The 54947-nt window shown below is 72.2% G+C and carries 59 protein-coding genes and 1 pseudogene (1 of these 60 running past the window's edge); 49 read left to right on the top strand and 11 right to left on the bottom strand.

The features are described 5' to 3' along the window. From rpmC to truA, 22 genes are all read left to right on the top strand, one after another. A protein-coding gene (gene rpmC / locus IE330_RS06120; RefSeq protein ID WP_010036720.1) for a 50S ribosomal protein L29 crosses the window boundary here: on the top strand, positions 1-224 show its 3' portion. It extends 1 nt beyond the left edge of the window; the window shows 224 of its 225 coding nt (coding positions 2-225); the start codon is cut by the window's left edge — 2 of its three bases fall inside, at positions 1-2; its stop codon occupies positions 222-224. After that, positions 224-535 (top strand): 30S ribosomal protein S17, encoded by a 312-nt coding sequence (gene rpsQ, locus IE330_RS06115; RefSeq protein ID WP_190134824.1) that lies wholly within the window; start codon positions 224-226, stop codon positions 533-535. Before rpmC ends, rpsQ begins: the two co-directional genes overlap by 1 nt. A gap of 93 nt (positions 536-628) precedes the next feature. Then, positions 629-997: a 50S ribosomal protein L14 gene (rplN, locus tag IE330_RS06110; RefSeq protein WP_003974257.1), complete on the top strand. Its 369-nt coding sequence runs from the start codon at positions 629-631 to the stop codon at positions 995-997. A 2-nt stretch (positions 998-999) separates the two neighbouring features. Further along, on the top strand, positions 1000-1323 hold the full coding sequence (gene rplX, locus IE330_RS06105) for a 50S ribosomal protein L24 (protein ID WP_190134823.1): 324 nt from the start codon (positions 1000-1002) through the stop codon (positions 1321-1323). Continuing rightward, positions 1323-1880, top strand: a complete 558-nt coding sequence (gene rplE, locus IE330_RS06100) for a 50S ribosomal protein L5 (RefSeq protein WP_190134822.1) — start codon at positions 1323-1325, stop codon at positions 1878-1880. The genes rplX and rplE overlap by 1 nt, the downstream gene beginning before the upstream one ends. Before the next feature lie 5 nt (positions 1881-1885). After that, positions 1886-2071 carry a type Z 30S ribosomal protein S14 gene (locus IE330_RS06095; RefSeq protein ID WP_003956452.1) on the top strand — a complete coding sequence of 62 codons (186 nt, stop codon included), beginning with the start codon at positions 1886-1888 and terminating at the stop codon, positions 2069-2071. Between the two features lie 223 nt (positions 2072-2294). Next, positions 2295-2693: a 30S ribosomal protein S8 gene (gene rpsH / locus IE330_RS06090; protein WP_019888762.1), complete on the top strand. Its 399-nt coding sequence runs from the start codon at positions 2295-2297 to the stop codon at positions 2691-2693. Between the two features lie 24 nt (positions 2694-2717). After that, positions 2718-3257, top strand: a complete 540-nt coding sequence (gene rplF, locus IE330_RS06085) for a 50S ribosomal protein L6 (RefSeq protein WP_190134821.1) — start codon at positions 2718-2720, stop codon at positions 3255-3257. A 3-nt stretch (positions 3258-3260) separates the two neighbouring features. Further along, positions 3261-3644, top strand: a complete 384-nt coding sequence (gene rplR, locus IE330_RS06080; protein ID WP_190134820.1) for a 50S ribosomal protein L18 — start codon at positions 3261-3263, stop codon at positions 3642-3644. Positions 3645-3684: 40 nt separating this feature from the next. Then, entirely contained in the window at positions 3685-4290 is a 606-nt protein-coding gene (gene rpsE, locus IE330_RS06075) for a 30S ribosomal protein S5 (protein WP_190134819.1), read from the top strand. Further along, on the top strand, positions 4290-4472 hold the full coding sequence (gene rpmD / locus IE330_RS06070; RefSeq protein ID WP_003974250.1) for a 50S ribosomal protein L30: 183 nt from the start codon (positions 4290-4292) through the stop codon (positions 4470-4472). Before rpsE ends, rpmD begins: the two co-directional genes overlap by 1 nt. Before the next feature lie 2 nt (positions 4473-4474). Continuing rightward, the gene (gene rplO / locus IE330_RS06065; RefSeq protein ID WP_190134818.1) at positions 4475-4930 is read left to right on the top strand and encodes a 50S ribosomal protein L15; all 456 of its coding nucleotides are present in this window, start codon (positions 4475-4477) and stop codon (positions 4928-4930) included. 227 nt (positions 4931-5157) lie between these two features. Further along, entirely contained in the window at positions 5158-6471 is a 1314-nt protein-coding gene (secY, locus tag IE330_RS06060) for a preprotein translocase subunit SecY (protein ID WP_190134817.1), read from the top strand. Then, positions 6471-7127, top strand: coding sequence for an adenylate kinase (locus tag IE330_RS06055; RefSeq protein ID WP_190134816.1), 657 nt, complete (start codon positions 6471-6473; stop codon positions 7125-7127). Before secY ends, IE330_RS06055 begins: the two co-directional genes overlap by 1 nt. Before the next feature lie 142 nt (positions 7128-7269). Then, a complete protein-coding gene (gene map, locus IE330_RS06050; RefSeq protein WP_190134815.1) occupies positions 7270-8106 on the top strand; it encodes a type I methionyl aminopeptidase in 837 nt (278 codons plus the stop codon). Positions 8107-8313: 207 nt separating this feature from the next. After that, complete coding sequence (gene infA, locus IE330_RS06045) at positions 8314-8535, top strand: translation initiation factor IF-1 (protein WP_003948620.1); 222 nt, start codon at positions 8314-8316, stop codon at positions 8533-8535. A gap of 59 nt (positions 8536-8594) precedes the next feature. Then, on the top strand, positions 8595-8708 hold the full coding sequence (gene rpmJ / locus IE330_RS06040; RefSeq protein WP_003948619.1) for a 50S ribosomal protein L36: 114 nt from the start codon (positions 8595-8597) through the stop codon (positions 8706-8708). A gap of 219 nt (positions 8709-8927) precedes the next feature. After that, a complete protein-coding gene (rpsM, locus tag IE330_RS06035; protein ID WP_190134814.1) occupies positions 8928-9308 on the top strand; it encodes a 30S ribosomal protein S13 in 381 nt (126 codons plus the stop codon). Between the two features lie 65 nt (positions 9309-9373). Continuing rightward, positions 9374-9778, top strand: coding sequence for a 30S ribosomal protein S11 (gene rpsK / locus IE330_RS06030; protein ID WP_003948617.1), 405 nt, complete (start codon positions 9374-9376; stop codon positions 9776-9778). A 146-nt stretch (positions 9779-9924) separates the two neighbouring features. Next, complete coding sequence (locus IE330_RS06025; protein ID WP_016645160.1) at positions 9925-10947, top strand: DNA-directed RNA polymerase subunit alpha; 1023 nt, start codon at positions 9925-9927, stop codon at positions 10945-10947. Positions 10948-11081: 134 nt separating this feature from the next. Further along, positions 11082-11570, top strand: a complete 489-nt coding sequence (rplQ, locus tag IE330_RS06020; RefSeq protein WP_190134813.1) for a 50S ribosomal protein L17 — start codon at positions 11082-11084, stop codon at positions 11568-11570. Between the two features lie 164 nt (positions 11571-11734). After that, a complete protein-coding gene (truA, locus tag IE330_RS06015) occupies positions 11735-12589 on the top strand; it encodes a tRNA pseudouridine(38-40) synthase TruA (RefSeq protein ID WP_190134812.1) in 855 nt (284 codons plus the stop codon). A gap of 124 nt (positions 12590-12713) precedes the next feature. On the opposite strand, the gene IE330_RS06010 is transcribed toward truA, so the two are convergent. Further along, positions 12714-13562 carry a hypothetical protein gene (locus IE330_RS06010; RefSeq protein ID WP_190134811.1) on the bottom strand — a complete coding sequence of 283 codons (849 nt, stop codon included), beginning with the start codon at positions 13560-13562 and terminating at the stop codon, positions 12714-12716. Between the two features lie 73 nt (positions 13563-13635). On the opposite strand from IE330_RS06010, the gene IE330_RS06005 reads away from it, so the two are divergent. The 4 genes from IE330_RS06005 to glmM all read left to right on the top strand — a co-directional run bounded on the left by IE330_RS06005 (position 13636) and on the right by glmM (position 17789). Next, the gene (locus IE330_RS06005; RefSeq protein WP_190134810.1) at positions 13636-14910 is read left to right on the top strand and encodes a glycosyltransferase family 87 protein; all 1275 of its coding nucleotides are present in this window, start codon (positions 13636-13638) and stop codon (positions 14908-14910) included. 390 nt (positions 14911-15300) lie between these two features. Further along, positions 15301-15744, top strand: coding sequence for a 50S ribosomal protein L13 (gene rplM, locus IE330_RS06000; protein WP_190134809.1), 444 nt, complete (start codon positions 15301-15303; stop codon positions 15742-15744). A 41-nt stretch (positions 15745-15785) separates the two neighbouring features. After that, the gene (gene rpsI / locus IE330_RS05995) at positions 15786-16301 is read left to right on the top strand and encodes a 30S ribosomal protein S9 (RefSeq protein WP_190134808.1); all 516 of its coding nucleotides are present in this window, start codon (positions 15786-15788) and stop codon (positions 16299-16301) included. 129 nt (positions 16302-16430) lie between these two features. After that, positions 16431-17789 carry a phosphoglucosamine mutase gene (gene glmM, locus IE330_RS05990; protein WP_190134807.1) on the top strand — a complete coding sequence of 453 codons (1359 nt, stop codon included), beginning with the start codon at positions 16431-16433 and terminating at the stop codon, positions 17787-17789. On the opposite strand, the gene IE330_RS05985 is transcribed toward glmM, so the two are convergent. After that, a complete protein-coding gene (locus IE330_RS05985) occupies positions 17786-18736 on the bottom strand; it encodes a DUF389 domain-containing protein (protein ID WP_190134806.1) in 951 nt (316 codons plus the stop codon). The two genes, glmM and IE330_RS05985, sit on opposite strands and share 4 nt — an antisense overlap. A 28-nt stretch (positions 18737-18764) precedes the next feature. Continuing rightward, complete coding sequence (coaA, locus tag IE330_RS05980; protein WP_190134805.1) at positions 18765-19763, bottom strand: type I pantothenate kinase; 999 nt, start codon at positions 19761-19763, stop codon at positions 18765-18767. Positions 19764-19912: 149 nt separating this feature from the next. Here coaA and IE330_RS05975 point away from each other — a divergent pair, with 149 nt between their 5' ends. The 6 genes from IE330_RS05975 (at position 19913) to IE330_RS05950 (ending at position 25361) form a co-directional block, all read left to right on the top strand. Then, positions 19913-20281: a holo-ACP synthase gene (locus IE330_RS05975; RefSeq protein WP_190134804.1), complete on the top strand. Its 369-nt coding sequence runs from the start codon at positions 19913-19915 to the stop codon at positions 20279-20281. Between the two features lie 69 nt (positions 20282-20350). Further along, positions 20351-21835 (top strand): NAD(P)H-hydrate dehydratase, encoded by a 1485-nt coding sequence (locus IE330_RS05970; protein ID WP_190134803.1) that lies wholly within the window; start codon positions 20351-20353, stop codon positions 21833-21835. A gap of 274 nt (positions 21836-22109) precedes the next feature. Continuing rightward, entirely contained in the window at positions 22110-23258 is a 1149-nt protein-coding gene (gene alr / locus IE330_RS05965; RefSeq protein WP_190134802.1) for an alanine racemase, read from the top strand. A 13-nt stretch (positions 23259-23271) separates the two neighbouring features. After that, positions 23272-24459: an alpha/beta fold hydrolase gene (locus IE330_RS05960; RefSeq protein ID WP_190134801.1), complete on the top strand. Its 1188-nt coding sequence runs from the start codon at positions 23272-23274 to the stop codon at positions 24457-24459. Positions 24460-24469: 10 nt separating this feature from the next. Next, positions 24470-24982 carry a tRNA (adenosine(37)-N6)-threonylcarbamoyltransferase complex ATPase subunit type 1 TsaE gene (gene tsaE / locus IE330_RS05955; RefSeq protein WP_190134800.1) on the top strand — a complete coding sequence of 171 codons (513 nt, stop codon included), beginning with the start codon at positions 24470-24472 and terminating at the stop codon, positions 24980-24982. Positions 24983-25181: 199 nt separating this feature from the next. After that, positions 25182-25361, top strand: coding sequence for a hypothetical protein (locus tag IE330_RS05950; protein WP_190134799.1), 180 nt, complete (start codon positions 25182-25184; stop codon positions 25359-25361). 83 nt (positions 25362-25444) lie between these two features. Here IE330_RS05950 and IE330_RS05945 read toward each other — a convergent pair whose 3' ends face one another. Beyond that, positions 25445-25993 (bottom strand): hypothetical protein, encoded by a 549-nt coding sequence (locus IE330_RS05945; RefSeq protein WP_190134798.1) that lies wholly within the window; start codon positions 25991-25993, stop codon positions 25445-25447. Positions 25994-26095: 102 nt separating this feature from the next. Here IE330_RS05945 and tsaB point away from each other — a divergent pair, with 102 nt between their 5' ends. From tsaB to IE330_RS05925, 4 genes are read left to right on the top strand one after another with little or no spacing between them, the layout of a single operon-like run. After that, entirely contained in the window at positions 26096-26752 is a 657-nt protein-coding gene (tsaB, locus tag IE330_RS05940; RefSeq protein WP_190134797.1) for a tRNA (adenosine(37)-N6)-threonylcarbamoyltransferase complex dimerization subunit type 1 TsaB, read from the top strand. 35 nt (positions 26753-26787) lie between these two features. Continuing rightward, on the top strand, positions 26788-27342 hold the full coding sequence (gene rimI / locus IE330_RS05935) for a ribosomal protein S18-alanine N-acetyltransferase (RefSeq protein ID WP_190134865.1): 555 nt from the start codon (positions 26788-26790) through the stop codon (positions 27340-27342). After that, complete coding sequence (tsaD, locus tag IE330_RS05930; RefSeq protein WP_190134796.1) at positions 27335-28450, top strand: tRNA (adenosine(37)-N6)-threonylcarbamoyltransferase complex transferase subunit TsaD; 1116 nt, start codon at positions 27335-27337, stop codon at positions 28448-28450. The genes rimI and tsaD overlap by 8 nt, the downstream gene beginning before the upstream one ends. Then, a complete protein-coding gene (locus IE330_RS05925) occupies positions 28447-28704 on the top strand; it encodes a hypothetical protein (RefSeq protein ID WP_190134795.1) in 258 nt (85 codons plus the stop codon). The genes tsaD and IE330_RS05925 overlap by 4 nt, the downstream gene beginning before the upstream one ends. A gap of 235 nt (positions 28705-28939) precedes the next feature. On the opposite strand, the gene IE330_RS05920 is transcribed toward IE330_RS05925, so the two are convergent. Then, the gene (locus IE330_RS05920) at positions 28940-29668 is read right to left on the bottom strand and encodes a TetR/AcrR family transcriptional regulator (RefSeq protein ID WP_190134794.1); all 729 of its coding nucleotides are present in this window, start codon (positions 29666-29668) and stop codon (positions 28940-28942) included. Positions 29669-29744: 76 nt separating this feature from the next. Here IE330_RS05920 and IE330_RS05915 point away from each other — a divergent pair, with 76 nt between their 5' ends. Beyond that, complete coding sequence (locus IE330_RS05915; protein ID WP_190134793.1) at positions 29745-31202, top strand: MFS transporter; 1458 nt, start codon at positions 29745-29747, stop codon at positions 31200-31202. Here the strand turns inward: IE330_RS05915 and IE330_RS05910 are convergent. Further along, complete coding sequence (locus tag IE330_RS05910; RefSeq protein WP_229925420.1) at positions 31189-32421, bottom strand: class I SAM-dependent methyltransferase; 1233 nt, start codon at positions 32419-32421, stop codon at positions 31189-31191. The two genes, IE330_RS05915 and IE330_RS05910, sit on opposite strands and share 14 nt — an antisense overlap. Positions 32422-32511: 90 nt before the next feature. Between IE330_RS05910 and IE330_RS05905 the strand changes: the two genes are divergently transcribed. The 3 genes from IE330_RS05905 to groL all read left to right on the top strand — a co-directional run bounded on the left by IE330_RS05905 (position 32512) and on the right by groL (position 36128). Further along, entirely contained in the window at positions 32512-33468 is a 957-nt protein-coding gene (locus IE330_RS05905; protein WP_190134792.1) for a polysaccharide deacetylase family protein, read from the top strand. 583 nt (positions 33469-34051) lie between these two features. After that, positions 34052-34360, top strand: a complete 309-nt coding sequence (gene groES / locus IE330_RS05900; RefSeq protein WP_004955293.1) for a co-chaperone GroES — start codon at positions 34052-34054, stop codon at positions 34358-34360. A gap of 139 nt (positions 34361-34499) precedes the next feature. Continuing rightward, complete coding sequence (gene groL / locus IE330_RS05895; RefSeq protein ID WP_190134791.1) at positions 34500-36128, top strand: chaperonin GroEL; 1629 nt, start codon at positions 34500-34502, stop codon at positions 36126-36128. A 239-nt stretch (positions 36129-36367) separates the two neighbouring features. On the opposite strand, the gene IE330_RS05890 is transcribed toward groL, so the two are convergent. Together IE330_RS05890 and IE330_RS05885 are read right to left on the bottom strand one after the other, a co-directional pair. Further along, the gene (locus IE330_RS05890) at positions 36368-37141 is read right to left on the bottom strand and encodes an SDR family NAD(P)-dependent oxidoreductase (RefSeq protein WP_190134790.1); all 774 of its coding nucleotides are present in this window, start codon (positions 37139-37141) and stop codon (positions 36368-36370) included. 78 nt (positions 37142-37219) lie between these two features. After that, a complete protein-coding gene (locus IE330_RS05885; protein ID WP_190134789.1) occupies positions 37220-37888 on the bottom strand; it encodes an MOSC domain-containing protein in 669 nt (222 codons plus the stop codon). Positions 37889-37968: 80 nt separating this feature from the next. Here IE330_RS05885 and IE330_RS05880 point away from each other — a divergent pair, with 80 nt between their 5' ends. Further along, positions 37969-38877: a LysR family transcriptional regulator gene (locus tag IE330_RS05880; protein ID WP_190134788.1), complete on the top strand. Its 909-nt coding sequence runs from the start codon at positions 37969-37971 to the stop codon at positions 38875-38877. 200 nt (positions 38878-39077) lie between these two features. Here IE330_RS05880 and IE330_RS05875 read toward each other — a convergent pair. After that, a pseudogene (locus tag IE330_RS05875) lies at positions 39078-39398 on the bottom strand (WhiB family transcriptional regulator); the annotation flags it as partial. A gap of 377 nt (positions 39399-39775) precedes the next feature. Between IE330_RS05875 and IE330_RS05870 the strand changes: the two are divergent. The 4 genes from IE330_RS05870 to IE330_RS05855 all read left to right on the top strand — a co-directional run bounded on the left by IE330_RS05870 (position 39776) and on the right by IE330_RS05855 (position 44227). Continuing rightward, the gene (locus IE330_RS05870) at positions 39776-40387 is read left to right on the top strand and encodes a response regulator transcription factor (RefSeq protein WP_003948568.1); all 612 of its coding nucleotides are present in this window, start codon (positions 39776-39778) and stop codon (positions 40385-40387) included. Positions 40388-40653: 266 nt separating this feature from the next. Beyond that, on the top strand, positions 40654-41229 hold the full coding sequence (locus tag IE330_RS05865; protein WP_190134787.1) for a sigma-70 family RNA polymerase sigma factor: 576 nt from the start codon (positions 40654-40656) through the stop codon (positions 41227-41229). Positions 41230-41459: 230 nt separating this feature from the next. Continuing rightward, complete coding sequence (gene guaB / locus IE330_RS05860) at positions 41460-42968, top strand: IMP dehydrogenase (RefSeq protein ID WP_190134786.1); 1509 nt, start codon at positions 41460-41462, stop codon at positions 42966-42968. 134 nt (positions 42969-43102) lie between these two features. Continuing rightward, positions 43103-44227, top strand: coding sequence for a GuaB3 family IMP dehydrogenase-related protein (locus tag IE330_RS05855; protein ID WP_190134785.1), 1125 nt, complete (start codon positions 43103-43105; stop codon positions 44225-44227). Positions 44228-44357: 130 nt separating this feature from the next. Here the strand turns inward: IE330_RS05855 and IE330_RS05850 are convergent, their stop codons facing one another. Then, a complete protein-coding gene (locus tag IE330_RS05850; protein ID WP_190134784.1) occupies positions 44358-44948 on the bottom strand; it encodes a hypothetical protein in 591 nt (196 codons plus the stop codon). Between the two features lie 99 nt (positions 44949-45047). Next, a complete protein-coding gene (locus tag IE330_RS05845; RefSeq protein WP_190134783.1) occupies positions 45048-46301 on the bottom strand; it encodes a nucleotide sugar dehydrogenase in 1254 nt (417 codons plus the stop codon). Positions 46302-46529: 228 nt separating this feature from the next. Between IE330_RS05845 and IE330_RS05840 the strand changes: the two genes are divergently transcribed. The 4 genes from IE330_RS05840 to IE330_RS05825 all read left to right on the top strand — a co-directional run. Next, entirely contained in the window at positions 46530-48242 is a 1713-nt protein-coding gene (locus IE330_RS05840) for a glycerol-3-phosphate dehydrogenase/oxidase (RefSeq protein WP_190134782.1), read from the top strand. Between the two features lie 252 nt (positions 48243-48494). Further along, positions 48495-50729 carry a serine/threonine-protein kinase gene (locus tag IE330_RS05835; protein ID WP_190134781.1) on the top strand — a complete coding sequence of 745 codons (2235 nt, stop codon included), beginning with the start codon at positions 48495-48497 and terminating at the stop codon, positions 50727-50729. 177 nt (positions 50730-50906) lie between these two features. Then, positions 50907-53723, top strand: a complete 2817-nt coding sequence (locus tag IE330_RS05830) for a serine/threonine kinase C-terminal domain-containing protein (protein ID WP_190134780.1) — start codon at positions 50907-50909, stop codon at positions 53721-53723. A 312-nt stretch (positions 53724-54035) separates the two neighbouring features. Continuing rightward, the coding region (locus tag IE330_RS05825; RefSeq protein WP_229925418.1) for a serine/threonine-protein kinase at positions 54036-54947 on the top strand (912 nt) is incomplete at its 3' end.

The following is a 54947-nucleotide window of genomic DNA, read 5'->3' as shown; positions in this document are numbered from 1 at the left end:
TGTCGGCCGGTACCAAGGCGTCCGAGCTGCGCGAGCTGGGCAACGAGGAGCTCCTGAACAAGCTCCGCGAGGCCAAGGAAGAGCTGTTCAACCTCCGCTTCCAGGCGGCGACGGGCCAGCTCGAGAACCACGGCCGTCTGAAGGCGGTCCGTAAGGACATCGCCCGGATCTACACCCTGATGCGTGAGCGCGAGCTGGGCATCGAGACGGTGGAGAGCGCCTGATGAGCGAGAGCAACGTGACTGAGAACACTGCAACCAACGGCGGCTCTGCCGCGGGTGAGGCGCGCGGTTTCCGCAAGACCCGTGAGGGTCTGGTCGTCAGCGACAAGATGGACAAGACCGTCGTCGTCGCCGTCGAGGACCGCGTCAAGCACGCGCTGTACGGCAAGGTCATCCGCCGTACGAACAAGCTCAAGGCGCACGACGAGCAGAACGCCGCGGGTGTCGGCGACCGCGTCCTCCTGATGGAGACCCGGCCGCTGTCCGCGACCAAGCGCTGGCGCGTCGTCGAGATCCTCGAGAAGGCCAAGTAATCACCTGAAGGGTTTCCTTCAGGTTCAGTTCCGCCAGGCTCCGGGGGCCGTTGACCGGCCCCCGGGGAACCGGCAGACACACAGGAGATAGACGTGATCCAGCAGGAGTCGCGACTTCGTGTCGCCGACAACACGGGTGCGAAGGAGATCCTCACCATCCGTGTTCTCGGTGGCTCGGGTCGCCGCTACGCGGGCATCGGTGACGTCATCGTCGCCACCGTCAAGGATGCGATCCCCGGTGGCAACGTGAAGAAGGGTGACGTCGTCAAGGCGGTCATCGTTCGCACCGTCAAGGAGCGCCGCCGTCCGGACGGCTCGTACATCCGCTTCGACGAGAACGCCGCCGTCATTCTGAAGAACGACGGCGACCCTCGCGGCACCCGTATCTTCGGCCCGGTGGGCCGTGAGCTGCGCGAGAAGAAGTTCATGAAGATCATCTCGCTCGCGCCGGAGGTGCTGTAAGCATGAAGATCAAGAAGGGTGACCTGGTCCAGGTCATCACCGGCAAGGACAAGGGCAAGCAGGGCAAGGTCATTGCCGCTTACCCGCGCCAGGAGCGCGTCCTCGTCGAGGGTGTCAACCGGGTCAAGAAGCACACCAAGGCCGGTCCGACGGCGTCCGGCTCGCAGGCCGGCGGCATCGTGACGACCGAGGCCCCGATCCACGTGAGCAATGTGGCGCTCGTCGTGGAGAAGGACGGCAAGAAGGTCGTTACCCGCGTCGGCTACCGCTTTGACGACGAGGGCAACAAGATCCGCGTTGCCAAGCGGACGGGTGAGGACATCTGATGGCTACCACCACCACTCCGCGTCTCAAGCAGAAGTACCGCGACGAGATCAAGTCGAAGCTGCAGGACGAGTTCAAGTACGAGAACGTCATGCAGATCCCCGGTCTCGTCAAGATCGTGGTGAACATGGGTGTCGGCGACGCCGCCCGTGACTCCAAGCTCATGGACGGTGCCGTCCGTGACCTGACCACGATCACCGGTCAGAAGCCGGCCGTCACCAAGGCCCGCAAGTCCATCGCGCAGTTCAAGCTGCGTGAGGGACAGCCGATCGGTGCCCACGTCACGCTCCGTGGCGACCGCATGTGGGAGTTCCTGGACCGCACCCTGTCGCTCGCGCTGCCGCGCATCCGCGACTTCCGTGGTCTGTCCCCCAAGCAGTTCGACGGCCGTGGCAACTACACCTTCGGTCTCACGGAGCAGGTCATGTTCCACGAGATCGACCAGGACAAGATCGACCGTGTCCGGGGTATGGACATCACCGTGGTCACCACGGCGACCAACGACGCTGAGGGCCGCGCGCTCCTTCGTCACCTCGGCTTCCCGTTCAAGGAGGCGTGAGCGAGATGGCGAAGAAGGCTCTGATCGCTAAGGCTGCTCGCAAGCCCAAGTTCGGTGTGCGCGCGTACACCCGCTGCCAGCGCTGCGGCCGTCCGCACTCCGTCTACCGCAAGTTCGGCCTGTGCCGCGTGTGCCTCCGTGAGATGGCTCACCGTGGCGAGCTGCCGGGCGTGACCAAGAGCTCCTGGTAATTCCCTTCTGTCCATAGGACATAGGGATTACCCGAAGCTCTCGGTAAGCAGTGAGGTCGGTGGGGCCCGGCCGCGCATGCCGTAGGCTTGTGTGGTTGGGCGCCCGCCGCCCTCGTACGACTTACTACGCCGTAGGTCCCCGCGCCGCACCCGTCCCGCCCATGAGTGGGGAGAGGGATGGCGCATACAGGAAACCCCGGCGAGAGAGGCCGAAGGCCAATTCATGACCATGACTGATCCGATCGCAGACATGCTTACGCGTCTGCGGAACGCGAACTCGGCGTACCACGACTCGGTGTCGATGCCGCACTCCAAGATCAAGTCGCACATCGCGGAAATCCTCCAGCAGGAGGGTTTCATCACCGGCTGGAAGGTCGAGGACGCCGAGGTCGGCAAGAACCTCGTCCTCGAGCTCAAGTTCGGGCCGAACCGTGAGCGCTCCATCGCGGGCATCAAGCGGATCTCGAAGCCTGGTCTGCGTGTGTACGCGAAGTCCACCAACCTGCCGAAGGTGCTCGGCGGCCTGGGCGTGGCCATCATCTCCACGTCCCACGGTCTGCTCACCGGCCAGCAGGCGCAGAAGAAGGGCGTGGGTGGGGAAGTCCTCGCCTACGTCTGGTAGCGGAAGGGAACGGAGGAAACAGCTATGTCGCGTATTGGCAAGCTCCCCATCACGGTTCCCGCCGGCGTGGACGTCACCATCGACGGCCAGACGGTCCAGGTGAAGGGCCCCAAGGGCACCCTGCACCACACCGTCGTGTCGCCGATCGAGATCGCTAAGGGTGAGGACGGCGTCCTGAACGTCACCCGCCCGAACGACGAGCGTCAGAACAAGGCCCTGCACGGCCTGTCCCGCACGCTGGTGGCGAACATGATCACCGGTGTGACCCAGGGTTACGTGAAGAAGCTCGAGATCAGCGGTGTCGGTTACCGCGTCGCCGCGAAGGGCTCCAACCTGGAGTTCTCGCTCGGCTACAGCCACCCGATCCTGGTCGAGGCGCCCGAGGGCATCTCGTTCAAGGTCGAGTCGCCGACCAAGTTCTCGGTCGAGGGCATCGACAAGCAGAAGGTCGGCGAGGTTGCGGCCAACATCCGCAAGCTGCGCAAGCCCGACCCGTACAAGGCCAAGGGCGTCAAGTACGAGGGCGAAGTCATCCGCCGCAAGGTCGGAAAGGCGGGTAAGTAAGCCATGGCATACGGTACGAAGATCGCTAAGGGCGACGCCTACAAGCGTGCCGCGATCAAGCGCCGCCACATCCGGGTCCGCAAGAAGGTCTCGGGTACGGCTGAGCGTCCCCGTCTGGTCGTGACGCGCTCGAACCGCCACATCGTGGCGCAGGTCATCGACGACATCAAGGGTCACACCCTGGCGTCGGCGTCGACCCTGGACGCGTCCATCCGTGGTGGCTCGGACGACAAGTCCGCGCAGGCCGGCAAGGTCGGCGCCCTGGTCGCCGAGCGTGCCAAGGCCGCCGGCGTCGAGGCTGTCGTGTTCGACCGTGGTGGTAACCGGTACGCGGGTCGCATCGCGGCCCTCGCCGACGCCGCCCGCGAGGCCGGGCTCAAGTTCTGAGCTCGCTGCGTAGCTAGCGGAAAAGAGAGAGGTAAATCCAATGGCTGGACCCCAGCGCCGCGGTGGCGGTGCCGGTGGCGGCGAGCGGCGGGACCGGAAGGGCCGTGACGGCGGCGCAGCCGCCGCCGAGAAGACCGCGTACGTTGAGCGCGTTGTCGCGATCAACCGCGTCGCCAAGGTTGTGAAGGGTGGTCGTCGCTTCAGCTTCACCGCGCTGGTCGTGGTGGGCGACGGTGACGGCACCGTGGGTGTCGGTTACGGCAAGGCCAAGGAGGTGCCGGCCGCCATCGCCAAGGGTGTTGAGGAGGCCAAGAAGCACTTCTTCAAGGTCCCGCGTATCGCCGGCACCATCCCTCACCCGGTTCAGGGTGAGAAGGCCGCGGGCATCGTCCTGCTCAAGCCGGCGTCGCCGGGTACCGGTGTCATCGCCGGTGGTCCCGTGCGTGCCGTGCTGGAGTGCGCCGGTGTTCACGACATCCTGTCGAAGTCCCTGGGCTCCGACAACGCGATCAACATCGTGCACGCGACCGTGGCGGCCCTCAAGGGCCTGCAGCGTCCCGAGGAGATCGCGGCCCGCCGCGGTCTGCCGCTCGAGGACGTCGCCCCCGCGGCTCTGCTGCGTGCGCGTGCCGGGGCTGGTGCGTAATGGCTCAGCTCAAGATCACGCAGGTGAAGTCGTACATCGGCAGCAAGCAGAACCACCGTGACACCCTGCGCTCCCTTGGTCTCAAGGGCATCAACACGCAGGTCGTCAAGGAGGACCGCCCCGAGTTCCGCGGCATGGTGCACACCGTCCGCCACCTCGTGACGGTCGAGGAGGTCGACTGATCATGGCGGAGCAGAACCCGCTCAAGATCCACAACCTCCGTCCCGCCCCGGGCGCCAAGACCGCCAAGACCCGTGTGGGTCGTGGTGAGGCGTCGAAGGGTAAGACGGCCGGTCGTGGTACCAAGGGTACGAAGGCTCGTTACCAGGTTCCGGAGCGCTTCGAGGGTGGCCAGATGCCCCTCCACATGCGCCTTCCGAAGCTGAAGGGCTTCAAGAACCCGTTCAAGACCGAGTACCAGGTCGTCAACCTGGACAAGCTCGCCTCCCTCTACCCCGAGGGTGGCGAGGTCACGGTGGCCGACCTGGTCGCCAAGGGCGCCGTTCGCAAGAACAGCCTTGTCAAGGTCCTCGGCCAGGGCGAGATCTCCGTGGCGCTGCAGGTGACGGTCGACGCCGTCTCCGGCTCCGCCAAGGAGAAGATCACCGCCGCCGGCGGTACCGTCACCGAGCTCGTCTGAGTCACTCAGGCGTCTCGATGACATGAGCGATCCCGACCGGGGATGCCCCACAAATGGGGCATCCCCGGTTGGTCGTTCCAAGGGGGGCACGGTCGCCGGTAAGGTGGCGTGCACTGTTACTTTCCGCGCGGTCTGTCTCGCGACCGGCCGGGCGGTTTTACGTAGTTATCCGTCGGACACACCACCGTCACCTCTGACGCAGTAGCGCGGGGGTCGCAGGAGGCACCGTGCTCACCGCGTTCGCCCGGGCGTTCAAGACGCCCGACCTGCGCAAGAAGCTGCTCTTCACGCTCGGCATCATTGTGATCTACCGGCTCGGGACGCATGTCCCGATCCCGGGCATCGACTACAAGAACGTCCAGACGTGCATCGACGCGGCCAACGCCAACCAGGGCCTGTTCGGTCTCGTCAACATGTTCAGCGGTGGCGCGCTCCTTCAGATCACGATCTTCGCGCTCGGCATCATGCCGTACATCACGGCGAGCATCATCCTGCAGCTCCTGACCGTGGTGATCCCGCGTCTGGAGGCCCTCAAGAAGGAGGGGCAGGCGGGCACGGCGAAGATCACGCAGTACACGCGCTACCTGACGATCGCGCTCGCCATCCTGCAGGGCACCGGCCTGGTGGCCACCGCCCGCACCGGCACCCTGTTCCAGGGCTGCCCGGTGGCCTCGGAGATCGTGCCGGACCAGTCGATCTTCGTCACCATCACGATGGTCATCACGATGACCGCCGGTACGGCCACGGTCATGTGGCTCGGTGAGCTCATCACCGACCGCGGCATCGGCAACGGCATGTCGATCCTGATGTTCATCTCGATCGCCGCGACCTTCCCCGCCGCCCTGTGGGGCATCAAGAAGCAGGGCGACCTGGCGGGCGGCTGGATCGAGTTCGGCACCGTCATCCTCGTCGGCCTGTTCATGGTCGGCCTGGTCGTCTTCGTCGAGCAGGCGCAGCGCCGCATCCCGGTGCAGTACGCGAAGCGCATGATCGGCCGCCGGTCCTACGGGGGTACGTCGACGTACATCCCGCTGAAGGTCAACCAGGCGGGCATCATCCCTGTGATCTTCGCCTCGTCGCTGCTCTACATCCCGGCCCTGGTCGCCCAGTTCGCCGGTGGCAACGCCGGGTGGAAGACGTGGATCGAGCAGAACCTGACCAAGGGTGACCACCCCATTTACATCGTCACCTACTTCGTCCTCATCGTCTTCTTCGCCTTCTTCTACGTGGCGATCTCCTTCAACCCGGAGGAAGTCGCGGACAACATGAAGAAGTATGGTGGCTTCATCCCGGGCATCCGGGCTGGCCGACCGACCGCTGAGTACCTGAGCTACGTACTCAACCGGATCACTTGGCCGGGCTCGCTGTATCTGGGTCTGATCGCTCTTGTGCCGACGATGGCGTTGGTGGGCTTCAACGCGAACCAGAACTTCCCCTTCGGTGGGACGAGCATCCTCATCATCGTGGGTGTGGGCCTGGAGACCGTGAAGCAGATCGAGAGCCAGCTCCAGCAGCGCAACTACGAAGGGTTCCTCCGCTGATGCGAATCGTCCTCGTCGGGCCGCCCGGTGCCGGCAAGGGAACGCAGGCCGCTTTCCTTGCCAAGAACCTGTCGATCCCGCACATCTCCACGGGCGACCTCTTCCGGGCCAACATCAGCCAGCAGACGGAGCTCGGCAAGCTGGCGAAGTCCTACATGGACGCCGGAAACCTCGTCCCGGACGAGGTGACCATCGGCATGGCCAAGGACCGCATGGCGCAGCCCGACGCGGAGAACGGCTTCCTGCTCGACGGCTTCCCGCGCAACGTGTCGCAGGCGGAGGCCCTCGACGAGGCGCTGAAGGCGGACGGCCAGAAGCTGGACGCGGTCCTCGACCTGGAGGTCCCCGAGGACGAGGTGGTCAAGCGCATCGCGGGCCGCCGCATCTGCCGCAACGACTCCGCCCACGTCTTCCACGTGACGTACAGCGCGCCGCGCCGGGAAGGCGTCTGCGACGTCTGCGGCGGCGACCTGTACCAGCGCGAGGACGACAAGGAAGAGACCGTCCGCAAGCGGCTCGACGTCTACCACCGCGAGACCGAGCCGATCATCGACCACTACAAGGCCCAGGGCCTGGTGGTCACGATCTCCGCCCTCGGCAAGGTGGACGAGGTCACCAAGCGCGCGATGACCGCCCTCGCGGGCGAGAACGCCTGACACCGGCGTGACTGGGCCGCGGTACCCCGCACGGGGTGCCGCGGCCCAGCCGTGGGCGGGGGCGTGGGGCCCCGGCGCGGCCGTATCGTTGAGGGTGCCCCGCACGTCGTACTCGTAGGTTCAGAAAGGCTCAGGCCCGGACATGGTGCAGATCAAGACTCCCGAGCAGATCGCCAAGATGCGAGCGGCGGGACTTGTCGTCGCCGCCATCCACCGGGCCACGCGCGAGGCGGCCGTGCCGGGCGCCACCACGAAGGACCTGGACGACGTGGCGCGCAAGGTCCTCGCCGAGCACGGTGCCAAGTCGAACTTCCTCGGGTACGGCGGCTTCCCCGCCACCATCTGCACCTCGAAGAACGAGGTCGTCGTGCACGGCATCCCGAGCGACGACGTCGTCCTGGAGGACGGGGACATCATCTCCATCGACGCCGGCGCGATCGTCGACGGCTGGCACGGGGACGCGGCGTTCACGGCGTTCGTGGGCGGCGGTCACGCCCCGGAGCTGGTCGAGCTCTCCCGGGTCACCGAGGAGTCGATGTGGGCCGGCATCGCGGCCATGAAGCAGGGCAACCGCCTCGTCGACGTCTCCCGCGCCATCGAGACGTACATCCGCCGCCAGCCGCGGCCCGCGAGCGGCAAGTACGGGATCATCGAGGACTACGGCGGGCACGGCATCGGCACCGAGATGCACATGGACCCGCACCTGCTGAACTACGTCGAGCGACGGCGCGGGCGCGGGCCGAAGCTGGTGCCCGGCTTCTGCCTGGCCATCGAGCCGATGGTGTCCCTCGGCACCCCGAAGACGGAGGTCCTGTCGGACGACTGGACCGTCATCACGACCGACGGGACCTGGTCCTCGCACTGGGAGCACTCCGTCGCCCTGACCGAGCAGGGGCCGCTGGTGCTCACCGCCCCCGACGGCGGCAAGGCGAAGCTGGCCGAGTACGGGGTCGTGGCCGCGCCGGACCCGCTGGGCTAGACCCCGACGGGGGCGGGGCAGGGGCGCGTCGGGGGCGGATCCGGGATCCGGTCCGGAACCGGGCTTAAGGATCTTTCCGGGCGGGCAGTCTCTCTCGATTCGTCTTTCCGGGTGCACTGACGTAGACTGACGCGTCGGCTCTCGTGCATTCGCATGTCTGCGTCTCCGTGCAGAGTCGATCAAGGTAGTCGATTCGAAGGGCGAAGCGTGGCCAAGAAGCAAGGTGCCATCGAGATCGAGGGCACTGTCGTCGAGTCTCTTCCGAACGCCATGTTCAAGGTCGAGCTCCAGAACGGCCACCAGGTCCTGGCACACATCAGCGGCAAGATGCGCATGCACTACATCCGCATCCTCCCTGACGACCGGGTCGTGGTGGAGTTGTCTCCGTACGACCTGACGCGTGGCCGGATCGTCTACCGGTACAAGTAGATCTTGCCCGCATCCCGCCTCCGCGGGGTGGTGGCACTGACCCGGAGAACCTCACACCCATGAAGGTCAAGCCGAGCGTCAAGAAGATCTGCGACAAGTGCAGGGTGATCCGCCGTCACGGCCGGGTCATGATCATTTGCGACAACCCGCGCCACAAGCAGCGCCAGGGCTGACGCACGTATCGCACTCGCAGATTTCGCGCGACGCACGTAACAGCACATATGCAGGACCCGTCCCTCTTCAGGTCCATCAGGTAATGGAGGGCGACACCCCCGGTCGGAGGCCGGGGACCCAGTCCGTACCAACCCTTCCCCGGACATGTGTCCAGGCGAAGGGGACGGCGGCTGGGAGTGGTGCTGCTGAAGACCTCCGAAGAATCACAGGAGCCATGAATGGCACGCGTTGAAGGTGTTGACCTCCCGCGCGACAAGCGCATCGAGGTCGCCCTCACCTATGTGTTCGGCATCGGCCGGACGCTGTCCCAGCAGACGCTGGACGCCACTGGTGTCGACCGCAACACCCGTGTTCGCGACCTGACCGAGGACGACCTCGTCAAGATCCGCGAGTACGTGGACCAGAACATCAAGACCGAGGGTGACCTCCGTCGCGAGATCCAGGCCGACATCCGCCGCAAGGTCGAGATCGGCTGCTACCAGGGTCTGCGCCACCGCCGTGGCCTGCCCGTCCGCGGTCAGCGCACCAGCACCAACGCTCGCACCCGCAAGGGCCCGCGTCGCGCCATCGCCGGTAAGAAGAAGCCGGGCAAGAAGTAGTCCTCGCTCAGCGGTCTATCGACAGCTGACGCTGCAGGACCGACCACCTCCCGTAGGAGTTAAAGATGCCCCCCAAGGGTCGTCAGGGCGCTGCCAAGAAGGTGCGCCGCAAGGAAAAGAAGAACGTCGCTCACGGCCACGCGCACATCAAGAGCACGTTCAACAACACGATCGTGTCCATCACGGACCCGACCGGCAACGTGATCTCGTGGGCCTCCGCCGGCCACGTCGGCTTCAAGGGCTCGCGCAAGTCGACCCCGTTCGCCGCGCAGATGGCCGCCGAGTCGGCCGCGCGCCGCGCGCAGGAGCACGGCATGCGCAAGGTGGACGTCTTCGTGAAGGGTCCGGGCTCCGGCCGCGAGACCGCGATCCGCTCCCTCCAGGCCACCGGCCTCGAGGTCGGCTCGATCCAGGACGTCACGCCGACCCCGCACAACGGCTGCCGCCCGCCGAAGCGCCGTCGCGTCTGACGTTGTTCTACGTCTGACCTGGTGCCGCTTCGCGCGGTTGCCTTGAGGATTCGGGCGGTACGTACCCTTCGGGGGCCGTACCGCCCGTACCCTTGTCATTGCAGCAGGGCGTCAAATAGCGGGCGCCCATGACTGAAGGAAGCACCATGCTGATCGCTCAGCGTCCCTCGTTGACCGAAGAGGTCGTCGACGAGTTCCGGTCCCGGTTCGTGATCGAGCCGCTGGAGCCGGGCTTCGGCTACACCCTCGGCAACTCCCTGCGTCGTACGCTCCTCTCCTCGATCCCGGGTGCGGCGGTCACGTCCATCCGCATCGACGGTGTCCTGCACGAGTTCACCACCGTGCCGGGCGTCAAGGAGGACGTCACCGACCTCATCCTCAACATCAAGCAGCTCGTCGTCTCCTCGGAGCACGACGAGCCGGTCGTGATGTACCTGCGCAAGCAGGGCCCCGGCCTGGTCACCGCCGCGGACATCGCCCCGCCGGCCGGTGTCGAGGTGCACAACCCCGACCTGGTCCTCGCCACGCTCAACGGCAAGGGCAAGCTGGAGATGGAGCTGACCGTCGAGCGCGGTCGCGGCTACGTCTCCGCCGTGCAGAACAAGCAGGTGGGCCAGGAGATCGGCCGTATCCCGGTCGACTCCATCTACTCGCCGGTGCTGAAGGTCACGTACAAGGTCGAGGCGACGCGTGTCGAGCAGCGCACCGACTTCGACAAGCTGATCGTCGACGTCGAGACCAAGCAGGCCATGCGTCCGCGCGACGCCATGGCGTCGGCCGGCAAGACCCTGGTCGAGCTGTTCGGTCTGGCCCGCGAGCTCAACATCGACGCCGAGGGCATCGACATGGGCCCGTCCCCGACGGACGCCGCCCTGGCCGCCGACCTGGCGCTGCCGATCGAGGAGCTTGAGCTCACCGTTCGGTCGTACAACTGCCTCAAGCGTGAGGGCATCCACTCCGTGGGTGAGCTCGTCGCCCGCTCCGAGGCCGACCTCCTGGACATCCGCAACTTCGGTGCGAAGTCCATCGACGAGGTCAAGATGAAGCTCAACGGGATGGGCCTGGCCCTCAAGGACAGCCCGCCCGGATTCGACCCGACCGCCGCCGCGGACGCCTTCGGCGCGGACGACGACGCGGACGCCGGGTTCGTCGAGACCGAGCAGTACTGAGGCTCGGGCCGACGGTCTGTCGCCGACTGCGGGATCGTCGTGGTTGATCGCGCAGTTCCCCGCGCCCCTGACGGGGCGCGGTCCACTGACCCCGGTACCTGATACGGCCGGGGCAGACATCTAGGAGAAACACCATGCCGAAGCCCACCAAGGGTGCCCGTCTGGGCGGCAGCGCCGCGCACGAGAAGCTGATGCTGGCGAACCTCGCCAAGGATCTCTTCGAGCACGGCCGCATCACGACGACCGAGGCGAAGGCCCGCCGCCTGCGCCCGTTCGCCGAGCGCCTGGTCACCAAGGCGAAGAAGGGCGACCTTCACAACCGCCGTCAGGTGCTCCAGGTCATCACGGACAAGAGCGTCGTCCACACGCTCTTCACCGAGATCGGCCCGCGCTACGAGAACCGCCCGGGTGGCTACACCCGTATCACCAAGATCGGTAACCGCCGTGGCGACAACGCGCCCATGGCCGTCATCGAGCTGGTGGAGGCCCTGACCGTGGCCCAGCAGGCCACCGGTGAGGCCGAGGCGGCCACGAAGCGCGCCGCCAAGGACGCCGAGGTTTCCGAGCCCAAGGTCGACACGACCAAGGGCGAAGAGGCCGCCGAGGAGTCGAAGGACGCGTAAGCGTTCTGCCGGGAACCGCGCGTCATCGGCTGCGGCCCCGTCGTGGCCGGTCGCGCCCGCGCGGCGGAGCCGCATGTCGACGCGGTCCCGCGCCCCTTCAGGGCGCAGCGGGCCCGCCCCCTGCCGGGGCGGGCCCGCTTTCGTGTGCCTGAGAGGATTGCGGTGTGAGTGAGGAAGTGGAACCCGGGCACGTCCGGGTGCGGTTGGACCTGTCGTACGACGGCCGGGACTTCTCCGGGTGGGCGCGGCAGCGCGAGGGGCAGCGGACCGTCCAGGGGGAGATCGAGGACGCGCTGCGCACGGTGACGCGGTCGCGGGAGACGTACGAGCTGACGGTGGCGGGGCGTACGGACTCCGGGGTGCACGCGCGCGGGCAGGTCGCCCACGTCGACCTGCCCGAGGACGTGTGGGCCGAGCACCGGGAGAAGCTGCTGCGGCGGCTGGCCGGGCGGCTGCCGCACGACGTGCGGATCTGGCGGGTGGCCGAGGCGCCCGCCGGGTTCAACGCGCGGTTCTCGGCGATCTGGCGGCGGTACGCGTACCGCGTCACCGACAACCCCGGGGGCGTCGACCCGCTGCTGCGCGGCCACGTGCTGTGGCACGACTGGACGCTCGACATGGACGCCATGAACGAGGCCGCCCAGGCGCTGATCGGCGAGCACGACTTCGCCGCGTACTGCAAGCGGCGCGAGGGCGCGACCACCATCCGCACGCTCCAGGAGCTGCGCTGGGAGCGGCGGCCGGACGGGATCCTCGAAGCCACCGTGCGGGCGGACGCCTTCTGCCACAACATGGTGCGGTCGCTGGTGGGGGCCATGCTGTTCGTGGGCGACGGGCACCGGCCGCCGGACTGGCCGGGCAAGGTCCTCGCGGCGGGCGTACGCGACTCGGCGGTGCACGTGGTGCGGCCGCACGGGCTCACGCTGGAGGAGGTCGGCTACCCGGCCGACGAGCTGCTGGCGGCGCGCAGCGCGGAGGCGCGGAACAAGCGGACGCTTCCGGCGGCGGGATGCTGCTGAGCGGGGTGGTGCTGACCCGCGATGGTGCTGGGCGCGGTGGTGCTGACCGGGATGGTGCGGGCGGGACGGTGCTGACCGGGATGATGTCGCGCTCTGGGTAGAGCGTTCGTTCTACTCCGGGTTGTTACTCCGGGTTGTTCGCCGCGGCGGACGCCTGGGCCCGGCCGCGGCGGTCGATCTGGTGGAAGGCGAAGCGCGCCAGGTCGTCGCCGACGGCGTAGGCCTCGCGGTCCTTCGTCGTCACGTCCTTGCCGTTGAGGAAGCCGGTGGTGGTGAAGTACGCGTACCGGCCGTACGCGTTGTACGTGCCGCGGCAGACGGCGGTGCGGCAGAAGGTGCCGACGCCCTTGCCGGGCAGGGACGTGACCAGGCCCTCGTCGGCCTGGCGCTTGGCTCGGGCGGCCTGGGCCTCGGTGTCGAAGACGGCCACGCCGACGGTGACCGCGATGCCGTCGCGGGCGTAGGTGGCGCGCATCAGCTTGGTGCAGTCGTTCGCGGTGAGGACGCGGCCGAGGACCGGCTGCGCGACCGAGGCGCAGCGCTTGGTGTCGTCGGTGTCGCCCTTCTTGTACACGTGGTCGCCGGAGGTCAGCTTCGTGCCCGGGAAGAAGGTGGCCGCGGCGAGCGGGGCCTTGTCCTTCTTCTCGCTGGAGATGTAGTCCTTCGGGTCCGGCGGGGGCGGGGGAGTGGTCGCCTCGAAGGACGGCGCGGGGGCCGTGGAGGCGCCGGGGATCTCCGGGGACGAGGGCAGCTCGCCGGCGGGCTTGTTCGCGGCGGAGGCGTCGTCGCCGTTGGCGGAGACGACCGCGAGGGCCACGGCCGCGGCGATGCCGGCGGTGGCGAGGGCGCCCCCGCCGATCAGCAGCCATTTGCGGCGGCGGGCGCGCTTCTCGGACGCTTCGGCCAGTGCCGCCCAGTCCGGGGTGCCCGAGCCCCCCGGACCCCACTGAGGTCCCCCTTGCCCAAAGCTCATGCGCGGCATCTTAGACGGGGGGTGGGGATGTTGAGCCGGGGTCGGCGGGGGTTCTCGGCCTAGCCTGAACCGCATGAACGCGGTCAAAAGGGATGTTTCCGGTGGCGCGGACTGGTGGCTTCGGCCCGTCGGATGGCAGGCGTGGGCGGTACTCGGGGTGGTGCTCGGCGCGCTCGCGCTGCGCGTCGCGTACCGGGTGCCGGACGGCGGCATGGACAACGGGATCGTGGTGCGGGCCGCGGAGGCCTGGCTCGACGGGCGCTCCCCGTACCGGGACCGGCACTTCCTGTACCTGCCGGGGGCCGTGCTCGCCGCGGTGCCGCAGGCCGTGCTGCCGCAGGGCCTGGTGCGGGCGCTCGTACCGTTCGGGGTGACCGCGGCGCTCGCGGCCGGGTGGGCCGGTGCGCTGCGGATCCACGGGGTGCCGTGGCGCAGCCGCTTCGCGGTGCTCGGGCTCCTCGGCCTGGCCCTCGGCTTCGCGCCCTTCGCGCACCTGGTGGAGCTGGGCAACTGGACGGTGGCGTCGGCCGTGGCGCTGCCCCTGGCGCTGCTGTGCGCGAGCCGGGGGCGGTGGGGGTGGGCCGGGGTGGTGCTGGGCTGCGCGGTGGCGGTGAAGCCGCTGCTGGTCCCCGTCCTGCTGCTCTTCGTCTTCGCGCGGCGGTGGCGGGCGCTCGGCGTGGCCGTCGGGGTGCCGGTGGTCCTCTCCGCGGCGACCGCGCTCGCGCTGCCCGACCCGGCGGGCTTCTTCACCCGGACCCTGCCGTTCCTGCTGCGCGGCGGCGACAGCTTCGTCCGGCTCTACGAGGCGTCGCCGGCGGCGGTGCTGCCGCGGCTGGGGGTGCCGGGGGCCGTGGGGTCGCTGGTGGCGGGGGCGGGGGCGCTCGCGGGGGTGGGGTGCGCGTGGGCGAGGTGGTGGCGGGGCGCGCCGGGCGCCGGGCGGGTGGTGGACACGGCGGTGGCCCTGATGCTGGCGGCCTTCCTGGTGTCGCGCCCGTCCTACGACCACTATCTGCTGGTCGTGCTGCCGCTGGTGCTGGCGGGGGCGTTCGAGGCGGGGGCGGTGGTGCGGGGGCCCTGGTTCTGGGTGGCCCTGGTCCCGCAGGTGCCGGGGTTCACCTGGCTGTGGCTGGAACCCGGGACGCGCCGGGCCTTCAAGGACGCGGCCACGCTGTGCCTGCTGGCGGCGGCGGTCTTCCACCACTGCGCGACGGATCGCCGGGCCTCGGCCCCGGCTCCTGCCCCGCCCTCCGGCTCGGCCGAGGGGCAGCTCGCCGCACAGGGCGGCGCCCGGCGGCCCCGCCCGATCCCGGCCCCGGGGCGCCGGGGCCCCGGCAGGGGGCCTGGCTGAACGGCTGGGCGGCACCCTGGCGGTGCGCCTCGGCCCGAGGCCGCCCCGCGCGCCGGGCCGGGGGAGCGCGGCCACGGGGTCCTGGCCGCACGGCAGGGCTCGGGCCTCCCCGGGAGGGCCTGTCCGCGAGGGGGTGACGGGGCCGTTTTGACCCGTAGGGGGTAGGGCCGGTATTCTGCCTGTTCGTTATGTGTATTGGCCTTCTCAAACTCACGTGAGGGGCCTTGCACCGGCCCACCGGGCCGATGACCAGCGGCAGGACTCGGTTGCGTCGCCGATGTCCGCCAAGGCTGTCGTCCATCGTCCGAGGTGGCCTTGTCAGGACCCTTCCCCTTCGGTCCCCGGGACCAGGGGGGAAACCCACCTCTGAAGAAGCGAAGGCTACGAACCGTGCGTACGTACAGCCCCAAGCCCGGCGATGTCACGCGCCAGTGGCACGTCATCGACGCTCAGGACGTCGTCCTGGGACGCCTGGCGACCACTGCCGCCACCCTCCTGCGGGGCAAGCACAAGCCGATCTACGCGCCGCACGTTGACGCTGGTGACTTCGTCATCATCATCAACGCCGACAAGGTGCACCTGTCCGGCAACAAGCGGACCCAGAAGATGGCGTACCGCCACTCCGGCTACCCGGGTGGTCTGCGCTCCGTCCGCTACGACGAGCTGCTCGAGAAGAACCCCGAGAAGGCCGTCGAGAAGGCCGTCAAGGGCATGCTCCCGAAGAACTCGCTGGGCCGTCAGATGCTCTCGAAGCTGAAGGTCTACAAGGGTGACCAGCACCCGCACGGCGCGCAGCAGCCGCAGCCGTTCGAGATCACCCAGGTCGCGCAGTAAGTCCGGCCACCCCCTAAGACGAAGAGAATCTGAGGAGCATCGTGGCCGAGACCACCGCTGAGCAGCCGATCGACGAGACCGTCGACATCGAGCACTACACCACCGAGTCCGAGGTGCCCGTCGAGGGCGAGTACACCTCGGAGTCGAACGCCGCGCGCTTCGGCGACCCGCAGCCGGCCGCCGGCCTGGGCCGTCGCAAGAACGCCATCGCCCGCGTCCGGATCGTCCCGGGCACCGGCAAGTGGAAGATCAACGGTCGCACCCTTGAGGACTACTTCCCCAACAAGGTGCACCAGCAGGAAGTCAACGAGCCGTTCAAGGTCCTCGAGCTCGAGGGCCGCTACGACGTCGTCGCCCGCATCGCCGGCGGCGGTGTCTCCGGTCAGGCCGGTGCGCTCCGTCTCGGTGTCGCCCGCGCGCTGAACGAGGCGGACGTGGACAACAACCGCGGCGCGCTCAAGAAGGCCGGCTTCCTCCGCCGCGACGACCGTGCGGTCGAGCGCAAGAAGGCCGGTCTCAAGAAGGCCCGCAAGGCCCCGCAGTACAGCAAGCGGTAATCTCGCTGCCTGCCAGTACTTCGCGAACGCCCCGGCGGCACCCCTGTGTGCTGCCGGGGCGTTTCGTTTATCAGCGCCCCAACGATCTGGGGTTCAAGCTCGGAATGTCGGAATGTTCGGAGGACAGCAGTGGGACGACTCTTCGGCACGGACGGCGTGCGCGGTGTCGCCAACGCCGATCTGACGGCGGAGCTGGCGCTCGGTCTCTCGGTGGCCGCGGCGCATGTGCTCGCCGAAGCGGGCACCTTCGAGGGCCATCGCCCGACAGCGGTGGTGGGGCGTGACCCGCGCGCGTCCGGGGAGTTCCTGGAGTCCGCGGTCGTCGCGGGGCTCGCGAGCGCGGGCGTGGACGTCCTGCGCGTGGGTGTGCTGCCCACTCCGGCGGTGGCCCACCTCACCGCCGCGCTCGGCGCCGACCTGGGCGTGATGCTGTCCGCCAGCCACAACGCCATGCCGGACAACGGCATCAAGTTCTTCGCCCGCGGCGGCCACAAGCTCGCCGACGACCTCGAGGACCGGATCGAGGCCGTCTACGAGGAGCACCGCACCGGCGCGCCCTGGGACCGGCCCACCGGTGCGGGCGTCGGCCGTGTGACGTCGTACGACCAGGGGCTCGACCAGTACGTGGCGCACCTCATCGGCGTGCTGCCGAACCGCCTGGACGGGCTGCGGATCGTGCTCGACGAGGCGCACGGGGCCGCCGCCCGCGTCTCGCCGGAGGCCTTCGCCCGCGCGGGCGCCGAGATCGTCACCATCGGGGCGTCCCCCGACGGCCTGAACATCAACGACGGCTGCGGCTCGACGCACCTGGAGCAGCTCCAGGCCGCCGTCGTCGAGCACGGCGCCGACCTCGGTATCGCGCACGACGGCGACGCCGACCGCTGCCTCGCCGTGGACCACACGGGCGCCGAGGTCGACGGCGACCAGATCCTCGCGGTGCTCGCGCTCGGCATGCGGGAGCGCGGCGTCCTGCGCCGTGACACCGTTGTCGCCACGGTGATGTCGAACCTCGGCTTCAAGCTCGCCATGGAGCGCGAGGGCATCGAGGTCCTCCAGACCGCGGTCGGCGACCGGTACGTCCTGGAGGAGATGAAGGCCAACGGCTACGCCCTGGGCGGCGAGCAGTCCGGGCACGTCATCGCCCTGGACCACGCCACCACCGGCGACGGCACCCTGACCGGGCTGCTGCTCGCGGCGCGCGTCGCCGAGACCGGCCGCACCCTGAAGGACCTGGCCGCCGTCATGGAGCGCCTGCCGCAGGTCCTGATCAACGTGCCGGACGTGGACAAGTCCCGGGTCACCACCTCCCCGGAGCTGGCCGCCGCCGTCACCGAGGCCGAGCGCCAGCTCGGCGGGACCGGCCGCGTCCTGCTGCGCCCCTCCGGCACCGAGCCGCTGGTGCGCGTGATGGTGGAGGCCGCCGACATCGAGCAGGCCCGCTCGGTGGCCGGGCGCCTGGCCGACGTGGTGAAGTCCGCGCTCGGCTAGGCGGGCCCCGGCTTCCTCGCGGTACGTTCACGCTGCCGCGCCCAGAGCGCCTTCTGGACGAGCAGCGTGAGCGTACCGGCGAGGACGATGCCGAGCAGGTTCAGCAGGAGCTGCTCGGTGGAGCCCCAGGCCTGGCGGTAGGCGCCGTAGCTGAAGGCGACCGCGGCGTTGGCCGCCGCCGGGACCGTCGTCACGGAGATGGCGACGCCCACCAGGGCGCCCGACTTCGCCGACGTCAGCGACAGCGTGCCCGCGACGCCCGCGAGGACGGCCACGACGAAGGAGAACCAGTCGGGCCGGTAGATGAAGTTGGTGTTGGGCCGCTTCGCCTCCAGCGCGGACTCGTGGAAGAGGTCCACCGCGTCCATGAAGAAGCTGAAGGCCACCGTCGCCGCCATGGCGACCGCGAACCCCGTGACCAGCGCGATCAGGGAGCGCAGCGCCAGGCGCGGGGCGCGCCGCACGAGCGCCGTGCAGAAGCCGGCGAGCGGGCCGAACTCCGGGCCCACCGCCATCGCGCCCACGATGAGGATCGCGTTGTCCAGGACGACACCGCAGGCGGCGATCATCGTGGCGAGCGTGATGAAGGCGACGTACGTGACGGAGAGCGTGGACTCCTCGTGCGTGGCGTCGGTGAGCTGCTCCCACAGGACCGCGTCCGCGCCCTCGCCGGGCGCCTCGTCCTCGGCCTTGTCGGCGCGCCGGGACAGCGACAGGTCGATGGAGTCCAGGGCGATCGAGCCGTGCCGGTCGATCTCCAGGGAGCGCAGCCCGTCGAGCAGTTCGTCGCCCGCCTCCCGGGCGACGTCGCACAGCACGATGTCGCCCGCCGGGTTGCGGGCCGCGCCCGGTACCACCGCGAGGTGCGCGGTGCCGGGTGTCGCCTCGATCAGGCGGACCACCGCATCGGTCCGGTCCGCCGGGGTGATCAGCCGCAGATGGAGCATGCCCGCACCCTAACCCGGGCCCGGTGCCTCAGAGTTTGCGCAGGCTGAGCCGCCGCACCTTGTGGTCGGGGCCCTTGCGGATGATGAGGGTCGCGCGGCCGCGCGTGGGCGCCACGTTCTCCACCAGGTTCGGCTTGTTGATGGTCCGCCAGGTGGTGCGGGCGTAGTCGAGCGCCTCCTCCTCGGAGACCTGCGTGTACTTGCGGAAGTACGAGGACGGGTTCTGGAAGGCGGTCTCGCGCAGCTTGCGGAAGCGGTTGAGGTACCAGCGCTCGATGTCCTCGGTACGGGCGTCGACGTACACGCTGAAGTCGAAGTAGTCGGCGAGGCCGACGCGGGTGCGGCCGTCCTTGCCGGGCAGGGCGGGCTGGAGCACGTTCAGGCCCTCGACGATGAGGATGTCCGGGCGGCGCACGGTGAGCCGCTTGCCGGGCACGATGTCGTAGATCAGGTGCGAGTAGACGGGGGCCGTCACCTCGTCCTTGCCCGCCTTGATGTCGGCGACGAAGCGGGTCAGGGCGCGGCGGTCGTACGACTCGGGGAAGCCCTTGCGGGACATCAGGCCGCGGGCCTGGAGCTCCTTGGTGGGCAGCAGGAACCCGTCGGTCGTGACCAGCTCCACCCGCGGGTGCTCGGGCCAGCGCGAGAGCAGGGCCTGCAGGAGGCGGGCGACGGTGGACTTGCCGACGGCGACGGAGCCCGCGACCCCTATCACGAAGGGCGTGCCCGACTGGGCGGCCTTCTCGCCGGTGCCGCCGAGGAACGTGTTCAGGGCGCCGCGCAGGCCGTCGGTGGCGCCCACGTACAGGTTGAGCAGGCGCGACAGCGGCAGATAGATGTCGCGCACTTCGTCCAGGTCGATGACGTCACCCAGGCCGCGCAGCTTCTCCACCTCGGCGGCGGTCAGCGGCAGCGGCGTCTTGTCGCGCAGGGCGCTCCACTCGGCGCGGGTGAGGTCGACGTACGGGGTCGCCTCCGGCTTGTGCCGGTGGGCGCCCTGGGGCGGCGAGGAGACCGGAGAGATCACATTCCATTGTTACGGCTGTTTGAACGGGAGCGCGGGTGGAGTACGTCACGCCGGCGCGGGTGTCCCGTGCCCGGGCGGGCGCCCGGTGGCGGTGGGCCGCCGCTGTGCCGGTGGGCCGGGGTGCCGCGGCGGCGCCGTACGCTTCCCGCGTGATTATTGGTGTGGGCATCGATGTGGCGGAGATCGACCGGTTCGCCGTCTCCCTGGAGCGGACCGTCGGCATGCGGGAACGGCTCTTCGTCGCGGAGGAGTTGTACCTGCCGAGCGGGGAGCCGCGCGGAGTCGCCTCGCTGGCCGCCCGGTTCGCCGCCAAGGAGGCCCTCGCCAAGGCCCTCGGCGCCCCCGCGGGGCTGCGCTGGACCGATGCCGAGGTGTACGTGGAGGAGTCCGGGCAGCCGCGCCTGCGGGTCTCCGGCACGGTGGCCGCCCGCGCCGAGGCGCTCGGCGTCCGGGGCTGGCACGTGTCGCTCAGCCATGACGCGGGGGTGGCGTCCGCCGTGGTCATCGCGGAGGGATAGGCCCCGCGGGCCTCGGGCCCCGGCCCGCGCCGCGCTGCCGGAGCACGGGCGGTGCGCGAGACTTGAGGGATGCGTACTGCGTATCGCGTGGAGGATGTACGGGCCGCCGAGCGCGCCCTGATGGCGCGCGTCCCCGACGGGGCGCTGATGCAGCGGGCGGCGGCCGGGCTCGCCGCGGCCTGCGGTCAGGTGCTCGGGAAGGTGTACGGGGCCCGCGTGGCGCTCCTGGTCGGCAGCGGGGACAACGGCGGCGACGCCCTGTACGCCGGGGCGCGGCTCGCCCGGCGCGGGGCCGGGGTGACGGCGGTGCTCCTGGCGCCGGAGCGGGCCCACGCGGGCGGGCTCGCCGCGCTGCGGGCGGCCGGGGGACGCGCGGTGGACGGCTCGGGCCCCGCAGAGGGTGTCGGGGGCGGCGCCGGGGCCGATGCCGCGCTCGGCGTCGTCGCCCGGGCCGACCTCGTCGTCGACGGCGTCGTCGGCATCGGCGGCAAGGGCGGGCTGCGCCCCCGCGCCGCCGAACTGGCCCGCGCTGCCGAGGAGTCCAGGGCCGTCGTCGTCGCCGTCGACCTGCCGAGCGGTGTCGACGCCGACACCGGCGAGGTGCGGGGCGCCGCCGTGCGGGCGGACGTGACGGTGACCTTCGGCGCCTGCAAGCCGGGACTGCTCGTCGACCCCGCCCGGGAGTACGCCGGGGCGCTGCGGTTCGTGGACATCGGGCTCGGGCCGGAACTCGCCGCGTACGACCCGGTGGTGGAGGCGTTCCAGTACGCCGACGTGGACCGGCTGCTCCCGGTGCCCGGCGCGGAGAGCGACAAGTACCGGCGCGGTGTCGTGGGCGTCGTCGCCGGGTCCGCCCGCTACCCGGGCGCCGCCGTCCTCGCCGTCGCCGGCGCGCTGCGCGGGGGCGCCGGGGCCGTGCGGTACGTGGGGCCCGCCGCCGACGCCGTGCTCGCCCGCTTCCCGGAGACGCTGGTCTCGGCCGGGCCGCCCGCCCGGGCGGGACGCGTCCAGGCCTGGGCGGCCGGGCCGGGGCTGGGGGACGACGGGGACCGGCTCCGGGACGTGGTCGCCGCCGACGTGCCGGTGCTCATCGACGCCGACGGGCTGCGGCTCGCCGACGCCGCGGCCGTGCGCAAGCGGGTGGCGCCCACGCTGCTCACCCCGCACGCCGGGGAGGCGGCCGCGCTGCTCGGCACCAGCCGGGAGGAGGTCGAGTCGGGGCGCCTTGAGGCGGTGCGGGAGCTGGCCGGGCGGTACGCGGCCACGGTCCTCCTGAAGGGCTCCACCACGGTGGTCGCCGGGCCGGACGGGACCGGCGCGGTGCGGGTCAACCCGACCGGGACGCCGTGGCTGGCCACCGCCGGGAGCGGGGACGTGCTGTCCGGGCTCGCCGGGGCGCTGCTCGCGGCCGGTCTCGGGGCGCGGGACGCCGGGGCGACCGGCGCCTTTCTGCACGGCCTCGCGGCACGGCTCGCCGCGGACGGGGCACCGGTGGCGGCACAGGACGTGGCCGACGCCCTCCCGGCGGCCTGGCGGGACGTGCGACGGGGGTAGGCAGCCGCCCGCGGCCCGGGTGCTGGTGCTCCGGCTGTTCCCTGCGGCCCGGGCGCTCCGGCTGATCCCTGCGGCCCGTGGGCCCGCGCTGTGCCCTCCGGCCCGCGCGCCCCGGCTGTGCCTGCGGTCCGCGCACCCCGGGCCGGGGCTTCCCTAGGACGACAACAGCCGGGGCGCGGCGGGGCGGGGCGGGCGGACATACCGGTACGTCCCGGTCCGTACCGTCGACGGCTGTCCGCCGGGGTGTTCGTCCCCTCTGAGAGACTGTTCGACGATGACTGAGACTGCACTGCCGCGCGTGCGCGCCGATATCGACCTCGCCGCCCTCCGGGCCAACGTGCGGACGCTGCGCGCCCACGCGCCCGGCGCCGCGTTCATGGCCGTGGTGAAGGCGGACGGATACGGGCACGGGATGGTGCCGTGCGCCAGAGCCGCCGTCGAGGCCGGTGCCACGTGGGTGGGGACGGCCACGCCCGAGGAGGCGCTCGCGCTGCGGGCCGCCGGGATCGGCGGGCGCGTCATGTGCTGGCTGTGGACGCCGGGCTCGCCGTGGCGGGAGGCCGTCGAGGCCGACATCGACGTGTCGGTGAGCCGGGTGGACGCGCTGGGCGAGGTCGTGGCCGCCGCGCGCGCCGCGGGACGGCGGGCCCGGGTGCAGCTCAAGGCCGACACGGGGCTGGGGCGCAACGGCTGCATGCCGGAGGACTGGCCGGAACTCGTCGCCGCCGCGCTGCGCGCCGAGGCGGACGGCGCGGTGCGCGTCACGGGGCTGTGGTCCCACTTCGCCTGCGCCGACGAGCCGGGGCACCCGTCGATCGCCGCCCAGCTCGACGCCTTCAAGGAGATGGTGGGCCGGGCCGAGGACGCGGGGCTGCGGCCCGAGGTCCGCCACATCGCCAACTCCCCGGCCGCCCTGACGCTGCCGGAGACCCACTTCGACCTGGTGCGGCCGGGGATCGCCATGTACGGGGTCTCGCCGAGCCCCGAGGTGGGCACGCCGGCGGACTTCGGGCTGCGGCCGGTGATGACCGTGACCGCGGCGCTGGCCCATGTGAAGCGGGCCCCGGCCGGGCACGGGGTCAGTTACGGCCATCGTTACACGACGCCCGGCGAGACCACGCTCGGTCTGGTCCCGGCGGGGTACGGGGACGGCATCCCCCGGCACGCGTCCGGCACCGGGCCGGTCCTCGTCGGCGGCAAGTGGCGCACGGCGGCAGGGACGATCGCGATGGACCAGTTCGTGGTGGACCTGGGCGGCGACGAGCCCGAGGTGGGCTCGGAGGCCGTGCTCTTCGGGCCGGGGGACCGGGGGGAGCCCACGGCCGAGGACTGGGCGCGGGCGGCGGGCACCATCGCGTACGAGATCGTGACGCGGATCGGCGCCCGCGTCCCCCGGATCTACTCGAACGAACGGTCCGACTGAGGAGGAGCGGCACGTGGGCGAGGGCAGCACGGGGGCGGCCGCCGCCGAGGTGGCCGACGTGGTGGTGCGCGGGGCGACGACCTGGCGACGGGCCGGGCTCGCGGGCGCCGCCATAGGGGTCGTCGCGGCGGGCGCCGCGGCGGGTGTCGCCATCGAGCGGCTGACGGTCGGACGCGGCATGCGCAAGAAGGCCCGCCTCGCCCTGGACGCCGCGGGCCCCTACGGCTCGCTGCGCGGCATGCCCGGCACGGCGTACGCCGAGGACGGCACCGAACTCGCCTACGAGGTCGAGGAGGTGGAGTCCGACGCCCAGGCCGCGCGCCGGCGGCGGCTCTTCGGGCGCCGGGCACCCGCCCCGGTCACCGTCGTCTTCAGCCACGGCTACTGCCTCAACCAGGACTCCTGGCACTTCCAGCGCGCGGCCCTGCGGGGCGTGGTGCGCTGCGTCTACTGGGACCAGCGCAGCCACGGGCGCTCCGGCCGCGGGGTCGCGCAGGTGCGCGACCGCGAGCCGGTCTCCATCGACCAGCTCGGGCGGGACCTCAAGGCCGTCATCGACGCGGCCGCGCCCGAGGGGCCGCTGGTGCTCGTCGGGCACTCGATGGGCGGGATGACGACGATGGCCCTCGCCGACCAGTTCCCGGACCTGATCCGGGAGCGGGTGGCGGCCGTGGCCCTCGTCGGCACGTCCTCCGGCGGGCTCGGCGAGGTCAACTTCGGGCTGCCGGTGGCGGGGGTGAACGCCGTGCGGCGCGTGCTGCCCGGCGTCCTGCGGGCCCTCGGCTCCCAGGCCGAGCTGGTGGAGCGGGGGCGGCGGGCCACGTCGGACCTGTTCGCGGGCGTGATCAAGCGGTACTCGTTCTCGTCGAGGGACGTCGACCCGGCCGTCGCCCGGTTCGCGGAACGGATGATCGAGTCCACGCCGATCGACGTGGTCGCGGAGTACTACCCCGCGTTCAACGACCACGACAAGGCGGAGGCCCTCAAGCACTTCGCGGCGGTTCCGGTCCTCGTCCTCGCGGGTGACGAGGACCTGGTCACGCCGAGCGGGCACAGCGAGGTGATCGCCGGCCTGCTGCCGGACGCGGAGCTGGTCCTCGTGCCGGACGCCGGGCACCTGGTGATGCTGGAGCACCCGGAGGCGGTGACGGACCGGCTGGCGGATCTGCTGGCGCGCACGGGCGCCGTCGCCACCGGTTAACGTGGGGCTCATGGAAGCACCGCACAGCCCGGCCCCCGCCGCCTCCCTCACGATCGACGTCAACTCCCCCGAGCAGATGGGTGAGTTGGGCCGCCGCCTGGCCAAGCTCCTGCGCCCGGGCGACCTCGTCATGCTCACCGGGGAGCTCGGCGCGGGCAAGACGACGCTGACGCGCGGCCTCGGCGAGGGCCTCGGCGTGCGCGGCGCCGTCACCTCGCCGACGTTCGTCATCGCCCGCGTCCACCCCCCGCTCGGCGACGGCCCCGCTTTGGTGCACGTGGACGCGTACCGCCTGGGCGGCGGGCTCGACGAGATGGAGGACCTGGACCTCGACGTCTCGCTGCCGGACTCCGTGGTCGTCGTGGAGTGGGGCGACGGCAAGGTCGAGGAGCTGTCCGACGACCGGCTGCACCTGCTGATCCACCGCGCCGCGGGAGACACCGCGGACGAGCGGCGCGAGGTGGCGCTGCGAGGCATCGGGGCCCGCTGGGAGGGCGTCGACCTGTCGGTCCTGTCCGCCTGAGCCGTACACCGCGCTCGGAAGCCGTTCCCTCCACTCCCACCACGAACCCCTTGCCCCGACCCCGGGCCTCCGCCGCCCTCATTTTCCGACAAGGCGTCGGTAAGATGTTGCGCGGGCGGGCCCGGGCGTGGTCACATGGATACCGGTCCTGGTTAGGTCTACCTAACCACGTCTGCCCCCGAAGCCCCAGGAGGCGTCCATGCCGGCTTCAGAACACGACACGCAGTCCCGGCCGCAGGGGCTGCCGGCGCAGCCCTCCGCCTGCACGATGAGTGAGCTGCTCGCGTCGTGCGCCGCCGCGAGCGCCGTCTCCACGCCTCCCGCCGCTCCCGTGCACCAAGGCGCCCCCGCGGACGAGACCCGGCGCGACGCCGCGTAACCGATAGCTGGTCAAGGCAACCGAGGGCTGGCGCCGCGTAACCGAGGGGCACCGGACGGACAGCCGGTGACGGCGGGGGCCCGTTACTTGACGACGACGACCTTCGTCTCGATGATCGCGAAGTCCCACATCGCGTTGCCGTCCTCGCGGGACGAGCGGATGCCGCCGGTCTTCTTCCCGGGGTCCGGCTTCTCGGTGGAGCCGTTGAGCGCCGCGCTGAACCCGACCGCTATGCCGTCGACCGCCGCGAAGCGCACGACGTGCTCGATCTGTACCCCGTCCGAGCCGGTGACCTGCCCCGAGCGCGACGTGACCTTGTACTGACCGGGGGCCGGGTCGACCGTGCTCGGCGTGACCTTGTACGTGCGCTTGGCCTTGCCGGACTCGCCGACCAGCCACACCCGGTCCTGGTCCAGGGAGTACACGACCCGCTTGCCGGTGCCCGACTGCGCGGGCAGCGCCAGCGAGTCGCCCTTGTCCTTGGGGGACTTCGTGGGGGCCGTGGGGGACTTGTCCGGCCGCGCGTTCAGGTCGTCGGGCGCGCTGGCCGAGGCCTGGTAGGCGAGGAAGCCGACCACGGCGAGCGCCGCCGCCGTGAGCCCGGCCACGAATCCCGAGCTGCTCCTGGACACTGCCCCACCTCTCCTACGTACGGCTATGGGGTGACGGTAGCAGCCGGGGCACCTCGGGCCGGTGCGGCCGTGCGGCGGGCGCCGGAGCCGTAGGCTGTTCGCGTGCTCTTGCTCGCTCTGGATACCGCAACCCCCGCCGTCACCGTCGCCCTGCACGACGGCACGTCCGTCGTCGCGCACGCGAGTCAGGTCGACGCCCGCCGCCACGGTGAGCTGCTGCTGCCCGCCGTCGACCGCGTCCTCGCCGAGGCGGGCGTGAGAATCGACGCGGTCACGGCCGTCGTCGCCGGGGTGGGCCCCGGGCCCTACACCGGCCTGCGCGTGGGCCTGATGACGGCGGACACCTTCGGCCTGGCGCTCGGCGTGCCGGTGTACGGCGTGTGCACGCTCGACGGTCTGGCGTACGCGTCCGGGATCGAGTCCGGCCCCTTCGTCGTGGCCACCGACGCGCGGCGCAAGGAGGTCTACTGGGCCCGGTACGAGGACACCCGGACGCGGGTGGGCGGGCCCGCCGTCGACCGGCCCGCGGACATCGCCGAGCAGGTCGCGGGCCTGCCGGCCGTCGGTGCCGGCGCCGCGCTCTACCCGGAGACCTTCCCGGACGCGCGCGGCCCCGAGCACGTCGCGGCCGCCGCCCTCGCCGCGCTGGCCGCCGAGAAGCTGGCCGCAGGCGAGGAGCTGCTCGAACCCCGCCCGCTGTACCTGCGCCGCCCGGACGCGCAGGTGCCCAAGAACTACAAGGTGGTCACGCCCCAGTGACGACCGTGACGCCCCACGCCGCCGTGCTGCGCGAGATGCGCTGGTGGGACATCGATCCCGTGCTCGCCCTCGAGAAGGACCTCTTCCCCGAGGACGCCTGGTCGCGCGGCATGTTCTGGTCCGAGCTCGCGCACGCGCGCGGACCGGGATCCACGCGCCGCTACGTCGTCGCGTACGACGGCGAGCGCCTCGTCGGCTACGGCGGGCTCGCGGTCGCGGGCTCCGACTCCGGCGGCGGCGACGCGGTGGCCGCCGACGTGCAGACCATCGCCGTGGCCCGCGACCAGTGGGGCACCGGGCTCGGCGCGCGGCTGCTCACGGAGCTGCTCCGGCACGCGACGGCCTTCGAGGCCACCGAGGTGCTGCTGGAAGTGCGCGTGGACAACACCCGGGCGCAGAAGCTGTACGAGCGCTTCGGCTTCGAGCCCATCGGCTTCCGGCGCGGCTACTACCAGCCGGGGAACGTGGACGCGCTGGTGATGCGTCTGTCGGACCCCTCGGCCGTCCCGCCGGCCGCCCCGCAACCCTCCCCGAACGGACGGGCCGACGGCCCGGTGAACGGCGTACAAGGAACCGAGATCCATGGCTGACCTCCGCGACGAGCCCCTCGTCCTCGGCATCGAGACCTCCTGCGACGAGACCGGCGTCGGCATCGTGCGCGGCACCACGCTGCTCGCCGACGCCGTCGCCTCCAGCGTCGACGAGCACGCGCGCTTCGGCGGCGTCGTGCCCGAGGTCGCCTCCCGCGCCCACCTGGAGGCGATGGTCCCGACGATCCGGCGCGCCCTGAAGGACGCGGGCGTCACGGCCAAGGACCTCGACGGCATCGCCGTCACCGCGGGGCCGGGCCTCGCGGGCGCGCTGCTCGTCGGCGTCTCGGCCGCCAAGGCGTACGCGTACGCGCTCGGCAAGCCGCTCTACGGCGTCAACCACCTGGCCTCGCACATCTGCGTGGACCAGCTCGAGCACGGCGCGCTGCCCGAGCCGACGATGGCCCTGCTGGTCTCCGGCGGGCACTCCTCGCTGCTGCTCTCCACGGACATCACCGCCGACGTGCGGCCGCTGGGCGCGACCATCGACGACGCCGCGGGCGAGGCCTTCGACAAGATCGCCCGGGTGCTGAACCTGGGCTTCCCCGGCGGCCCCGTCATCGACCGCTACGCGCGCGAGGGCGACCCCGAGGCCATCGCCTTCCCGCGCGGGCTCACCGGGCCGCGCGACCCGGAGTTCGACTTCTCCTTCTCCGGCCTGAAGACCGCCGTGGCCCGGTGGATCGAGGCCAAGCGGGCCGCGGGCGAGGAGGTGCCGGTGCGGGACGTGGCGGCGTCCTTCCAGGAGGCGGTCGCCGACGTGCTGACCCGCAAGGCGGTCAAGGCCTGCAAGGCCGAGGGCGTCGACCACCTGATGATCGGCGGCGGCGTCGCGGCCAACACCCGGCTGCGGGCGCTCGCCGAGGAGCGCTGCGAGCGCGCCGGGATCCGGCTGCGGGTGCCGCGGCCCAAGCTGTGCACGGACAACGGCGCGATGGTCGCCGCGCTCGGCGCAGAGATGGTGGCGCGCAACCGCCCGGCCTCCGACCTCGGCCTGTCGGCGGACTCCTCGCTGCCGGTGACCGAGCCGCACGTGCCGGGCGCGCACCCCCACACGCACGACCACGACCACGTGCACGAGGTCAGCAAGGACAACCTCTACTCGTGAGCGTCGCGCTGATGTGGGAGGCCCGGGCCGCCGAGGGGCGCGGGGCGGAGCTGCTGGCCTGGGCGCGGGCCCAGGAGCTGGCCGTGGCGCCGGTGCGGCGGGAGACGTTCCGGGCGCCGGCGGACCGGGTGCTGGTCGTCACGTGGTGGGACGCGGCGCCCGACGCCGAGCTGCCGGAGCTGCCCGCGCCCCCGGCGGACCTGGTGGCGCGGGCGCCGCACCGCTGGCGGTTCGAGTCGGTGGGCCTCGGCTGACCCTGCGCGGGGCGCCCCTTTCCCGTAACCAAGGGGCTCCGCCCCCTGGACCCCCGCATCGCGCCGGCGCGCTCGTCCTCAAACGCCGGACGGGCTGGAATTTTCCGCGTCTCGCCGTCGTCAGGCCGTCCGCGGCAGTCGACGACGGCGCGGCGGCAGGAACTCAGCCCGTCCGGCGTTTGAGGACGAGGCGCGGAGCGCCGAAAGAGCGGGGTCCAGGGGCGGCAGCCCCTGGTTAGGGGAAAGGGGCGGGACTGGGGCGCCCCCCGCGAGGCCCCAGCAACCCGTCCACCACCGCCCGCAACTGCACCCCCACGTCGTACGAAGCGGTCAGCTCCGTCCAGCGATCCGCCAGCGCCGTCAGATGCGGCAGCTCCCCCGCGTCCGCCCCGCTCAGCATGCCGGGAAAGTACCGCTCGCGGTCGGGCCCCGCGGCCCGCCGGGCCACCGCCCGCCGATAGACCAGGCTCCCGTACACGCAGTGCCACAGCGTCGCGTACGCGTGCACGGCCTCCTCGGGCGTGAGGCCGCAGGCGATCCCCGCGCCCACCAGCTCCTCGACCATCCACAGCGCGCCCCGGTCGGTGAGCCCGCCGAGCCGCAGCACCTCCACCACCCAGGGCAGCTCCTCCAGGACGGCGTGCATGTGGACCGCGACGGCGACCATGCGCTCGCGCGGGTCGGCGGGCAGCTCCGGCCGCGGCAGGGTGGCCGCCGTGCCCTCCAGGGCGAGCATCAGGAGCTCGTCCTTGTCCCGCACGTGGTGGTACAGGGCCATGGGCGTGGCCCCGACCTCCTTGGCGACCCGGCGCATGCTGAGCGCCTCGACGCCCTCCTCCCGGAGGATGCGCCGCGCCACGCCGACGATCGCGTCCGGCCCGATGCGCCGGGGGCGCCCCACGCCGCGCTTCTTCGGCTCCGGCCGGGCCTCGGCCGGCCCTTCCGTACGTTCTTCCGCTGCCACGGCCTCATTCTCACGTCCGCCCTGCTCCGCGCTCACCCCTCCCTATTTTCTATACGCGTATATTAATCTGCGGTGCATGACGAAACAGCCCTCGGGGCGCAGCTCCCTGCTGCTCCCCGTGCTCCTGACCGTGCAGTTCCTCGTCTCCCTCGACATGTCCGTCGTCAACATCGCCCTGCCCGACATGGGCCGCGGGCTCGGCTTCGCGCCCGAGTCGCTGACCTGGGTCGTCAACGCGTACGCGCTCGCCTTCGGCGGGCTGCTCATGCTCGGCGGACGGCTCGCCGACCTGCTGGGGCGGCGGCGGGCGCTCGTCGCCGGGTTCGCCGTCTTCGGGGTCGCGAGCCTCGCCGGGGGCCTCGCCCAGAGCGCGGGCCAGCTCGTGGCGGCGCGCGCCGTGCAGGGGGCGGGCGCCGCCGCCCTGGCACCGGCGGCGCTCGCGCTGATCACCGTGCACCACCCGGCGGGTCCGGCGCGGGCGCGGGCGCGGGCCCTGTGGGGCGCCTGGCTCGCGCTCGGCGGCGCCGTCGGGATCATGGCGGGCGGCCTGCTCACCGACTGGGCCGGCTGGCGCTCGGTGATGCTGGTCAACGTCCCCGTGGTGCTCGCCGCGCTCGCCGCCGTCCGCCCCGGCGTGCCCGCCGACCGCCCGGGGCCGGGCCGCCCGCGCCTCGACGTCCTCGGCGCGCTGCTCGTCACCGCCGGTACGGCGGTCCTGGTCCTCGGCCTCGTCCGCACCGAGACGCACGCCTGGGGCTCGGCCGCCACGCTCGGCACGCTGGCGGCCGCGGCCGTGCTGCTCACCGCGTTCTGCGTCGTCGAGCACCACGGCGAGCGGGGTGCCCGGCAGCCGCTGCTGCGCCTCGGGCTGCTCGCGCACCGCCCCGTGCTGTCCGCGAACGTCTTCTCGCTGCTGATGTCGGCGGGCCAGTTCGCCGCGTTCTACTTCACCTCGCTCTACCTCCAGGAGGTCCTGGGGTACGGGCCCACGCGCGCCGGAGCCGCCTTCCTGCCGTTCTGCGCGGGGGTCGTGGCGGGCACGGTGGTGGCGACCCGGACGGTGGGCCGGGTCGGGGAGCGGGCGCTGCTGGTGGCGGGCGGGCTGCTCGGCGCGGCCGGGTTCGCGTGGTTCGCGCTGGCCGTGGAGGCGGGCGGGACCTTCGCGGGGTCCGTGCTCGGGCCCTCGCTGGTGGCGAGCGTGGGCATCGGCATGTGCTTCGTACCGCTCGGCACGTCCGCGACGGCCGGGGTGGCCCCGGAGGAGACCGGGATGGCGTCGGGGCTGCTCAACAGCGCGCGCCAGACCGGGGGCTCGATCGGGCTCGCGGTCCTCGTGACCGTCGCCGGGAGCGCGGCCGGGGCGGGGCCCGCCGGGCTCGCGCAGGGGTACGCGGCGGCGTTCGCCGTGGCGGCGGGGCTGCTGGTCGCGGCGGCCGCGGCCTCCGGGGTGCTGCACGGGCCCGCGGCCCGGCCGGGGCCCGGGGCGGGGGAGCGGGCCGCCCCGGTGGCCGGGGAGCGCGTCAGGGCCGAGTAGCCGGCTCGCCCAGGGGCCGGAGGGGGTGCCCCAGCAGCATCGTGGGGGCCCCGGCGACCCGGGTCAGGAAGACCGTGGCGGACCCGGGGCCCTGGGGCTTCACCTTGCGGCGCAGCTCCTCCGGCTCCACCGCCGAGCCCCGCTTCTTGACCGTGAGGACACCGACGCCGCGCTCCCGCAGCAGCGCCTTCAGCTTCTTGACGTTGAAGGGCAACTGGTCCGTGATCTCGTACGCGGTGGCGTACGGCGTCGGGCGGGCGACGTCGGAGGTCACGTAGGCGATCGTCTCGTCGACGAGCCCGCCCTCCACCCGGGCGGCGACGTCGGCGACCAGGTGGGCACGGATGACGGCGCCGTCCGGCTCGTACAGGTACCGGCCGACGGGGCGCACGGGCGGGTCCGGCGGCATGGCGGCGCGCACGGCGCTCAGGGTGGCGCGCGACGGCAGCAGGGTCGCGCGGTGCGAGGCGGGCGCCCCCGTCCCGAACCACAGCACCGCCTCCTTCACGTCCCCGCCGTCCGAGATCCACTCGGCCTCCGCCTCCTCGGGCACGGCGTCGTGGGGGATGCCGGGAGCGACCTTCAGCGCGGCGCGCGGGGCCTCCCGGGCGGCGGCCACGGCCCAGGACAGCGGCGGCGAGTACGCCTCCGGGTCGAAGATCCGGCCGCGTCCGCCGCGCCGCGCGGGGTCGACGAAGACCGCGTCGCAGCCGCTCGTGTCCACCTCGGTCACGTCCGCCTCGCGGACCTCGATGAGCCCGTCCAGACCGAGGGCCTCGGCGTTGGCGCGCGCGACCGCGCAGGTCAGCGGGGAGCGGTCGACGGCGAGGACCTCGATCCCGGCGCGCGCGAGCGCCAGGGCGTCACCGCCGATGCCGCAGCACAGGTCGGCGACCCGCCGCACCCCCAGCTCCCGGAACCGCTCCGCCCGGTACGCCGCGACGGACGTACGCGTGGACTGCTCGACCCCGTTCGGTGTGAAGAACATCCGCGCGGCGTCCTCGGCCCCGAACTTCGCCACCGCCCGCTGCCGCAGGCGCGCCTGGGCGAGCGCCGCCGAGACCAGGCCGACGGGGTGGTCGCGGCGCAGCCGGGTGGCCACCGCGAGCTCCTCGGCGGGCTCGACCTCCCGTACGGCGTCGAGCAGGGCGGTGCCCTCGTCGGTGAGGAGCGCGGCGAAGGCCGTCGTGGCGGACTGCTGATCGTGCGGAGCGTTCACCGGCCCATTGTGGGCCAGTCGGTGGAAGGTACGCGTCCGGCAGCGGTGTCGACCTCGCGCCGGGTCCCTGGACTGCGAGGATCCGGCGCCATGCGACGAGTACTAGTACGACAAGATGCGGAATCATCCGGAAAGGTGGGAAAGGCCCGGAAGGCACGGAAGACACGGAGGCGGGCGGTGCTCACCGTGGCCGCGCTCGGCGCCGGCGCGGTCGCCTCCGGCTGCGCGTCGGACGCCCGGAACGGCGCGGGAGGCGCGCACGGCCAGCCGCCCCAGCTCGCGCCCCCCGCGCAGGCGCTGCACGAGTACGCCCAGCGCGTACGCGCGAACCACACCGCGCGGGCCGCCGCCGCGCGCTACTGGGGCCTGTCGCAGGTCCCGCTGGCCGCGCCCCCGCCGCCCGCCGTGAAGCCGCGCCTGAAGACGCGCAAGGGCTTCGGGGTGCGCGGGCACGCGCAACTGCCGCCGGTGTTCACCACGGTCCCGACCGAGCGCAAGGTCGTCTTCCTGACCGTCGACGACGGCGCCGAGAAGGACCCGGCGTTCCTGCGGATGATGAGCGACCTGCGCATCCCGTACACCGCGTTCCTCAGCAACTACCTGATCAAGACCAACTACGGCTACTTCAAGCAGATGCAGGACCGCGGCACCGCCCTGAACAACCACACCCTCAACCACCGCTACATGCCGGACCTCTCGTACAAGGCGCAGCGGCGGGAGATCTGCGGCATGCAGAACGTCATCGAGAAGCGGTACGGCAAGCGGCCCGAGCTGTTCCGGCCGCCGTACGGCAACTACGACCGCGACACCCTGCGCGCCGCCAAGTCCTGCGGCATCAAGGCGGTGCCGCTGTGGGCGTCGGAGGGCTTCGCCGACCGCATGGCCTGGCGTGAGTGGGACCGCGACCTGCACCCCGGCGACATCATCCTCACGCACTTCCGCGGGAGCGACGATTGGGACGGCTCGATGACGGACATGGTCCGGACGGTCATGAAAACGGTCACCGGCAGGGGGTACGCGGTGGCCCGCCTGGAGGACTACTTGTGAAACGCGCCCCGGCCCTTCTGCTCCCCCTCCTCCTCCTGACGGCCTGCGCCCAATCGGTGGACCCGATCGAACGCCTGGGGCGCAAGGCGGCGGAGAGGATCCCCCGGGAGGCCTCCCGCTGCGGGCAGTCGTTCCGCGGGGCGAGTGGGGCCTCCCCTGCTCGAGCGGAGCCGAGAGCTTGGGGAAAGGTGGGCACAGCCGTCGGCGCCCAGCAACTTTTGAGCGACTTGAGCGCTGGGTCAGGAAGAACTGGGCTCAGCTCCCACACTCCCGCGCCCCGCGCGGAACCCACCCCACACACGAAGCGTTGCCCAGGAGAACACCGCCCCCCGGGCCCCCGCTAGCCCTCCCCCCACGGAGTGGGGCCCGCCCCGGCCGAGCCGAAACCCCGCCAGGCCGGCGGCAGCCCATTGGCACTCCGCTTGACCGAGTGCTAATCGCCGTCCTAGTCTCGGCCCTGGCACTCCCGCATGGAGAGTGCCAGAAGCGACGGGCAGGTCCGGCACCCGCGACGACGGATCCACCTGGTCGCCACCTCTAGATCAGTTAACCCCGCGAGATCTCCGAAGGGGGAGGTCGGATCGTGACGACCGCCAGCTCCAAGGTTGCCATCAAGCCGCTCGAGGACCGCATCGTGGTCCAGCCGCTGGACGCCGAGCAGACCACGGCCTCTGGCCTGGTCATTCCGGACACCGCGAAGGAGAAGCCCCAGGAGGGCGCCGTCCTCGCCGTGGGCCCGGGCCGTTTCGAGAACGGCGAGCGCCTTCCGCTCGACGTGAAGGTCGGCGACGTCGTGCTCTACAGCAAGTACGGCGGCACCGAGGTGAAGTACAACGGCGACGAGTACCTGGTGCTCTCGGCCCGCGACGTGCTCGCGATCATCGAGAAGTGATCCAGCAGTAGTCGCTGCTTTCACCCGGTTCCACCCGGCAGATTTGCTTCGCGCCGCGCCCCTGGTCACCCCCGCTGATGCCGGGCGGCGAGGGGCGCGGTTCGTTCATACGAGTATCCGAGAGGGCTGAAACGCTCCCATGGCGAAGATCCTGAAGTTCGACGAGGACGCCCGTCGCGCCCTCGAGCGCGGCGTCAACAAGCTTGCCGACACCGTCAAGGTGACGATCGGCCCCAAGGGTCGCAACGTCGTCATCGACAAGAAGTTCGGCGCCCCCACCATCACCAACGACGGCGTCACCATCGCCCGTGAGGTCGAGGTCGAGGACCCGTACGAGAACCTGGGCGCCCAGCTCGTGAAGGAGGTGGCGACCAAGACCAACGACATCGCGGGTGACGGCACCACCACCGCCACGGTCCTGGCCCAGGCCCTGGTCAAGGAGGGCCTGCGCAACGTCGCCGCCGGCGCCTCCCCGGCCGCCCTGAAGAAGGGCATCGACGCCGCCGTCAAGGCCGTCTCCGACGAGCTGCTCGCCACCGCCCGTCCGATCGACGACAAGTCCGACATCGCCGCCGTGGCCGGGCTCTCCGCCCAGGACCAGCAGGTCGGCGAGCTCATCGCCGAGGCGATGGACAAGGTCGGCAAGGACGGTGTCATCACCGTCGAGGAGTCCAACACCTTCGGCCTGGAGCTGGACTTCACCGAGGGCATGGCCTTCGACAAGGGCTACCTGTCGCCGTACTTCGTGACGGACCAGGAGCGCATGGAGGCCGTCCTGGAGGACCCGTACATCCTCATCCACCAGGGCAAGATCTCCTCCATCCAGGACCTGCTGCCGCTCCTGGAGAAGGTCATCCAGGCCGGCTCCTCGAAGCCGCTGCTGATCATCGCCGAGGACGTCGAGGGCGAGGCCCTGTCGACCCTGGTGGTCAACAAGATCCGCGGCACGTTCAACGCCGTGGCCGTCAAGGCCCCCGGCTTCGGTGACCGCCGCAAGGCGATGCTCGGCGACATGGCCACCCTCACCGGTGCCACGGTCATCGCCGAGGAGGTCGGCCTCAAGCTCGACCAGGCCGGCCTGGACGTGCTCGGCACCGCCCGCCGCGTGACGATCACCAAGGACGACACCACCATCGTCGACGGCGGCGGCAACGCGGCCGACGTCGAGGCCCGCGTCGCCCAGATCAAGGCCGAGATCGAGACCACCGACTCCGACTGGGACCGCGAGAAGCTCCAGGAGCGCCTCGCGAAGCTGGCCGGCGGCGTGTGCGTGATCAAGGTCGGCGCCGCCACCGAGGTGGAGCTGAAGGAGAAGAAGCACCGTCTGGAGGACGCCATCTCCGCGACCCGCGCCGCGGTCGAGGAGGGCATCGTCTCCGGTGGTGGCTCCGCGCTCGTCCACGCCGCCAAGGTCCTCGAGGGCAACCTCGACCTGACCGGCGACGAGGCCACCGGTGTCGCGGTCGTCCGCAGCGCCGCCGTCGAGCCGCTGCGCTGGATCGCCGAGAACGCCGGCCTCGAGGGCTACGTCATCACCACCAAGGTGGCGGAGCTGGACAAGGGCTTCGGCTTCAACGCCGCGACCGGCGAGTACGTCGACCTGGTCAAGGCCGGCGTCATCGACCCGGTCAAGGTGACGCGCTCCGCCCTGGAGAACGCCGCGTCCATCGCCTCCCTGCTGCTCACGACCGAGACCCTGGTCGTCGAGAAGCCGGCGGAGGAAGAGGCCGAGGCCGGGCACGGCCACGGGCACGGTCACTCTCACTGAGCGTGACCTGAGTCGAGCCTGAGGCCCGGCACCCCGTCGTGGGGTGCCGGGCCTCAGGCGTTTTTCGGATGGGCGTCTGCTGGGTCCCGGTGCGTTGCCGGGTGCGGGTCGTGGTCCGTCCTCGCGCAGTTCCCCGCGCCCCTTCGGGCGCTTGCCCGCGAGGTTGTGTCCGTCCCCGCGCCCCTTCGGGCGCTTGCCCGCGAGGGCGTGTCCGTGCTCGCGCCCCTTGCGGGGCCCGCCTACCGGGGGCCGTACTTCCTGCCCGTGCGGGACGTGACGCCGCCCAGGAGTGCGCGGGGGGTCATCTTCACCACGCCCATGAGGGCCTTGTAGCGCGGGTCCGGGATCGAGAGGGTCTTGCCGCGGGCCAGGTCGGTGAGGGCGGCGGCGACCAGCTTGTCCGCGTCCAGCCACATCCACTTGGGGATGTTGTCCGTGCCCATCCCGGCCCGCTGGTGGAACTCGGTGCGCACGAACCCCGGGCACAGCGCCATGAGCCGGATCCCGGTCCCGGCCAGGTCCCGCGCCACGCCCTGGGTGAACTGGACGACCCACGCCTTGGACGCGCCGTACGTGCCGCGCGGCACGAACGCGGCCACCGAGGCGACGTTGACGACACCGCCGCGCCGCCGCTCCCGCATGGCCGCGGTCGCCGCCGACGTCAGCCGGAGCACCGCCTCGCAGTGCACCTTCAGCATCGTCAGCTCGTCGGCGAGGGAGACCTCCAGGAACTGGCCCTTGTTGCCGAACCCGGCGTTGTTGACGAGGAGGTCGACGGGGTCGCGGCGGCTGGCGAGCCGTTCCTCGACGGCGGTGATGCCGTCCTCCGTGGCGAGGTCGGCGGTCAGGACCTCCGCCTCGATGCCGTGCCGGTCGTGCAGCTCGGTCGCCTGCTCCCGCAGCCGCTTCGTGTCACGCGCCACCAGGACGAGGCTGTAGCCGTCGGCGGCCAGGCGCCGGGCGAAGGCGGCACCGATACCCGCGGTCGCACCCGTGATGAGAGCCGTAGTCATGGACCAAGGCTAGTGAGGCCGGGGGCGCCCGCGCGCCACGCACCCCCGGTGCGGTGCCCGCGCGAGCGCCCCTCCATGTCAATCGCCGTGCTTCGCCACGTACTTACGGGCCTTCGTGGCCAGCTCGGGGTGGAGCGCGTCCCCCGCCTCCAGGAGCCGCGGCAGCAGCGCGCGCTCCGTCGTCACGGCACGGAACTGGAGCGCGACGGTGATCTCGTGGTCCGGCCGGTGCACGACCTCGACCGGGTCCCCGGTCTGGATCTCGCCCGGCTCCAGCACCCGCAGGTACGCGCCGGGCAGCACCGCCCGCGTGAACCGCCGCACCCAGCCCCGCTCGCCGATGTGCCCCTGGAACGTCCGGCACGGGATGCGGGCCGAGGTGACCTCCAGGAGCAGCCGCGGGCCGACGCGCCACCGCTCGCCGATGAGCGCGCCGTTCACGTCCACGCCCGTCGTGGTGAGGTTCTCGCCGAAGGCGCCGTTGGCGAACTGCCGGTCGAGGACCCGCCCCCACTCGTCGAGGTCCTCGCGCGCGAAGGCGTACACCGCCTGGTCGTTGCCGCCGTGGTGGCGCAGTTCGCAGATCGTGTCCCCGGCGAGCCCGCTGCCGCCTGTCCCCTTGGGACCGGGCGCGCTCACCCGGACGGGCCCCTCCACGGGGCGCTTGTCGATCCCGGTCACGCCCCCGGGCGAGTCGGTGTAGGGCACGGCCTTCGCCTGGCCCACGTTCACGGAGAGAAGCTTCATACGGTCAGGCTAGGCGGCAGGTGCCCAAAGCAGCTACGCAATATTGTGCATTGCGCCCAAGCCTCACTTATGCTCAAGGCATGATCGAGGCCCGTCACCTCCGTGTCCTGCGCGCCGTGGCCGCCACCGGCTCCTTCTCGGCGGCGGCCCGCGAGCTCGGCTGCACCCAGCCCGCCGTCAGCCAGCAGATGAAGGCCCTGGAGATGTCGACGGGCACGCCGCTGCTGATCCGCACGGGCCGCGAGATGCGCCTCACCCAGGCCGGCGAGGCCCTGGTCCGGCACGCCGCGACCATCCTCGCCGGGCTCACCGCGGCCGAGGAGGAGGTCGCCGCGATCGCCGGGCTCCGCGCGGGCCGGGTCCGGCTGGTCTCCTTCCCCAGCGGCTCCTCCTCGCTCGTCCCCGGCGCCCTCGCCGCCCTGCGCGCGGCGCACCCCGGCACCCGCGTCTCGCTGGAGGAGGCCGAGCCGCCGCGCTCGGTGGAGATGCTCCGCGAGGGCGACTGCGACGTGGCGGTGGCCTTCCGGTACGAGGGGGCCGGGGCCACCGAGGAGTGGGACGACCTCGTCGTCCGGCCGCTGCTCGCCGACCGGCTCGTCGGCCTCGTGCCGGAGGGCCACCGCCTGGCGAAGGCGGACGCCGTCACGATCGGTGAACTGGCGGACGAGTCGTGGATCGCGGGCTGCCCGCGCTGCCGCCGCCAGCTCGTCGAGGTCTGCCGGGGCGCGGGCTTCGAACCCCGTATCGACTTCGCGACGGACGACTACCCGGCGGTGATCGGCCTGGTCGGCGCCGGGCTCGGCGTGGCGGTGCTGCCCGAGCTCGCCCTGGAGTCGGTGCGCGCCAAGGGGGCCCGCGCGGTGGCGGTGGAGCCGGCCGTGCGGCGCGAGATCGTCGCGCTCACCCTGCCCGACCTGGCGCAGGTGCCGGCGGTGGCGGCGACGCTCGACCACCTCACGGGCGTCGCGACGGCGGGCCGGAGGCCCTGAGCCGGGGCCTCCGGCCCCAGCAGAAACGTTCCTTCACGGAGTCAGGGGGCCGGACTGCGCCCGCCTCCGCCCGTACTGGACGCGCCGACGCCGGTACTGGGCGTACCGGATGTACTGGATGTACTCGATGTGCTCGATGTATCGGGTCTACCGGATGTGTCGGACATCCTGGGCGCACCGGCCGTGCTGGATGCACCGGCCGTGCTGGTCGCGCCGGCCGTACTGGCCGCCGTGACCAGGCGGTTCCGGGCGCGGCCCATCAGCTCCTCGCGCTCGTCCTCGGTCAGGCCGCCCCACACGCCGTACGGCTCCCGTACCGCGAGCGCGTGCGCGGCGCACTCCGCGCGCACCGGGCACCGCATGCAGACCTCCTTGGCCGAGTTCTCGCGCGCGCTCCGCGCCGCACCGCGCTCGCCCTCCGGGTGGAAGAAGAGCGAGCTGTCCACCCCACGGCAGGCCGCGAGGAGCTGCCAGTCCCACAGATCAGCGTTCGGTCCGGGGAGGCGGGAGAAATCTGCCATTGCGTGTCTCCTGTGTAGCCGTGGTGACGCGGACGGTGCCCATGACCGTACATCTACTGTCTAAGGAGATGAAAATATGACTCATTGCGAATCTAGCCACAGACACCTTGAAAAGGGAAGAAAAGCCGCTAAATGGGGCATAGACCGCAATAGGCGATGTACCGGTCCGTGCTGTCTGTGCCGTGTCCGCGCCCTCACGTAGAGTGCCGAAGGTGGCTGACCGACCCGTAACTCTTTCGAGTGACCGTCGTTGAGAGTGCGGAGGCGGTTGAAACAACAAGCGCTCGGGCAGATGTCCGAGAGCGTCAACCGCTCAGGTGACGACTTGTACCAGCCTGGAGGCTCAAGGTGACGCGCATCAGCTGCGGAGGGCGGCCATGACATCCGTCCTCGTCTGCGACGACTCCCCGCTCGCCCGAGAGGCGCTGCGCCGCGCGGTCGCGACCGTGCCCGGCGTCGAGCGTGTGACGACAGCGGCCAACGGCGAGGAAGTCCTCCGCCGCTGGGGCGCCGACCGCTCGGACCTGATCCTGATGGACGTACGCATGCCCGGTCTGGGCGGCGTCGAGACCGTGCGGCGGCTGCTCTCCGCCGACCCCGGCGCGCGCATCATCATGCTCACCGTCGCCGAGGACCTGGACGGGGTCGCGCTCGCGGTCGCCGCGGGCGCCCGCGGCTATCTGCACAAGGACGCCTCGCGCGCCGAGCTGCGCGCGACCGTCACGCAGGCCCTCGCCGACCCGACCTGGCGGCTGGCGCCGCGGCGGCTGCGCTCCGCCGAGATGGGCGCCGCGCCCACGCTCACCGCGCGTGAGATCCAGGTGCTCGAGGGCATGAGCCACGGCCGGTCCAACGCGGAGATCGGGCGCGAGCTCTTCCTCTCCGAGGACACGGTGAAGACCCACGCCAGGCGTCTGTTCAAGAAGCTCGGCGCCTCGGACCGCGCGCACGCGGTGGCGCTCGGCTTCCGCTGGGGCCTGGTTCGCTAGGTGGGTCGTCGCGGGGGCATGGCGTTCCCCGCCCGCCGCGCGGCGGGCGGGGCCATGGACGCCCGTCACCGCCCGCTCCGGGAGCGGCTTGTGGCGCTTCGCCGCCGATGCCGCATCCTTGAGGTGTGGAGTTCCTTGGGGACGAGTCGGCCGAGCGGAAGGGGAGGGTGCGGGAGATGAGCTTCGGCGCACCTGCTCATAACGCTTCGGCGCACAACTACGGACGCGGTGCCGCGGAACAGCCGGCGCCAAGGCACCATGGACCGATGCGCGAGAACAAGACGACGGTGATCGGTGCCCTCGTCCTTCGCGCCGTCGAGGGCGACGAGCAGGCCACGCACGACCTCCTGGCCCACGTCCACCCCCTCGCCCTCCGCTACTGCCGCACCCGGCTGTCCCGGCTGCCGGGTGACGCCCGCCACTTCGTGGAGGACCTCGCGCAGGAAGTCTGCGTGGCGGTCCTGCTCGCGCTGCCGCGCTACCGCGACACGGGGCGGCCCTTCGAAGCCTTCGTCTTCGCCATCGCCGCGCACAAGGTCGCGGACCTCCAGCGGGCCGCGATGCGGCACCCGGGCTCGACCGCTGTCCCCTCGGACGAGATGCCCGAGCGCCCGGACGACTCCCTCGGCCCCGAGGAGCGGGCGCTGCTCAGCAGCGACGCCGAGTGGGCCAAGAAGCTGCTCGCCAACCTCCCCGAGAACCAGCGTGAGCTGCTGCTCCTGCGCGTCGCCGTCGGCCTGACGGCGGAGGAGACCGGGCAGGTGCTCGGCATGTCCCCCGGCGCCGTCCGGGTCGCCCAGCACCGGGCCCTGAGCCGCCTGCGCGCCCTGGCCGAGCAGTAGCTTTCCGGCTTCCGCCGGGCGGTGGCGCAGCCGTATTTCTTCCGCCGCGACGGCGGGAAGCCCGACGAGCCTGTCCGGCGGTGCCGGGCAAACCCCAGTTGGGACGGGCCACGGTCCTGCCCTGTACGAATCTACGAAGCCCCGGGCCGCCGGGAACGGTGGAATGAGAGAGCCCTGCTTCCCGTTAGCATGGACATCCGCACCGATCAAGGCCATTTGGGGAAGGTGTCATGACTGCCAACGTCGACGGAGTGCCCGAGAAATTCGCGACACTCGGGCTGACCTACGACGACGTGCTGCTGCTGCCGGGCGCGTCGGACATGGCGCCCGGTGACATCGACACCGCCTCGTACGTCTCGAAGAACGTCCGGGTGAACGTCCCGCTGCTGTCGGCGGCCATGGACAAGGTCACCGAGTCCCGCATGGCCATCGCCATGGCCCGCCAGGGCGGCGTCGGCGTGCTGCACCGCAACCTGTCGATCGCCGACCAGGCCAACCAGGTCGACCTGGTCAAGCGCTCCGAGTCCGGCATGGTCACCGACCCCATCACGGTGCACCCGGACGCCACGCTCGCCGAGGCCGACGCGATCTGCGCCAAGTTCCGCATCAGCGGCGTCCCGGTGACCGACGGCGCGGGCAAGCTGCTCGGCATCGTCACCAACCGCGACATGGCCTTCGAGGCGGACCGCTCCCGGCAGGTCCGCGAGGTCATGACGCCGATGCCGCTGGTCACCGGCAAGGTCGGCATCTCCGGCGTGGACGCCATGGAGCTGCTGCGCCGCCACAAGATCGAGAAGCTGCCGCTGGTCGACGACAGCGGCGTCCTCAAGGGCCTGATCACGGTCAAGGACTTCGTGAAGGCCGAGAAGTACCCGCACGCCGCCAAGGACGCCGAGGGCCGCCTCATCGTCGGTGCCGCCGTGGGTGTCGCCGGCGACGCCTTCGAGCGCGCCCAGGCGCTCATCGAGGCGGGCGTCGACTTCATCGTCGTCGACACCGCGCACGGCCACTCCCGCCTGGTCGGCGACATGGTCGCCAAGATCAAGTCGAACTCCGGCGGCGTCGACGTCATCGGCGGCAACGTCGCCACCCGCGAGGGCGCCCAGGCGCTCATCGACGCCGGTGTCGACGGCATCAAGGTGGGCGTCGGCCCGGGCTCCATCTGCACCACCCGCGTCGTCGCCGGCATCGGCGTACCGCAGGTGACCGCCATCTACGAGGCGTCGCTCGCCGCCAAGGAGGCCGGCGTCCCGGTCATCGGCGACGGCGGCCTGCAGTACTCCGGCGACATCGCCAAGGCGCTCGTCGCCGGCGCCGACACGGTCATGCTGGGCTCGCTGCTCGCGGGCTGCGAGGAGTCCCCGGGCGAGCTGCTGTTCATCAACGGCAAGCAGTTCAAGTCGTACCGCGGCATGGGCTCCCTGGGCGCCATGCAGTCCCGCGGTGAGCAGCGCTCCTTCTCCAAGGACCGGTACTTCCAGGAGGGCGTCGCCTCCGACGAGAAGCTCGTGCCCGAGGGCATCGAGGGCCAGGTCCCCTACCGCGGTCCGCTGTCGGCCGTCGTGCACCAGCTCGTGGGCGGTCTGCGCCAGTCGATGTTCTACGTGGGCGGCCGTACGGTCCCCGAGCTCCAGGACCGCGGCCGCTTCGTCCGGATCACCTCGGCGGGGCTCAAGGAGAGCCACCCGCACGACATCCAGATGACGGTCGAGGCGCCGAACTACAGCGGTAAGAAGTAAGCCGAGAGCAGCGCGAACGGCGCGCACGCGCGCGTGGGGGCGGCCCGGGAATCCCCGGGCCGCCCCCACGCGCGTGTGTCGGGGATACTGGAACGGCATACGGAGTGCCGTAGGAAAGCTGAAGGGCCACACCAGTGACTGAGATCGAGATCGGGCGCGGCAAGCGCGGCCGCCGGGCGTACGCCTTCGACGACATCGCCGTCGTACCGAGTCGGCGCACCCGCGACCCGAAGGAGGTCTCGATCGCCTGGCAGATCGACGCCTACCGCTTCGAGCTGCCCTTCCTCGCGGCCCCCATGGACTCCGTGGTGTCGCCCGCGACCGCCATCCGCATCGGCGAGCTCGGCGGCCTCGGCGTGCTGAACCTCGAAGGCCTGTGGACGCGGTACGAGGACCCGCAGCCGCTGCTCGACGAGATCGCGGAGCTGCCCGCCGAGGCCGCGACGCGCCGCCTCCAGGAGATCTACGCCGCGCCCATCAAGGAGGAGCTGATCGGGCAGCGCATCAAGGAGGTGCGCGACTCCGGCGTCGTCACCGCCGCCGCGCTCTCCCCGCAGCGCACCGCCCAGTTCTCCAAGGCCGTCGTGGACGCGGGCGTGGACATCTTCGTGATCCGCGGCACGACCGTCTCGGCCGAGCACGTCTCCGGCGCCGCCGAGCCGCTGAACCTGAAGCAGTTCATCTACGAGCTGGACGTCCCGGTCATCGTCGGCGGCTGCGCCACGTACACCGCGGCCCTGCACCTGATGCGCACCGGCGCGGCCGGCGTCCTCGTCGGCTTCGGCGGCGGCGCCGCGCACACCACGCGCAACGTCCTGGGCATCCAGGTCCCCATGGCCACCGCGGTGGCCGACGTCGCCGCCGCCCGCCGGGACTACATGGACGAGTCCGGCGGCCGCTACGTGCACGTCATCGCCGACGGCGGCGTGGGCTGGTCGGGCGACCTGCCCAAGGCCATCGCCTGCGGCGCGGACGCCGTGATGGTGGGCTCCCCGCTGGCGCGCGCCACGGACGCGCCGGGCAAGGGCCACCACTGGGGCATGGAGGCCGTCCACGAGGACGTGCCGCGCGGCAAGAAGGTCGACCTGGGCACGGTCGGCACCACCGAGGAGATCCTCACCGGCCCGTCGCACATCCCCGACGGCTCGATGAACTTCTTCGGGGCGCTGCGCCGCGCGATGGCCACGACCGGCTACAGCGAGCTCAAGGAGTTCCAGCGCGTCGAGGTCACGGTGGCGGACTCGCAGCACAAGCGGTGACGTTCCCCCGGCACTGAGCGCACGACCCACGAAAAGGGGCCCGGGCCCGCCGTCAGGCGGACTCGGACCCCTTTTTCGTACCCGTAGCCGTAGCCGTACTGCGTACAGGAGTACGGCTACGGGTACGCCGTCACTGCGCGGCGCGCTTGGCGCTGCCGAAGGCGGCCACCGCGGCGATCGCGAAGAACACGAACGTCATGGCGTCGGCCTCCTCCTTCCAGGCCTTCTGCAGGACGTCGAAGTGGTCGACGAAGATGTCCGTGAAGCTCATGTTGAACTTGTCGGCGATGACCGCGGCCGCGCCGATGAGCTGCCCCAGGTAGACGGCGCCGAGCGACAGGGCGGCCGCGATCACGCCCAGCACGGGGTTGCGGCCCCCGGTCTTGCCGGCGGCCAGGCCCACGAGGAAGCCGACGCCGACCGCGGCCCAGCCGATCTCGTGCTCGGTGGCTCCGATGACCGCGCCGTACACGCCCGCGGCGACCAGGGCGGTCACCAGGGCGACCGCCAGGCCCAGGCCCACGTTGTCCCGGGCGGGAGCGGGCGGGGCGGGCACCATGTGGGGCTGCTGGTAGCCGTTCTGCTGCGGGAAGGCGGCGTACGGCTGCTGGGGCGGGTGCGGCTGCTGGGGGTGGCCGTAGCCGGGCTGGCCGTAGGGCTGCTGCGGCTGCTGGTAGCCGTAGGGCTGGCCCTGCTGGCCTGGAGGCGTGGGCTGCGTCATCTGGAGTCCCCCTGAGACATGAGCGCACTGGTGTGCGGTAAATGGCTGGATCCGCACGGTAGCAGCAGCGGCCGACGGGTCCCAGGGGGTTGCCGTGGGTCAGAGGCGGTGGGCCGCGCCCGCCGGGGTGGCGCCCCGGGTGTCCAGGAGCAGTTGGGCCTTGACGGCGAGCCCCTGGAGGTCGTAGGTGCGGTGGTGCTGGAGCAGGATCGTCAGATCGGCCTCGGCGGCCACGTCGTACAGGCTGTCCGCGCGGGGCACCGGATGGCCGAGAACGTTCCAATGGGCGACATAAGGGTCGTGGTAGCTGACAGCGGCGCCGAGCTGCATGAGGCGGACCGCGATCTCCTGGGCGGGGGCGCCCTGCTGGTCGGAGACGTCCGGCTTGTACGTGACACCGAGCAGCAGCACCCGGGCGCCGCGGGCGGACTTGCCGTGCTCGTTGAGCAGGGCGGCGGCGCGCTGGATCACATAGCCGGGCATGCGGTCGTTGACCTGCTGCGCGAGCTCCACCAGGCGCAGCGGGCGGGTGCCGTGGGCCGGGCTCGGCACGTCCAGGGCGGTGCCGTGGCCGCCGACCCCGGGGCCCGGGCGGAAGGCCTGGAAGCCGAACGGCTTGGTCTCGGCGCAGCGGATGACGTCCCACAGGTCGATGCCGAGGTCGTGGCAGAACACGGCCATCTCGTTGACCAGGGCCATGTTCACGTGCCGGTAGTTGGTCTCCAGGAGGTGCACGGTCTCCGCCTCCCGCGGCCCCCGCGCGCGGACGACCTTGTCGGTGAGGCGGCCGTAGAAGGCGGCCGCGGACTCGGTGCAGGCGGGGGTGAGGCCGCCGATGACCTTGGGGGTGGCCGCGTAGCCGTGGGTGCGGTTGCCGGGGTCCAGGCGGCCGGGGGAGTGGGCGAGGTGGAAGTCGCGCCCCGCGCGCAGGCCGGAGCCCTCTTCGAGCAGGGGGCGGAGGAACTCCTCCGTGGTGCCCGGGTAGGCGGGGGACTCCAGGATGACCGTGGTGTGCGGGCGCAGCCGCGCCGCCAGTGCGCGGGCGGCCTCGGCCACATGGCTGAGGTCCAGCGTGCGGTCCGCGGCCTGGGGCGTGGGCGCGCAGATGACGGCCGTGCGGACGCGGCCCAGTTCGGCCGGGTCGGTCGTCGGCCGGAAGCCGCCCGCCAGCATCCGGCGGACGTCGGCGGCGGTGAGGGTGCCCTCGGCGCCGTCGCCGGGAAGTCGGCCGCTCGCCAGCTCGGGCGCGCGGACGGGGTCGTAGCCGATGGTGGCGATGCCGCTGTGGGCGGCGGCCTGCGCCAGGGGCAGGCCGAGGTGGCCGAGGCCGATGACGGCGAGGTCTGCTGGCATGGCGGTGAGGCGCCCTTCCCAATAGCCGGAGCGGGACGATGACGCAAGCCCTGTGGACAAGATGCGGCAGCGCAATGTCAGACTAGGAGTAAATATGACCGATTTGCGGTATTGGACTCCTCTCGGCGTCGGAGTGTTGTCCACAGGCGGTGGCTGAACTCGGCGAGCGCGAGAAGAATCTGGGCATGATGTGAGCGCGACCACACCCGACGACCGCGGGAGGCAGCGGTGAGGACAGCGACTCTGGGGCCGGCGGAGCGGGCCGAGGCACTCGCGGGCATGGCCGAGCGCGAGCTGGACGTTCTCGTGGTGGGCGGCGGGGTGGTCGGCGCGGGCACCGCGCTCGACGCCGTGACCCGGGGCCTGCGCACGGGCCTGGTCGAGGCCAGGGACTGGGCGTCGGGCACGTCGAGCCGGTCCAGCAAGCTGATCCACGGCGGCCTGCGCTATCTGGAGATGCTGGACTTCGCGCTGGTCCGCGAGGCCCTCAAGGAGCGCGGCCTGCTCCTGGAGCGCCTCGCCCCGCACCTGGTGAAGCCGGTGCCGTTCCTCTATCCCCTGCGGCACCAGGCCTGGGAGCGGTTCTACGCCGGATCGGGCGTCGCGCTGTACGACGCGATGTCGATGGCCCGCGGCCACGGCAGGGGCCTGCCCGTGCACCGCCACCTGACCCGGCGTCACGCCCTGCGCGTGGCCCCCTGCCTGAAGAAGGACGCCCTCGTCGGGGCCCTGCAGTACTACGACGCCCAGATGGACGACGCCCGCTACGTGGCCACGCTCGTGCGCACCGCCGCGGCGTACGGCGCCAAGGCCGCCAACCGCGCGCGGGTGACGGGCTTCCTCCGCGAGGGCGAGCGCGTGGTCGGCGCCCGCGTCCAGGACGTCGAGGCGGGCGGGGAGTACGAGATCCGGGCCAAGCAGATCGTGAACGCCACGGGGGTGTGGACGGACGACACCCAGGCGATGGTCGGCGACCGCGGCCAGTTCCACGTCCGGGCCTCCAAGGGCATCCATCTGGTCGTACCGAAGGACCGGATCCACTCGACCACGGGCCTGATCCTGCGCACGGAGAAGAGCGTCCTGTTCGTCATCCCCTGGGGCAGGCACTGGATCATCGGCACCACCGACACGGACTGGGACCTGGACAAGGCCCACCCGGCGGCCTCCAGCGCGGACATCGACTACCTCCTGGAGCACGTCAACGCGGTCCTCGCCGTCCCGCTCTCGCGCGACGACGTCCAGGGGGTGTACGCGGGGCTGCGCCCGCTGCTCGCCGGCGAGTCGGACGCCACCAGCAAGCTCTCCCGGGAGCACACGGTCGCGCACCCCGCGCCCGGCCTCGTCGTCATCGCGGGCGGCAAGTACACGACGTACCGCGTCATGGCCAAGGACGCCGTGGACGAGGCGGTGCACGGCCTGGACCAGCGCGTCGCGGAGTGCGTCACGGAGGACATCCCGCTCGTCGGGGCCGAGGGGTACCGCGCGCTGTGGAACGCCCGAGCGGGCACCGCCGCCCGCACCGGGCTGCACGTGGTGCGCGTGGAGCACCTGTTGAACCGCTACGGCTCGCTCGCGGAGGAGGTCCTCGAACTCATCGAGAAGGACGCCTCGCTCGGCGCCCCGCTGCACGCCGCCGACGACTATCTGCGCGCCGAGATCGTCTACGCCGCCTCCCACGAGGGCGCCCGGCACCTGGACGACGTCCTCACGCGCCGCACCCGCATCTCCATCGAGACCTTCGACCGCGGCACGCGCAGCGCCCGGGAGTGCGCGGAGCTGATGGCGCCCGTCCTCGGCTGGGACGAGGACCAGATCGAGCGCGAGGTCCAGCACTACGAGAAGCGGGTGGAGGCCGAGCGCGAGTCCCAGCGCCAGCCGGACGACCTGACGGCGGACGCGGCCCGGCTCGGGGCACCGGACATCGTGCCGCTGGAGAGCTGACGTCCTTTTAGGGGCGGGAGTGGGGCTTGTCAAGCACGGACACGCCGGAGTTGGGTCGGTTTAGCCTGAGGAGGGCTGTCAAGGGGCATATGACCAGAGGGGTTTGGGGTGGTGCGCCGGGGTTCACTCGGGCCCGTAGCCAGGGGCGAAGTCCACGATGTGGGACATCTGACCCGCGGCATTGACCGGTCCCGGGGTGAGGGACAATGAAGGCTCTGTCAGGGCGGGTTGTGCGGGTAGTTGAGGGGACGCATGTCGGAGGCGGAGCAGACGGGCGGGGCCCGTCAGGATCAGAGCGCGCGTCTCCTCGCGGGGCGGTACCGGCTCGGTGACGTGCTCGGCCGGGGCGGCATGGGCACGGTCTGGCGGGCGAAGGACGAGACGCTGGGCCGCACGGTCGCGGTGAAGGAGCTGCGCTTCCCGTCGAGCATCGACGAAGAGGAGAAGCGGCGCCTCATCACGCGCACCCTGCGCGAGGCCAAGGCCATCGCGCGCATCCGCAACACCGGCGCCGTGACGGTCTACGACGTGGTCGACGAGGACGACCGCCCCTGGATCGTGATGGAGCTGGTCGAGGGCAAGTCCCTCGCCGAGGCCGTCCGCGAGGACGGGCTGCTCACGCCGAAGCGCGCGGCCGAGGTCGGGCTCGCCGTGCTCGACGTGCTGCGCTCCGCGCACCGCGAGGGCATCCTGCACCGCGACGTCAAGCCGTCCAACGTCCTCATCGCCGAGGACGGCCGCGTCGTCCTCACCGACTTCGGCATCGCCCAGGTCGAGGGCGACCCGTCCATCACCTCGACCGGCATGCTCGTCGGCGCCCCCTCCTACATCTCGCCCGAGCGGGCGCGCGGCCACAAGCCCGGGCCCGCGGCGGACCTGTGGTCGCTCGGCGGCCTCATCTACGCGGCGGTGGAGGGCGTGCCGCCGTACGACAAGGGGTCGGCCATCGCGACGCTCACCGCCGTGATGACCGAGGCCGTCGAACCGCCGCGGCACGCCGGTCCCCTGCTGGAGAAGGTCATCTACGGCCTGCTCGCGAAGGACCCCGAGCAGCGGCTCGACGAGGCGAGCGCCCGCAGGTTGCTCCAGGACGTGATCAACGCCCCCGAGTCGGCGGTCGGCAAGCGGCCCGACGACCCGGCGGACGCGACGAAGGTCGTGCCCCTGCCGCCGGTGCCCCCGGCGCCCGCGCAGGCACCCGGCGGGTCCGGAGGCCGCAAGGGCGAGGAGGCGGCGGAGCGGCTGAAGGGCGCGTTCCGCTCGGTGCGCAAGAAGGCGGCCGCCGCGACCGGCTCCACGCCGGCCGGGGGCTTCCCCGCGGACCCGGGCACGCGCGGCGGGGCCGCCGCCGTGGACAGCCCGGCCGGTGGCGCCACCGGTGCGACGCGTGCCCCGGGTGCCGCCGGCGGCGCGGCCGCGCCGGGCAGGCGCCCGGCGGACACGGGCGCCGGGGCGGGCGCGAGCGCGGCCACCGGCGCGGGTGCCGCCTCGCTTCCGGCCCCGCGCTCGGGCGACGCCGGGCCGGCCTTCGGCTCCGGGAGCGGAGCCCCCGCGTCATCCGCGACGACCCGCGTCACCGCGACCGGTGCCGGAGCCGCGACCGGTGCCCCGGCGGTGGCGAACGCGCGGTCGGTGGGCGGTGGCTCCCCGCACGCCCCCGCCTCCCCCCGGCCCGGCACCCCGCCCAAGCCGCCCGTCAGGGCGCCGCTGACGGACGTGGTGCCGCGGCGCACGCTCGTGGTGATCGCGGTCGTGGTCGTGCTCGCCGTGCTCGGTACGGTGCTGGCCTTCGCGCTCAGTGGCGACGGGGACGACAAGGGCGACAAGAGCGGTGACACGGCGGCGTCCAGCGGCGCGACCGCGGGCGGCGACGGCAAGGACAAGGGCTCCGGCGAGGACGGGAAGTCCGGCGGCACGGGCACGGACGACGGCAAGGGCGGTCAGGGCCAGGACTCCGGCAAGGACCCGGGCAAGGACGCCGGGAAGGGCGACGGCAAGGACGACGGCTCCGGCCAGGGCGCGCCCATAGGCGGCGGCGACAAGGGCAAGGACGACGGCGCGGCCACGACGCACAAGCACCCGCAGGGCTTCTCGATCGGCCTGCCCCAGGGCTGGCGGTACGCGACGACGGACCGGGCGGGCGCGCGCTTCACGGGACCGGACGGCCAGAAGCTGCTCGTCGGCTGGACCACGACGCCCAAGGACGACCCGGTGGCGGACTGGAAGAACCAGGAGTCGGCCATGCGCCGGGCGGAGTACAAGCGGCTCCGCATAGAGAAGGTGGGCTTCCGCGGCTGGAACACGGCCGACTGGGAGTTCACCTACGTCGACGGGGGCACCCGGTACCGCACGGTGGACCGCGGCTTCGTGGTCAACGGCGGCCTCGGCTACGGCCTGATGTACACGGCGAAGGCCGACGACTGGGACAGCGACCGGCGCCGGGACACCTGGGGGACGTTCACGCGGACGTTCCAGCCCAAGAAGTGACACGCCGGACCTGACACCGCGGAGGTGGCGTCGAACCCGCGAGCGAACCGGTGAGATCTGGCATCCCGTCAATACGGTCGCGCCGGGAGACGTATCGTGAGTGCTTGCGGAGGGTAAGCAGCCGCAACGAGCCGTAAAACGAGCGGAATTGACCACCGGGCGGTTGGGGGAGGCATCGTGGAGGACTATGCGGGACGGGTACTCGCCGACCGCTACCGCCTGCCGCTGCCGCCGGCCGAAGCGTACGAGTTCGCCGAGACCCGCGCCTTCGACACCTACAGCGGCCAGGAAGTCCTGGTCAGGCAGGTGCCGTTGCCCGAGGTCGTCGAGGCGGAGGTGGTCGGCGACGAGGGCTTCGGCGACGGCGACCTCAGCGACGTGCTGCCCGGCGGGCTGCCCGAGGGGTTCAGGAGCGCGGGCTCCGCGGCGCCGGGCGCGCGCGGGGAGCGGAGCGCGGGCGCGCGGGCCACCCGCAGGCCGAGCGATCCGGCGGTGCGCCGGGCCATCGAGGCGGCGCAGGCCGCCGCGCGCGTCCCCGACCACCCGCGCCTGGACCAGGTCTTCGACGTGTTCGCGGAGGACGGCTCGCTGTGGATAGTCAGTGAGCTGGTGGCCGCCCGGCCGCTCGCGGCGCTGCTCGCCGACAAGCCGCTGAACCCGTTCCGCGCGGCGGAGGTGGCCGCCGACGTCGTCACCGCGCTGCGCGTGCTGCACGCGCACGGTTGGGTCCACCGGAACATCACCGCGCGCACGGTCCTCGTCTGCGACGACGGGCGCGTGCTCCTCACGGGCCTCGCCGCGGGCGCGGCCGAGGAGGCGCTGTGCGGGTACGACCCGCGGCCCGAGGGGGAGGACTTCTCCGGCTTCGCCGAGCACCCGGCCGTGGACCACGAGGACGCCCCGGAGGGCCGGGACGCCCCGGACGCCCCGGGGCCGCGGGCCGCCGCGCCCCACCGCGAGCCGCGGGAGCGTGCCGCGCCCGCCCACGAGCACGGGAACCGCCCCGCATCCGGGACCGACGCCCAGGCCGACTACGACGCCGACCTGCGGGCCGCGCGGGCCGGGGCCATCGCCGCGTACCGCGCGGGCGCGGCCCGGGCCGCCACCCACGTGACCGGCCCGGACGCCGCGGTGGACGTCGACCGGGGCCCCGGGGACGCCGAGGCCGCATCCGGCCGCATCACGGACCCGTACGGCGTCCGGGGCAACCCCTACGGCGCCCGGGAGAAGAGGCCCTGGCACGGCGCCGTGCCGCGTACCGAGGTGCCCGCGCAGGGCGGCGCGCACCACCCCCGCCTGACCAAGCAGACCCCGCCCGGACACCGCGCGCGCCACGACGACGCGTACGACCGCGGCGACCGGCCCGTGTTCGAGCACGGCGACCCGTACGCGCACGAGCGCGAGCAGGAGCGCGAGCGCGACGACGCGTACGGGACGGCCGACGGGCACGGACCCGACAAGACGTACGACGACACCCACGACACCCACGACTCCCGCGACGCGTACGACTCCTACGACGGCTACGACTCCCGCGACGCCTACGGAACGGACGGCGCGTCCGGCGCGGGCGCCGGGGAGTCCCACGGTGGTGCCGAGAGCGGCGGCCACGCGCACGGGGGCGGCTGGGGCGACCCCGCGGAGGGGCGCGCGCGGCGCGCCCCGGCCGCCGCGCTCGCCGCCGAGCGGGCCCGGCACGCGCGCATGACCGTCGTCGGGCCGGTCACCGAGCGCTGGGCCCCCGAGCAGGCCGGGCCGGTGCACGAGAACTGGCAGCTCGCCGCGCCCATCGGACCCGCCACCGACCTGTGGGCGCTGGGCGCGCTCCTCTTCCGCGCCGTTCAGGGGCACGCCCCGTACCCGGAGGAGTCCACCGCCGAGCTGGTGCAGTTGGTGTGCGCGGAGCCGCCCGCGTTCGCCGAGGAGTGCGGGCCGCTGCGGCCCGTCGTGGAGTCGTTGCTGCGTCAGGACCCGACCGAGCGCATCGACTTCGAGGAGCTGAGCGGCTGGCTGCGCTCCCTGGTGCGGTCCGCGCCCGAGCCGGACGCGGGCGTGCACGTGGTCCCGGCGCCACCGTACGACGGCGGCAGGCTGCCCGTGGTGCGCCGCAGGGGCGAGGTCGTGCGCAAGCGGCGCGCGCCCGCGCCGGTCGCCACGGGCGGCGACCACGGCCGCCACAAGCGCGGCCGGGACACCAAGCCGGTGCGGGTGCCGCGCCCGGAGCGGGCGGCGCGCACCGCGCGCGGGCCGCGTTCGCTCGGCCGCGTGCTGCTCCTGGTGATACTGGCGGGGCTCGTGGCGGCGGTCGCGTACGCGATGCTGTTCATGCCGAAGGCCGACGAGAACGAGGGCGCGGGGCGTACCGGGAACGCGGGCCGGACCAGCGCCGCGCCGGGCGGCGGACCCGCCGGGGACGACCGGGCGGACGAGGACGGCGAGCCGGGCGGGGACCAGGGCCGGGAAGAGGACGAGAGGCCGCGGGAGACCCCGGACGGCGGCACGTCCCCCGGTTCGCAGGAGCCGCAGACCACCGCGCCCGACCTGGAGCCCGGCTTCGCGCTCCGCAAGGACGCGGAGGGCTTCCGCGTCGCCGTGGCCAGCGGCTGGGACCGGCAGCCCAAGAACGGCCGCGGCCAGGTCCTGTACACGCACGGCAAGTTCGAGCTGCTCGTCGTGCCGGGCCGGGACAGCACCGGGGAGTTCGGCACGGACCCGATGAAGTACCAGAAGGAGGACGAGCGCGAGCTCCAGCCGTTCCGTGACTCGTCCTGGGCCACGTCCAGCGGGATGCGCCGGGTCGACGTGGGCGGCCGCGCCATGGCGGAGGGCCAGTTCACCTGGCAGGGCCCGGACGGTACCGAGGTCTTCGTCCGCAACCTGGCGCTGATCGTGGACGGCGCGTACCACGTGGTCCAGGTCCGCGGCCCGGAGGCCGAGCGGGACGAGGTGGACCGGCTGTACGAGCAGGCGGCGAAGTCCTACCAGGCCGTCAGGTGACGTGCCGGACCTGAGCCGAGGCGCCCGGCACATCTGAAGCGTCGGCCCCTCCGGCCCCGCCCCGGGGCTCCCGCGTCCGCCCGGCCCCGCACGCCGCCCGGAGCGGAACCATCCCGCATCCGGAAGCAGTCACTCCATACGTGGTGAAAGTATGGAAGGACGGCGACGAAAGGCCGGGGAACCGGTGCCGCGCCCGTCTCGGCGCGCTCTCCGTGGACCCCACCCGTTCCGCGCGCCCCCGTGCCTCCTTACCCTTGGCTCTGTCAAGATCCTGGGCCCTGTCAAGACCAACTGCGGGGGAACGTGAATCACATGCAGGGCCTGCTCCTCGCCGGCCGCTACCGGCTCGGTGAGTCCATCGGCTCCGGCGGCATGGGGCGGGTGTGGCGCGCGCGGGACGAGGTGCTCCACCGGGCCGTCGCCGTCAAGGAGCTGACGGCTGCCCAGTGGGTGCAGGAGGCCGACCGCGCGGTCCTGCTGACCCGCACGCAGACGGAGGCCCGCGCCCAGGCGCAGATCAACCACTCGGCGGTCGTCACCGTCCACGACGTCCTGGAGTACGACGACCGGCCGTGGATCGTGATGGAGCTGGTGGAGGGCTGTTCGCTCGCCGACGCCGTCAAGGAGCGAGGGCGCATCGAGGCGCGCGAGGCCGCCCGGATCGGCCTGTGGGTGCTGCGCGCCCTGCGCGCCGCCCACGCGGCCGGGGTGCTGCACCGCGACGTCAAGCCGGGCAACGTGCTCCTGTCGGACGACGGCCGGGTGCTCCTGACCGACTTCGGCATCGCCGCGATCGAGGGCGACAAGACCATCACGCGCACCGGCGAAGTGGTGGGCTCCGTCGACTACCTGGCGCCCGAGCGGGTCAGCGGCGCCAACCCCGGCCCCGCCTCCGACCTGTGGGCGCTCGGCGCGACGCTGTACACGGCGGTCGAGGGCAGCTCGCCGTTCCGGCGCACCTCGCCGCTCGGCACCATGCAGGCCGTCGTGACGGAGGAGCCCGCCCCGCCCGCGCACGCGGACGCCCTCACGCCCGTCATCGCCGCCCTGCTGCGCAAGGACCCGCACGCGCGGCCGGGCGTGGACGAGGCGGAGCAGATGCTGGCGGAGGCCGCGGAGGGGCGGCGGCCCAGCGCGGCCCAGGCGTACGTCCCCGCGCGGACCGTCCGGCAGCCGGCCCCGCCCACCGCCGAGCGCTCGGTCACCCGCGCGCTCGGCAGCCAG

Source organism: Streptomyces longispororuber (assembly GCF_014656095.1).
GTDB classification, from domain to species: Bacteria; Actinomycetota; Actinomycetes; order Streptomycetales; family Streptomycetaceae; genus Streptomyces; species Streptomyces longispororuber.
This window is presented reverse-complemented; position numbering and strand designations above follow the sequence as displayed.

Excerpts from the sequence above, each read along its gene's own strand:
- rpsM (WP_190134814.1), top strand. The coding sequence starts at position 8,928 with ATGGCACGCGTTGAAGGTGTTGACCTCCCGCGCGACAAGCGCATCGAG.
- IE330_RS05850 (WP_190134784.1), bottom strand. The coding sequence starts at position 44,948 with ATGACGCAGCCCACGCCTCCAGGCCAGCAGGGCCAGCCCTACGGCTAC.
- tsaD (WP_190134796.1), top strand. The coding sequence starts at position 27,335 with ATGGCTGACCTCCGCGACGAGCCCCTCGTCCTCGGCATCGAGACCTCC.
- IE330_RS05985 (WP_190134806.1), bottom strand. The coding sequence starts at position 18,736 with ATGCTCCATCTGCGGCTGATCACCCCGGCGGACCGGACCGATGCGGTG.
- rplQ (WP_190134813.1), top strand. The coding sequence starts at position 11,082 with ATGCCGAAGCCCACCAAGGGTGCCCGTCTGGGCGGCAGCGCCGCGCAC.
- guaB (WP_190134786.1), top strand. The coding sequence starts at position 41,460 with ATGACTGCCAACGTCGACGGAGTGCCCGAGAAATTCGCGACACTCGGG.
- IE330_RS05845 (WP_190134783.1), bottom strand. The coding sequence starts at position 46,301 with ATGCCAGCAGACCTCGCCGTCATCGGCCTCGGCCACCTCGGCCTGCCC.
- groL (WP_190134791.1), top strand. The coding sequence starts at position 34,500 with ATGGCGAAGATCCTGAAGTTCGACGAGGACGCCCGTCGCGCCCTCGAG.
- IE330_RS05865 (WP_190134787.1), top strand. The coding sequence starts at position 40,654 with ATGCGCGAGAACAAGACGACGGTGATCGGTGCCCTCGTCCTTCGCGCC.
- rpsH (WP_019888762.1), top strand. The coding sequence starts at position 2,295 with ATGACCATGACTGATCCGATCGCAGACATGCTTACGCGTCTGCGGAAC.
- alr (WP_190134802.1), top strand. The coding sequence starts at position 22,110 with ATGACTGAGACTGCACTGCCGCGCGTGCGCGCCGATATCGACCTCGCC.
- rplO (WP_190134818.1), top strand. The coding sequence starts at position 4,475 with ATGGCGGAGCAGAACCCGCTCAAGATCCACAACCTCCGTCCCGCCCCG.
- IE330_RS06005 (WP_190134810.1), top strand. The coding sequence starts at position 13,636 with ATGAACGCGGTCAAAAGGGATGTTTCCGGTGGCGCGGACTGGTGGCTT.
- IE330_RS05905 (WP_190134792.1), top strand. The coding sequence starts at position 32,512 with ATGCGACGAGTACTAGTACGACAAGATGCGGAATCATCCGGAAAGGTG.
- IE330_RS05885 (WP_190134789.1), bottom strand. The coding sequence starts at position 37,888 with ATGAAGCTTCTCTCCGTGAACGTGGGCCAGGCGAAGGCCGTGCCCTAC.
- IE330_RS05970 (WP_190134803.1), top strand. The coding sequence starts at position 20,351 with ATGCGTACTGCGTATCGCGTGGAGGATGTACGGGCCGCCGAGCGCGCC.
- IE330_RS06055 (WP_190134816.1), top strand. The coding sequence starts at position 6,471 with ATGCGAATCGTCCTCGTCGGGCCGCCCGGTGCCGGCAAGGGAACGCAG.
- rplX (WP_190134823.1), top strand. The coding sequence starts at position 1,000 with ATGAAGATCAAGAAGGGTGACCTGGTCCAGGTCATCACCGGCAAGGAC.
- rpmD (WP_003974250.1), top strand. The coding sequence starts at position 4,290 with ATGGCTCAGCTCAAGATCACGCAGGTGAAGTCGTACATCGGCAGCAAG.
- IE330_RS06010 (WP_190134811.1), bottom strand. The coding sequence starts at position 13,562 with ATGAGCTTTGGGCAAGGGGGACCTCAGTGGGGTCCGGGGGGCTCGGGC.
- rpsE (WP_190134819.1), top strand. The coding sequence starts at position 3,685 with ATGGCTGGACCCCAGCGCCGCGGTGGCGGTGCCGGTGGCGGCGAGCGG.
- IE330_RS05950 (WP_190134799.1), top strand. The coding sequence starts at position 25,182 with ATGCCGGCTTCAGAACACGACACGCAGTCCCGGCCGCAGGGGCTGCCG.
- rpmJ (WP_003948619.1), top strand. The coding sequence starts at position 8,595 with ATGAAGGTCAAGCCGAGCGTCAAGAAGATCTGCGACAAGTGCAGGGTG.
- rimI (WP_190134865.1), top strand. The coding sequence starts at position 26,788 with ATGCGCTGGTGGGACATCGATCCCGTGCTCGCCCTCGAGAAGGACCTC.
- IE330_RS05835 (WP_190134781.1), top strand. The coding sequence starts at position 48,495 with ATGTCGGAGGCGGAGCAGACGGGCGGGGCCCGTCAGGATCAGAGCGCG.
- IE330_RS05915 (WP_190134793.1), top strand. The coding sequence starts at position 29,745 with ATGACGAAACAGCCCTCGGGGCGCAGCTCCCTGCTGCTCCCCGTGCTC.
- tsaE (WP_190134800.1), top strand. The coding sequence starts at position 24,470 with ATGGAAGCACCGCACAGCCCGGCCCCCGCCGCCTCCCTCACGATCGAC.
- rplE (WP_190134822.1), top strand. The coding sequence starts at position 1,323 with ATGGCTACCACCACCACTCCGCGTCTCAAGCAGAAGTACCGCGACGAG.
- IE330_RS05890 (WP_190134790.1), bottom strand. The coding sequence starts at position 37,141 with ATGACTACGGCTCTCATCACGGGTGCGACCGCGGGTATCGGTGCCGCC.
- IE330_RS05880 (WP_190134788.1), top strand. The coding sequence starts at position 37,969 with ATGATCGAGGCCCGTCACCTCCGTGTCCTGCGCGCCGTGGCCGCCACC.
- rplF (WP_190134821.1), top strand. The coding sequence starts at position 2,718 with ATGTCGCGTATTGGCAAGCTCCCCATCACGGTTCCCGCCGGCGTGGAC.
- rpsQ (WP_190134824.1), top strand. The coding sequence starts at position 224 with ATGAGCGAGAGCAACGTGACTGAGAACACTGCAACCAACGGCGGCTCT.
- rplR (WP_190134820.1), top strand. The coding sequence starts at position 3,261 with ATGGCATACGGTACGAAGATCGCTAAGGGCGACGCCTACAAGCGTGCC.
- IE330_RS06095 (WP_003956452.1), top strand. The coding sequence starts at position 1,886 with ATGGCGAAGAAGGCTCTGATCGCTAAGGCTGCTCGCAAGCCCAAGTTC.
- IE330_RS05870 (WP_003948568.1), top strand. The coding sequence starts at position 39,776 with ATGACATCCGTCCTCGTCTGCGACGACTCCCCGCTCGCCCGAGAGGCG.
- rpsK (WP_003948617.1), top strand. The coding sequence starts at position 9,374 with ATGCCCCCCAAGGGTCGTCAGGGCGCTGCCAAGAAGGTGCGCCGCAAG.
- IE330_RS06025 (WP_016645160.1), top strand. The coding sequence starts at position 9,925 with ATGCTGATCGCTCAGCGTCCCTCGTTGACCGAAGAGGTCGTCGACGAG.
- map (WP_190134815.1), top strand. The coding sequence starts at position 7,270 with ATGGTGCAGATCAAGACTCCCGAGCAGATCGCCAAGATGCGAGCGGCG.